General features: G+C 69.5%; 55 protein-coding genes and 6 pseudogenes (1 of these 61 running past the window's edge). 14 read left to right on the forward strand and 47 right to left on the reverse strand.

The window, feature by feature from the left end; all coding sequences use genetic code 11:
• The 8 genes and pseudogenes from ACPXCS_RS37850 to ACPXCS_RS37885 all read right to left on the reverse strand — a co-directional run.
• A pseudogene (locus ACPXCS_RS37850) lies at nt 1–269 on the reverse strand (glycoside hydrolase); the annotation flags it as partial.
• Nucleotides 270–1557: 1288 nt separating this feature from the next.
• The gene (locus ACPXCS_RS37855; RefSeq protein WP_425952075.1) at nt 1558–1950 is read right to left on the reverse strand and encodes a hypothetical protein; all 393 of its coding nucleotides are present in this window, start codon (nt 1948–1950) and stop codon (nt 1558–1560) included.
• 11 nt (nt 1951–1961) lie between these two features.
• Nucleotides 1962–2183 carry a hypothetical protein gene (locus tag ACPXCS_RS37860; RefSeq protein WP_425952074.1) on the reverse strand — a complete coding sequence of 74 codons (222 nt, stop codon included), beginning with the start codon at nt 2181–2183 and terminating at the stop codon, nt 1962–1964.
• 246 nt (nt 2184–2429) lie between these two features.
• Nucleotides 2430–3962, reverse strand: a complete 1533-nt coding sequence (locus ACPXCS_RS37865; RefSeq protein WP_425952073.1) for a SulP family inorganic anion transporter — start codon at nt 3960–3962, stop codon at nt 2430–2432.
• Nucleotides 3959–4555: a carbonic anhydrase gene (locus ACPXCS_RS37870; protein WP_425952072.1), complete on the reverse strand. Its 597-nt coding sequence runs from the start codon at nt 4553–4555 to the stop codon at nt 3959–3961. Before ACPXCS_RS37870 ends, ACPXCS_RS37865 begins: the two co-directional genes overlap by 4 nt.
• A 666-nt stretch (nt 4556–5221) precedes the next feature.
• On the reverse strand, nt 5222–5476 hold the full coding sequence (locus tag ACPXCS_RS37875) for a hypothetical protein (protein ID WP_425952071.1): 255 nt from the start codon (nt 5474–5476) through the stop codon (nt 5222–5224).
• 97 nt (nt 5477–5573) lie between these two features.
• Nucleotides 5574–6164 (reverse strand): hypothetical protein, encoded by a 591-nt coding sequence (locus tag ACPXCS_RS37880; RefSeq protein WP_425952070.1) that lies wholly within the window; start codon nt 6162–6164, stop codon nt 5574–5576.
• A 338-nt stretch (nt 6165–6502) separates the two neighbouring features.
• Nucleotides 6503–6916, reverse strand: coding sequence for a hypothetical protein (locus tag ACPXCS_RS37885; RefSeq protein ID WP_425952069.1), 414 nt, complete (start codon nt 6914–6916; stop codon nt 6503–6505).
• Nucleotides 6917–7103: 187 nt separating this feature from the next.
• On the opposite strand from ACPXCS_RS37885, the gene ACPXCS_RS37890 reads away from it, so the two are divergent.
• The 3 genes and pseudogenes from ACPXCS_RS37890 to ACPXCS_RS37900 all read left to right on the forward strand — a co-directional run bounded on the left by ACPXCS_RS37890 (nt 7104) and on the right by ACPXCS_RS37900 (nt 8144).
• Nucleotides 7104–7268 (forward strand): hypothetical protein, encoded by a 165-nt coding sequence (locus ACPXCS_RS37890; protein ID WP_425971222.1) that lies wholly within the window; start codon nt 7104–7106, stop codon nt 7266–7268.
• 3 nt (nt 7269–7271) lie between these two features.
• Nucleotides 7272–7486 (forward strand): annotated as a pseudogene (locus tag ACPXCS_RS37895) (pyridine nucleotide-disulfide oxidoreductase); the annotation flags it as partial.
• A 319-nt stretch (nt 7487–7805) separates the two neighbouring features.
• Complete coding sequence (locus ACPXCS_RS37900) at nt 7806–8144, forward strand: STAS domain-containing protein (RefSeq protein ID WP_425952067.1); 339 nt, start codon at nt 7806–7808, stop codon at nt 8142–8144.
• Between the two features lie 37 nt (nt 8145–8181).
• Here ACPXCS_RS37900 and ACPXCS_RS37905 read toward each other — a convergent pair.
• A pseudogene (locus ACPXCS_RS37905) lies at nt 8182–8274 on the reverse strand (transcriptional regulator); the annotation flags it as partial.
• 176 nt (nt 8275–8450) lie between these two features.
• On the opposite strand from ACPXCS_RS37905, the pseudogene ACPXCS_RS37910 reads away from it, so the two are divergent.
• Nucleotides 8451–8915: pseudogene (locus ACPXCS_RS37910) on the forward strand (lipid II:glycine glycyltransferase FemX); the annotation flags it as partial.
• A 258-nt stretch (nt 8916–9173) separates the two neighbouring features.
• On the opposite strand, the gene ACPXCS_RS37915 reads toward ACPXCS_RS37910, so the two are convergent.
• The 3 genes from ACPXCS_RS37915 to ACPXCS_RS37925 all read right to left on the reverse strand — a co-directional run bounded on the left by ACPXCS_RS37915 (nt 9174) and on the right by ACPXCS_RS37925 (nt 11296).
• Nucleotides 9174–9680 carry a transposase gene (locus tag ACPXCS_RS37915; protein ID WP_425952066.1) on the reverse strand — a complete coding sequence of 169 codons (507 nt, stop codon included), beginning with the start codon at nt 9678–9680 and terminating at the stop codon, nt 9174–9176.
• Nucleotides 9655–10503: an IS701 family transposase gene (locus tag ACPXCS_RS37920; protein ID WP_425952065.1), complete on the reverse strand. Its 849-nt coding sequence runs from the start codon at nt 10501–10503 to the stop codon at nt 9655–9657. The genes ACPXCS_RS37915 and ACPXCS_RS37920 overlap by 26 nt, the downstream gene beginning before the upstream one ends.
• A 142-nt stretch (nt 10504–10645) precedes the next feature.
• Complete coding sequence (locus ACPXCS_RS37925; protein WP_425952064.1) at nt 10646–11296, reverse strand: TetR/AcrR family transcriptional regulator; 651 nt, start codon at nt 11294–11296, stop codon at nt 10646–10648.
• 115 nt (nt 11297–11411) lie between these two features.
• Here ACPXCS_RS37925 and ACPXCS_RS37930 point away from each other — a divergent pair, with 115 nt between their 5' ends.
• The gene (locus ACPXCS_RS37930; protein ID WP_425952063.1) at nt 11412–11579 is read left to right on the forward strand and encodes a hypothetical protein; all 168 of its coding nucleotides are present in this window, start codon (nt 11412–11414) and stop codon (nt 11577–11579) included.
• 5 nt (nt 11580–11584) lie between these two features.
• Nucleotides 11585–12151, forward strand: coding sequence for a hypothetical protein (locus ACPXCS_RS37935; protein ID WP_425952062.1), 567 nt, complete (start codon nt 11585–11587; stop codon nt 12149–12151).
• 33 nt (nt 12152–12184) lie between these two features.
• Here the strand turns inward: ACPXCS_RS37935 and ACPXCS_RS37940 are convergent, their stop codons facing one another.
• Entirely contained in the window at nt 12185–13654 is a 1470-nt protein-coding gene (locus tag ACPXCS_RS37940; RefSeq protein ID WP_425952061.1) for an MFS transporter, read from the reverse strand.
• A 164-nt stretch (nt 13655–13818) separates the two neighbouring features.
• Here ACPXCS_RS37940 and ACPXCS_RS37945 point away from each other — a divergent pair, with 164 nt between their 5' ends.
• Nucleotides 13819–14622 carry an AraC family transcriptional regulator gene (locus ACPXCS_RS37945; RefSeq protein ID WP_425952060.1) on the forward strand — a complete coding sequence of 268 codons (804 nt, stop codon included), beginning with the start codon at nt 13819–13821 and terminating at the stop codon, nt 14620–14622.
• 36 nt (nt 14623–14658) lie between these two features.
• Here ACPXCS_RS37945 and ACPXCS_RS37950 read toward each other — a convergent pair whose 3' ends face one another.
• The 4 genes from ACPXCS_RS37950 to ACPXCS_RS37965 all read right to left on the reverse strand — a co-directional run bounded on the left by ACPXCS_RS37950 (nt 14659) and on the right by ACPXCS_RS37965 (nt 18073).
• A complete protein-coding gene (locus tag ACPXCS_RS37950) occupies nt 14659–15528 on the reverse strand; it encodes a F510_1955 family glycosylhydrolase (RefSeq protein WP_425952059.1) in 870 nt (289 codons plus the stop codon).
• Between the two features lie 22 nt (nt 15529–15550).
• Nucleotides 15551–16576, reverse strand: a complete 1026-nt coding sequence (locus ACPXCS_RS37955; protein WP_425952058.1) for an NlpC/P60 family protein — start codon at nt 16574–16576, stop codon at nt 15551–15553.
• 217 nt (nt 16577–16793) lie between these two features.
• A complete protein-coding gene (locus ACPXCS_RS37960) occupies nt 16794–17702 on the reverse strand; it encodes a M56 family metallopeptidase (RefSeq protein WP_425952057.1) in 909 nt (302 codons plus the stop codon).
• Nucleotides 17699–18073 carry a BlaI/MecI/CopY family transcriptional regulator gene (locus ACPXCS_RS37965; RefSeq protein WP_425952056.1) on the reverse strand — a complete coding sequence of 125 codons (375 nt, stop codon included), beginning with the start codon at nt 18071–18073 and terminating at the stop codon, nt 17699–17701. The genes ACPXCS_RS37960 and ACPXCS_RS37965 overlap by 4 nt, the downstream gene beginning before the upstream one ends.
• A 267-nt stretch (nt 18074–18340) precedes the next feature.
• Between ACPXCS_RS37965 and ACPXCS_RS37970 the strand changes: the two genes are divergently transcribed.
• Both ACPXCS_RS37970 and ACPXCS_RS37975 read left to right on the forward strand, forming a co-directional pair.
• Entirely contained in the window at nt 18341–18754 is a 414-nt protein-coding gene (locus ACPXCS_RS37970; protein WP_425952055.1) for a DUF6153 family protein, read from the forward strand.
• Nucleotides 18755–18843: 89 nt separating this feature from the next.
• On the forward strand, nt 18844–19488 hold the full coding sequence (locus ACPXCS_RS37975) for a DUF305 domain-containing protein (protein WP_425952054.1): 645 nt from the start codon (nt 18844–18846) through the stop codon (nt 19486–19488).
• A gap of 218 nt (nt 19489–19706) precedes the next feature.
• Here the strand turns inward: ACPXCS_RS37975 and ACPXCS_RS37980 are convergent, their stop codons facing one another.
• Together ACPXCS_RS37980 and ACPXCS_RS37985 are read right to left on the reverse strand one after the other, a co-directional pair.
• A complete protein-coding gene (locus tag ACPXCS_RS37980; protein ID WP_425952053.1) occupies nt 19707–20360 on the reverse strand; it encodes a DUF3105 domain-containing protein in 654 nt (217 codons plus the stop codon).
• Between the two features lie 578 nt (nt 20361–20938).
• Nucleotides 20939–22861, reverse strand: a complete 1923-nt coding sequence (locus ACPXCS_RS37985) for a copper resistance CopC/CopD family protein (protein WP_425952052.1) — start codon at nt 22859–22861, stop codon at nt 20939–20941.
• A 275-nt stretch (nt 22862–23136) separates the two neighbouring features.
• Here ACPXCS_RS37985 and ACPXCS_RS37990 point away from each other — a divergent pair, with 275 nt between their 5' ends.
• Nucleotides 23137–24153 carry a TerC family protein gene (locus ACPXCS_RS37990; protein WP_425952051.1) on the forward strand — a complete coding sequence of 339 codons (1017 nt, stop codon included), beginning with the start codon at nt 23137–23139 and terminating at the stop codon, nt 24151–24153.
• Between the two features lie 51 nt (nt 24154–24204).
• Here the strand turns inward: ACPXCS_RS37990 and serA are convergent, their stop codons facing one another.
• The 3 genes from serA to ACPXCS_RS38005 all read right to left on the reverse strand — a co-directional run bounded on the left by serA (nt 24205) and on the right by ACPXCS_RS38005 (nt 28444).
• A complete protein-coding gene (gene serA, locus ACPXCS_RS37995) occupies nt 24205–25794 on the reverse strand; it encodes a phosphoglycerate dehydrogenase (protein WP_425952050.1) in 1590 nt (529 codons plus the stop codon).
• 152 nt (nt 25795–25946) lie between these two features.
• Nucleotides 25947–27245, reverse strand: coding sequence for an MDR family MFS transporter (locus ACPXCS_RS38000; RefSeq protein ID WP_425952049.1), 1299 nt, complete (start codon nt 27243–27245; stop codon nt 25947–25949).
• Nucleotides 27242–28444, reverse strand: coding sequence for a PLP-dependent cysteine synthase family protein (locus ACPXCS_RS38005; RefSeq protein WP_425952048.1), 1203 nt, complete (start codon nt 28442–28444; stop codon nt 27242–27244). Before ACPXCS_RS38005 ends, ACPXCS_RS38000 begins: the two co-directional genes overlap by 4 nt.
• 347 nt (nt 28445–28791) lie before the next feature.
• On the opposite strand from ACPXCS_RS38005, the gene ACPXCS_RS38010 reads away from it, so the two are divergent.
• On the forward strand, nt 28792–28923 hold the full coding sequence (locus ACPXCS_RS38010; RefSeq protein WP_425971223.1) for a hypothetical protein: 132 nt from the start codon (nt 28792–28794) through the stop codon (nt 28921–28923).
• Between the two features lie 1187 nt (nt 28924–30110).
• Here the strand turns inward: ACPXCS_RS38010 and ACPXCS_RS38015 are convergent.
• Nucleotides 30111–30359 (reverse strand): annotated as a pseudogene (locus ACPXCS_RS38015) (lytic transglycosylase domain-containing protein); the annotation flags it as partial.
• A gap of 328 nt (nt 30360–30687) precedes the next feature.
• On the opposite strand from ACPXCS_RS38015, the gene ACPXCS_RS38020 reads away from it, so the two are divergent.
• Both ACPXCS_RS38020 and ACPXCS_RS38025 read left to right on the forward strand, forming a co-directional pair.
• Nucleotides 30688–31359, forward strand: coding sequence for a TVP38/TMEM64 family protein (locus ACPXCS_RS38020; RefSeq protein WP_425952047.1), 672 nt, complete (start codon nt 30688–30690; stop codon nt 31357–31359).
• A 574-nt stretch (nt 31360–31933) separates the two neighbouring features.
• Nucleotides 31934–32785, forward strand: coding sequence for a DUF5655 domain-containing protein (locus ACPXCS_RS38025; protein ID WP_425952046.1), 852 nt, complete (start codon nt 31934–31936; stop codon nt 32783–32785).
• A 505-nt stretch (nt 32786–33290) separates the two neighbouring features.
• Here ACPXCS_RS38025 and ACPXCS_RS38030 read toward each other — a convergent pair.
• From ACPXCS_RS38030 to ACPXCS_RS38040, 3 genes are read right to left on the reverse strand one after another with little or no spacing between them, the layout of a single operon-like run.
• Nucleotides 33291–34424 (reverse strand): DnaB-like helicase N-terminal domain-containing protein, encoded by a 1134-nt coding sequence (locus ACPXCS_RS38030; protein WP_425952045.1) that lies wholly within the window; start codon nt 34422–34424, stop codon nt 33291–33293.
• Nucleotides 34424–35698, reverse strand: a complete 1275-nt coding sequence (locus ACPXCS_RS38035; protein ID WP_425952044.1) for a DNA cytosine methyltransferase — start codon at nt 35696–35698, stop codon at nt 34424–34426. Before ACPXCS_RS38035 ends, ACPXCS_RS38030 begins: the two co-directional genes overlap by 1 nt.
• Complete coding sequence (locus ACPXCS_RS38040) at nt 35695–36357, reverse strand: hypothetical protein (protein ID WP_425952043.1); 663 nt, start codon at nt 36355–36357, stop codon at nt 35695–35697. Before ACPXCS_RS38040 ends, ACPXCS_RS38035 begins: the two co-directional genes overlap by 4 nt.
• A gap of 221 nt (nt 36358–36578) precedes the next feature.
• On the opposite strand from ACPXCS_RS38040, the gene ACPXCS_RS38045 reads away from it, so the two are divergent.
• Nucleotides 36579–37322 (forward strand): hypothetical protein, encoded by a 744-nt coding sequence (locus tag ACPXCS_RS38045; RefSeq protein WP_425952042.1) that lies wholly within the window; start codon nt 36579–36581, stop codon nt 37320–37322.
• Here ACPXCS_RS38045 and ACPXCS_RS38050 read toward each other — a convergent pair whose 3' ends face one another.
• The 21 genes and pseudogenes from ACPXCS_RS38050 to ACPXCS_RS38150 all read right to left on the reverse strand — a co-directional run.
• A complete protein-coding gene (locus ACPXCS_RS38050; RefSeq protein ID WP_425952041.1) occupies nt 37323–39815 on the reverse strand; it encodes a tyrosine-type recombinase/integrase in 2493 nt (830 codons plus the stop codon).
• A complete protein-coding gene (locus ACPXCS_RS38055; protein ID WP_425952040.1) occupies nt 39778–40974 on the reverse strand; it encodes a tyrosine-type recombinase/integrase in 1197 nt (398 codons plus the stop codon). The genes ACPXCS_RS38050 and ACPXCS_RS38055 overlap by 38 nt, the downstream gene beginning before the upstream one ends.
• A gap of 66 nt (nt 40975–41040) precedes the next feature.
• Nucleotides 41041–41303: pseudogene (locus tag ACPXCS_RS38060) on the reverse strand (hypothetical protein); the annotation flags it as partial.
• A gap of 23 nt (nt 41304–41326) precedes the next feature.
• Complete coding sequence (locus tag ACPXCS_RS38065; RefSeq protein WP_425952039.1) at nt 41327–42265, reverse strand: alpha/beta fold hydrolase; 939 nt, start codon at nt 42263–42265, stop codon at nt 41327–41329.
• Nucleotides 42266–42439: 174 nt separating this feature from the next.
• Nucleotides 42440–42916, reverse strand: a complete 477-nt coding sequence (locus ACPXCS_RS38070; protein WP_425952038.1) for a hypothetical protein — start codon at nt 42914–42916, stop codon at nt 42440–42442.
• Entirely contained in the window at nt 42913–43482 is a 570-nt protein-coding gene (locus tag ACPXCS_RS38075) for a hypothetical protein (RefSeq protein ID WP_425952037.1), read from the reverse strand. Before ACPXCS_RS38075 ends, ACPXCS_RS38070 begins: the two co-directional genes overlap by 4 nt.
• Before the next feature lie 46 nt (nt 43483–43528).
• Complete coding sequence (locus ACPXCS_RS38080) at nt 43529–44128, reverse strand: hypothetical protein (protein ID WP_425952036.1); 600 nt, start codon at nt 44126–44128, stop codon at nt 43529–43531.
• Between the two features lie 57 nt (nt 44129–44185).
• Complete coding sequence (locus tag ACPXCS_RS38085; protein WP_425952035.1) at nt 44186–45976, reverse strand: type IV secretory system conjugative DNA transfer family protein; 1791 nt, start codon at nt 45974–45976, stop codon at nt 44186–44188.
• Between the two features lie 30 nt (nt 45977–46006).
• A complete protein-coding gene (locus tag ACPXCS_RS38090) occupies nt 46007–46351 on the reverse strand; it encodes a DUF317 domain-containing protein (protein WP_425952077.1) in 345 nt (114 codons plus the stop codon).
• A gap of 417 nt (nt 46352–46768) precedes the next feature.
• The gene (locus ACPXCS_RS38095; RefSeq protein ID WP_425952034.1) at nt 46769–47281 is read right to left on the reverse strand and encodes a hypothetical protein; all 513 of its coding nucleotides are present in this window, start codon (nt 47279–47281) and stop codon (nt 46769–46771) included.
• A gap of 74 nt (nt 47282–47355) precedes the next feature.
• The gene (locus ACPXCS_RS38100; RefSeq protein ID WP_425952033.1) at nt 47356–48174 is read right to left on the reverse strand and encodes a DUF317 domain-containing protein; all 819 of its coding nucleotides are present in this window, start codon (nt 48172–48174) and stop codon (nt 47356–47358) included.
• Nucleotides 48165–48521 (reverse strand): hypothetical protein, encoded by a 357-nt coding sequence (locus tag ACPXCS_RS38105; RefSeq protein ID WP_425952032.1) that lies wholly within the window; start codon nt 48519–48521, stop codon nt 48165–48167. Before ACPXCS_RS38105 ends, ACPXCS_RS38100 begins: the two co-directional genes overlap by 10 nt.
• A 28-nt stretch (nt 48522–48549) precedes the next feature.
• The gene (locus tag ACPXCS_RS38110; protein ID WP_425952031.1) at nt 48550–49353 is read right to left on the reverse strand and encodes a DUF317 domain-containing protein; all 804 of its coding nucleotides are present in this window, start codon (nt 49351–49353) and stop codon (nt 48550–48552) included.
• On the reverse strand, nt 49350–49733 hold the full coding sequence (locus ACPXCS_RS38115; RefSeq protein WP_425952030.1) for a hypothetical protein: 384 nt from the start codon (nt 49731–49733) through the stop codon (nt 49350–49352). Before ACPXCS_RS38115 ends, ACPXCS_RS38110 begins: the two co-directional genes overlap by 4 nt.
• Nucleotides 49734–50428: 695 nt before the next feature.
• Nucleotides 50429–51079: a hypothetical protein gene (locus ACPXCS_RS38120; protein WP_425952029.1), complete on the reverse strand. Its 651-nt coding sequence runs from the start codon at nt 51077–51079 to the stop codon at nt 50429–50431.
• On the reverse strand, nt 51076–51831 hold the full coding sequence (locus ACPXCS_RS38125) for a hypothetical protein (protein WP_425952028.1): 756 nt from the start codon (nt 51829–51831) through the stop codon (nt 51076–51078). Before ACPXCS_RS38125 ends, ACPXCS_RS38120 begins: the two co-directional genes overlap by 4 nt.
• A 23-nt stretch (nt 51832–51854) precedes the next feature.
• Nucleotides 51855–52547: a hypothetical protein gene (locus tag ACPXCS_RS38130; protein WP_425952027.1), complete on the reverse strand. Its 693-nt coding sequence runs from the start codon at nt 52545–52547 to the stop codon at nt 51855–51857.
• Nucleotides 52548–52560: 13 nt separating this feature from the next.
• Nucleotides 52561–53406 (reverse strand): relaxase/mobilization nuclease, encoded by an 846-nt coding sequence (locus ACPXCS_RS38135; RefSeq protein WP_425952026.1) that lies wholly within the window; start codon nt 53404–53406, stop codon nt 52561–52563.
• The gene (locus ACPXCS_RS38140) at nt 53403–53828 is read right to left on the reverse strand and encodes a hypothetical protein (protein ID WP_425952025.1); all 426 of its coding nucleotides are present in this window, start codon (nt 53826–53828) and stop codon (nt 53403–53405) included. The genes ACPXCS_RS38135 and ACPXCS_RS38140 overlap by 4 nt, the downstream gene beginning before the upstream one ends.
• 99 nt (nt 53829–53927) lie before the next feature.
• On the reverse strand, nt 53928–54425 hold the full coding sequence (locus ACPXCS_RS38145) for a hypothetical protein (protein WP_425952024.1): 498 nt from the start codon (nt 54423–54425) through the stop codon (nt 53928–53930).
• 45 nt (nt 54426–54470) lie between these two features.
• Nucleotides 54471–55667, reverse strand: partial view of an MFS transporter gene (locus ACPXCS_RS38150; RefSeq protein WP_425952023.1) — the 3' portion only. The gene runs 72 nt beyond the window's last position; only the last 1197 of its 1269 coding nucleotides appear in the window; its start codon lies off the right edge, out of view; the stop codon is at nt 54471–54473.

Genomic DNA, 55667 nt, shown 5'->3' on the forward strand with positions numbered 1-55667 from the left:
GCGGACCGCGAGACCTGCGCGGCCAGGTCGGCCGTGAGAGTGGGCAGTTCGAGCGTCTGAGTCGCCGGCTCAGCAGCGTTCGCCGAGGCGGCAGATGCACCAGCCACCGCCAGCGCGCTGAGTACGCCACCAGCAACCCTGGCCCGCACCGCCATGTGTGACGTGTTGCGGCGGGGCTTCCGGTGGCTTGGCATGTGAGCGGTGTGGGACATGAGAACAACCGGTATCAGGGCCTCCTCCACATCTTCAAGGAGTGTGCGGTGGGCCACACTTGCTCAACCGGGGCCCGGAATTCGCCGCGGAACCCTCCTCGTTGGCGCCATAACGGTCATTCCAGGCTCCTCTTGCAAGTCTGCTACCAAGGAGCTTCGTAGATACGCCCGAATTGCCCCTCGAACTACCACTGATCGGAGTTGGTGGCCAAGCTCCGCTTCTGGGGAGGTCGGCAGGCGTGATGCAAGTCACGGAACGGTCTTCGGTGGTCCTGGCTGCTGACGGTCTCTGGGTCCCGGGCTCTTGAATGGGCGACGCCTTGCCGGGACGGTCTGCTCGCGCTGCACGACACGACTTCTTGGGTGTTGAGAGTGGGTATGCGGTAGCTTGGCCCCCAAGGCACTTAGGTGCATCGTAGAAAATTCATTGACTGTCAGGACTGACGGAAGCATGCGGAGAGCGGAGTCGCTCTTCACCTGACCGTCGGCGTCGTGACGCATCCGGACGATGCCGCCCGTCCACCCCGGCGACGGCTTCCGAGCCCAGGGCGGGCCCGCGGCACCGGACATACGAACCGGGAGAGACGCATCTGGAAGGCCACCTCGTGACGATGCCCCACGAGCTTGCGGGGAGCCTGAGCGGTCGATGGAGGTGAGGAGCTCCATGTGCCCGGACAGTAGTGCTTGCATCGGTCGCGGTGCCTGCGCTGGTGCCACTGGTCGAGCCGTGCCGGCACGTGGTGGCCATGCGGCTTGTGCGTGCTCGCCCTCTGCCCGCCGGGCAAAATGTTCATGAGGGACCGGATGAGTGGCGGCCATGGCAAGGGCCTGGCCGCCAGCTCGTGCGCCGCAGGAGACAGGCGCTACAAGACCGGTATCTCGTCCGCCGCCGAGTTGGAACCACAGATCAACGTGCTGCGGGCCCAACCGTGCGCGCCGAAGGCCGCCCAGGTCCGGCAGCAGAACGTCACCGCTGCCGAGGCCCCGGTCGCCAAGGGCCGCGCTGGCCCCGGCACCGCACCTGACCGCGCCCCGAAGCGCCGGACGCGACACGAGAGGGCGATGGCGCATGCCGAATCCCGCAGCAGGATGCGACGAGATCCGCGAATGGCTGGGGGTGTATGCGATCGGGGCGCCGAGCCGGGGGAGGACGTGCCGATCCGGGCCGACCTCGACCACTGCCCCGCGTGCCGGTCCGAGTGCGACGACTTCGTCGGCGTTGTCCAAGTGCTCCGCCGTGCTCTTCCGCGGCCGACCGCGGCACACGGTGCGCGACCGCCACACCCTCCGTGGGGAGACTGAAAGGTTTCGCGGAAGCGGTGGCACGGTGGTCGCCGACGCCGTCTCAGTCACGTGGACCACCCGTACGGGAGCGAGCGCCCGCGCGGAAAGGTGTGGTCGGAGGATGAGGCCGGCGACCGGCCCGTCGGATCAGCAGCAGTGTCAGGAGCACCACGGCCGCGGCCAGCGGCAATGTGATGGACAGCAGCAGCCAGGCGGACGGTGCGGTGCCCGGGCCGGTGCGCAGCAGATCGGCGTGCGCCTGCTGGTTGGCCTCCAGCGCGGCGAGGAGGGCGACGCCGGCCGCGACCGCGGTCCGGCGGTGCGTGACCCGGAGGTTCGGCCACCGCCCGCGCAGTCGGCCGATCGCCTCACGCAGCAGCGCTCCGGCGGCTCCCAGGACGAGGACGAGGCTGAGCGGGGTGTAGCGCCACGCGTCGCCGATGTCTCCGAGCATCGCCGCTGCACTCAGCGGGTGGCGCCGCACAGCGGATCCATTACGCCCGCGTAGTGCAGCGGGCCGTGCAGATCCACCGGAGGCAGCCCAACAACGGCCAGCAGCCCTCCCGACACGAGGCCGACGGCCGCCAGCGGCCCCGCCCACCGATGCCGGTCACGCTCCTCCCAGATCATCCGGAAGGGCAGCCGTCGCCGTCCACGTACTCTCGCCGTCTCCACGAGGTCGCCCATCCCGCCGTCCCATTGCCGAGGGCCGCTGTCACCATGCGTCCACGAGCTCATTGTGGCCGCCCACCGGACCGGGACGCATTCCATCCGGTGCCGTCACCACGTCACGGCACGAGGGACGCTTTCCGGGCCCGGACCGAGGCGAAACAAGGACCTGCGAAGTCACAGTTTTCCGCAGGGTCCACCGAGGCGAGTCCGAACCGCGCCGCGGTACCCGCATCCGCCCGGCACCGCGGCCTAGTCGGTCTGTCAGACGGCCGATGTGACCTTGACGGGCTCCGTGCCCTCCGAGCTGTGCCGCGCCGCCCAGTTCTCCAGAGCGGTGCGGCAGGCGTGGTCGAGGTGGTGCACTCCCGACAGGTTGACCTCGACGGGGCGGTTCTGGGGCAGCGCCTCCAGACTGTCGAGGATCTTCGGCAGCCGCAGGAAGGTGGCGTTGCCCTTCAGGTGCGCCTGGATGGGTCCGGCACCCTTGTCGATGATCTCCAGCCGGACGTGCGAGGCATCCCACGCAGTCTTGACCACGGCGAGGGCCAGGCCGATGAGCACGCCCTCGAACATGCTGACCGCGACGATCGACGCCGCCGTGACGACAAGGATCACTGCCTCACCGCGGTGATCCCGCCACAGCGCCTTCACCTCCTTGGCCGGGATCAGCTTGAAACCCGAGTAGACGAGGATGCCGGCGAGCGCCGGAATCGGAATGACTCCGAGCGCGGCCAGAAGGAGCGCCGCGAACAGCAGCAGCCACACGCCGTGCAGGACCCGGGATGCTTTGGTGCGGGCGCCCGCCTGGACGTTCGCCGCACTGCGCACGATGACCGCGGTCATCGGCAGCGCGCCGAGCAGCCCGCAGACGGTGTTACCCGCACCTTGCGCCATCAGTTCCTTGTCGTGCTGAGTGCGTGGCCCCTCGTGAAGCCGGTCCACCGCGGCCGCGCTGAACAGGCTCTCCGCCGACGCGATCAGCGTGAAGGCGAGAACGGTGCTGAGCAACCCGACGTCCACCAGGTCCCCGAAGGAACCGGGCGTCGGCGGCTGTATCGCGCCGAGCAGTCCCTGCACCTCCACCTTGGCCACCGGCAGGCCGAGGAACACCGAAGCGGCCGTGGCGAGTCCCACGGCGGCGAGCGGCGCCGGCACCACCTGGATCGCCTTCGGCAGCTTCTTCCACAGCACGAGTACGGCGATCGTGCCCGCACCGAGGCCGAGCGCGGCCCGCGCACCGGGCGACCCCACCGCGTCGGTGAACATCCCCGGCAGCCCGGCGAGCTTGGCCAGGCCCTCGGCCGGAGCCTTGACCCCCGACATGGAGTACAGCTGGCCCGCGATCAGCACCAACCCGATCCCGGCCAGCATGCCCTCGACCACGGCGACCGAGATGGCCCGGAAGTAGCGCCCGAACTTCAGGCCGCCCATGAGGAGTTGGAGTACCCCGGTGGCCAGCACGATGACGCCGAGTCCGGGCAGCCCGTACTCGCGTACGGCTTCGAAGACCAGCACGGTCAGACCGGCGGCCGGGCCCGACACCTGCAGACTGCTGCCGGGCAGCAGCCCGGTGACAATGCCGCCCACGATGCCGGTGACGAGGCCGAGTTCGGCCGGGACGCCGGAGGCGACGGCGACGCCCACGCACAGCGGCAGGGCGACGAGGAAGACGACGAGCGAGGCGGCGAAGTCCTGCCGGAGAGTCGCTGCCGAAGATCCCGCGTTACTGTGGCGGCGGCCGTGCCCCCGGCTGCCCGTGGGCGTCGTACGGGCGCCCTTCCGGTGGGCGCTCACAGCGCGACGAAGGTGTCGGTGCGCGGCTGGTGGGCCAGCACGGTGCCGGTGTGGATCTCGTAGAACCAAGCGTGCAGGCGTAGTTCGCCCGCCTCCAGCCGCGGCCCGATGCACGGGTATGAGCGCAGCCTCAGAATCTGCGCCAGTACGTGGGACTGCACCGCGTCCGCGACGGTGGGGTCGTCCGGTGCTGTCGTGTCTCCCGGCCGCGGTGCGGTATGGGCGAGCCAGTCGCGCACGGCGGGTACGGCGGTCAGGTCGTCGCCGCGTACGAGCGCGCCGACCGCGCCGCAGTGGGAGTGGCCACAGACAACCACGTCGTTGACGCCGAGTACCTCCACCGCGTACTCGATGGTGGCGGCCTCACTGGTCGGCCGAGCGAGGGTGTACGGGGGCACGATGTTGCCCGCGGTGCGGAGTTCGAAGAGCTCGCCCGGGCGGGCACCGGTGATCAGGGACGGTATGACCCGCGAGTCGGAGCAGGTGATGAACAGGGCCTGTGGGGCTTGGCCTTCGGCGAGTCGGGCGAACTCTTCGGGCCGTGCAGCGGTCTGTTGCCGGAATGAGCGGGCGTTGTCGATGAAGGGCTGCATGTGAGATGCCTCCTGGGCGCGCCGCGAGGGCGCGTCGATTCGTCAGGTGCGGTATGTCACTGCGGCGGGCAAGCGGAACTGCCTCGGAACGCCTTCGAGCGTGCGAGGGTGCGAGGCGGCTGGGAGCATGGCTTCAGCCGTCCGGTATGGCACTTGCCCGTGGGCTGGATCAGCAGCGGAAGACCTGAATCGCCGCCGGTGAGAGGTCTGAGGCCGGTGGTCCCTGCCGGCTGTGCGCGTTTCTGTTCGGTGACGAGGCCGACGGCGCTGCGACCGCGTTGGTGTCCGTGGTCTGGGTGCTGCGGGAAGGGCCGTCAGAGCTGTGCTCGCCGGCTCGCTGGCGATCGCGGGTCAGGGAGTGCTCGGACATCTCCTCAGGTGAGGAGTGCGTGGCATCACAGACCTCATAGTCCGCTGCCTCGCCTTGGGACGTCGTCGTCCCCGACTCGTGGACGGCCGCGATGGGAGCCGTGTGCGTGAAGAGCTGAAGTGCCAGCAACGCGGCGCCGAGGGCGGCGAAAAAGGCCCGTGCCGACTTGCCTTGTGACACTTGCGTTCAGCTCCTCGTCGTACGTCTGTGCGTGCAGCATGGAGCTGCGCAACGGAGACCTGCACCGCACTCCGCTAAGTTCATTAGTACATTAACCGTAGTCGCCGTTGGATTGGTTACGGCGAGATGTCACCCCCATGGGGATCGGTTTCCGGGGCAGACCTCACCCGCTTTTCCCGCCTGCGCTGCCGCCGCTCCCTCCATATCAGCTCTGCTACAAGGATCACCGCAAGGGCCGCGGCCAGCGCCATCGCGAGTGTGCTGATGGTGGAGATCCCCGACAGGAACCCGTCTTCCTCCTTGACGTCCGAAGCGACGTGAAGGGTGCTGGTGGTGCCCCTCGGGATGTAGGCGTTGCTGTGTCCGGTCATGTCCCCCTCCGGGCCCCCGCTGTTGGGGGTGTGCGACGCCCAGGTTACCCGAGCGGCTCTAAGGTTCTTAGTAGGTGCCGCTGCCCGGCCCCGCGTTTCAGTGGCTGTGTCCGTCTTCCGTGTGACCGGCCTCGGCGTCGGTTGACGCGCTCGTCTCTGGTGCCGCGGATTCGGTGTCGGAAGCGGGGGGCTCCTCCGTGGTGGCGTGCTCGTCGGACGTCTCCGTGCCCTCCCCGTGGCTGTGCCCACTCTCTCCGGAGGACTCGCCCAGACCGTCCGCCACTGCCCGCAGCCCGAAGAAGCTGACGGCCGCGGTGAGGAGGACGGCCAGCCCCATGGGGCCGAAGATGCGGCGCCAGGAGGAGTGGGCGTCCTTGAGTACGAAGGCGATGAAGGAGACCGTTATCCCCAGGGGGACGAGCACGGCCCCGCGGTCCGGGAAGTCCTCGAAGTGCTGCAGGCCGCCACTGAGCATGCCGATGCCGAACGAGAGCAGCAGTGAAGCCCCGATGACGAGGATCGCGCGCCGCAGCGCGGGCCGGTCGGTGGCGAGAAGAAACTCGTTGACCACTGTCGCGGCCAGGAACACCAGGACGCCGATGACGGCGATTTTCGTGTAGCGGGCCGGATCCAGAGGATGGTGGACCACGGCGCCGCTGATGAGGCCCGCACCGACGAAGTACAGCACGTATCCGATGTAACGGCCCGCGAGCGGTGCGGGCTTGCGGGCGCGCCGTCGTCCGCGAGCGCGGCGAGCGGCCGCTCGGCCGCCTGACGGGGGCGGCTGAGGTGCGGGGTGTGCGGGGCGATCGGTGACAAGGGACAAGGCAGGGCCTTTCGGCGAGTCGTAGTACACGAAGTTCGGGAAGGAGGTGATCGCAGGCAGCAGCGCCACGGCAGCGCTCAGCCGTGGTCGAAGGGGCGCGGGTGCGTCGCTGCCTGGCTGGGTCAGGACGTGCGAAGCCCTTCACGGAGCCGGAACGTGCGCTCGTGAACAGCGGTCAGGGTGGGGCGCACCCCATCTGTCTAAATGCGCAATACGGACGTTGCGGTCACGAAATCGGTGACCAGGTCCGCGACGCCGGTCCTCATGCCGGAGTGCGGCAACAGGCGGCAGAGTGCGGTCACTTCGAGTGGCGAGTTGCCGGGCGGAGGCACATCGAGGGCCTCGTTCGGCTGGCTCGGGGCGCAGTTGTCCGCGGATTCCGCGAACTCGCCGTCCCCGTGCTGACGGTCCTCGTCGCCGGCCGGAGGCTCCGTTTCATTCACGGGAAGTGACGCGGTGACGCCCGCAGCGAGGTGCCCGGCAGCACTCTCTCCATGTAGTCCATGGGTGAACAGCAGGCTGAACAGCAACAACGCGAGCCACAGCAGACGGGAGGGCTGCGGAGCCCGCGCACGGGCTCGCGGCGGGGCTGTGGCCGTCCGTTCCGTGAGCACGGCGTGATCATAGCGAGTCCGGACGACGCCGCGTCGTCGACTTCGAGGTTGCCCGCTCGATGTGGCGGCGCCTCCCCGTGCCCGGCTTCGGCGCTCTGGGAGTCATATGCCGCTCCGCCAATGGAGACGCTCTGGTCATGCAAGCGGCACGACCCGCCGATGGACCGTCCGGGCAGTCATCGGAGCCGTGGCGCTGCTGGCCGTCGTGCATCTTGTGCTGGGCGACTCCTTGCTGGCGGCTTCGCAGTGGCTGGGCTGGGGCGCCGGGGCCGTCGTCGTGGCGGTCGTCCTCGTGCAGGTCATCGGGACGGGCGGTTTTGTCCCCCACCACCGCCGCAGGCGCACCCGGTGACGCGGACGGCAGATCGCAGCCGACCTGGCCCTCGGCGGCGTTGAGGTGACGTGGGCGACGCATCGCCCGTCGCGGCTTCTGGCCAACGACGTCCCCGGCCGCGTCCTGCCCGGCGTCGCCACCGCCCGCCGCCGCGCGCTCGATGAGGGCCGCACCGACGCCGGTGGCGTCGCCTCGCTCGCGACATCGTGGCCGTCCCGCCGGTGCGCGCCGCCCGCGCGGATTTCCTGGCACTGCGCCAGGCACTGGTGGAGACCTGCCGGACCGCCGACGACCGGCCGTGCGGAGAGCCGGCCACGGTCTGCTCGATCATCTAGGACACCTGAGGCGACGCGCCCGGACTGGCCGCAGGCCGACGTCGCTCCGCCAGTTCCACGCTGCGCCACCGGCCGACGCTCCCGGGTGCCGACGCGGAAAGAGCACGCCGCCCGGACGCTCGCTCTCACGGTTGTCGCGCCGGCCGTCCGGGCACCGGCGCGCAGACGTGGTCGTTGAGAGAATGGGATGCACACCCTGCTCGCTACTGAGGAGGTCGCCGTGGCAGACGAACGCCCCGCGCGGCCGCAGCCCGGGACGGTGAGGATCGCCGAGGCTGACGGGCAGCGCGCCGTCCTGGCCTTCTCGGGTGTCGTGGACGCACACGTGCTACGCGAGCTGGAGGAACGACTCCTCGACCAGCGCCTGAGGCAGGCAGGCGCCTGGGTGCTGGAGATGAGCGACCTTGAACGGCTTGACCTCGCGTGCGCCTACGCCTTGTTCCGCGCGATGACGAGTGCGCCGGCGCCGGCCGACCTCATCGTCCGCGGCGCCCGCCGCAACGTGCAGCGGACCCTGCGGCATGCCGGCGTCGATGTGGTAGCGACGATCGAGGAGTAAGCCGACGACCACCCGGGGTTGGGGGGCAAGCTGTTGGGGCGGCCGTGGTCAGCAGCTTGCCCCTCGCGGCGAGCACCGACGGCTCGACGCGGTGGTACGCCCAGGTGCCGCGCTGCTCGGAGGTGAGCAGCCGGCCACCGGCCCCTCGATATGGGCCACTGGTCTATACCTCAGCTGGGTGTCGCGGAGCGAGAATGGAATCGAGACAGGCATGGCCCGGGCGCCCTCATCGACCCGTCGGAGCAGGCCGGGCACGCCTGGGCCGAGGGCGCGGTCCATGTCACCGGGCCAGAGCCTTGAAGATGTCAGCAGATGTGGCATGGCCTGGCTGATCCTCACCCCGTCGAGAGGAGACGGGCCGATATGAACGTAAAGAAGGCGTTGAAGTCCGACGTCAGGCCCTGCGTCGGTACGGCCGACCATCTGCCGGAGTTCTGCCGGCTGCTGCAGCTCACCGAGCAGCGCGACGGCTTCCGGCTCGGACGCTCGCTGGAGTATTTCCAGCGCCAGTACGATCAGCTCAACGCGGAAGAGCCCGGCCGCATGCGGTTGTACCTGGCCTGGCACGACGGGGAGGTGCTCGCCGCGCACACGATGATCGTGACGGGGCGCCGGGCCTGGTACCAGACCGGGGCGTCCGCGGACCACCGCCGCGAGGTGCGGCCGAGCAACGCCCTGCAGTGGCGGATGCTCAAGGACGCGCACGCGCTGGGTGCCGAGGTGTACGACATGCGGGGTGTGCCCGACGTACCGGATCCGCAGGAGCGGTCGTTAGACCCTGCACCGTGCCATGCAGAGGTATCTGGCACGGCGCTGAGGGCAGCCCCGGGGCGTGCGGATCGGTCATGGGGCAACAGTAGCCGCGAAGTTCTAAGCAATTTAGTACTTGATTTCGCTCTGCTGAGTCAGCGGAAGCCCGGGGGTGCGGGAGGCGCGCGCCTCCAGATCGGGCGCACGTCCGACACGGCTGCACGCCGCCGTGGGCCGAAGCCGGACGGGAAGCGTAACCGTGCCGCCGGAGTCCGCATCCTAGTAGTGCTTCGTTAGGTTCTGGTTCTTCTGGTCGGCAGGGGTCGGCCGCAGGTGGTGTAGATGCCGGTCCAGCACCTCAACAGGTCCTGAAGAACGTCGAGGACCTGGTAGAGGGCCAGGCTGGCGTCTGGGCTTTTGGGCGAGCCGCCTAAGGGTGAGGAAGGCCTGGGCGGCGGTGACGAGGGTGACGTGGTGGTGCCAGCCGCGCCAGGTGCGGCCTTCGAAGTGGTCCAGGCCCAGGCCGTGCTTGAGTTCGCGGTAGTCGTGCTCGATCCGCCAGCGCATCTTCGCCCACCGCACCAGGTCGGCGACCGGGGTGGTGACTGGCAGGTTGGTCATCCAGTAGCCCGTCGGTTCGACAGCGTCTTCGGGCTGCTCGACGAGCAGGGTCCGCAGGGGCAGCACACTGTTCCAGCAGCTGCGCCCTCCGGCCTTCTCCTGCGCGCTGCGAGTGGCCTCCTTGCCCGACGGCCGGACCTCAAGCACCGCAAAACGCGAGGTCATCCTTCCTTTGCTGCCCTGCCTCCACGCGACCGGCTGGAACGCTGTGGTGTCGTTGACGAGGTCGGGCGGGGGCCGGCCGGTGTCGCGATAGCGGGGCAGTGTGGGTGGTCCCAGGCCGCCGTAGTCGGGCTGATACGGCTCGGCGGTGGCCGGCCGGGCGCTCCTGGGGGTCGACGGCCAGGACGTAGGACCAGCCACGTTCCTCCAGCGCGAGCCGGAAAGAGACGCTGCGGCCATAGCCGGCATCTGCCACGATCACCGGACCGCCAGCCCCTGTCCGGCCAGCCGGTCTAGCAGGCCCAGAGCGAGGTGGGGCTTTGGACGCATGCCCGACCTCCTCGGGAATGGCGGCTCGCTGTCGCCGCCTGTCGTCTTGCACCCATTCCTGGGGCAGGAACAACTCCCACTCCAGCGGGCAGGAGGCGGCGTCGGTGGCGGCGTGCACGCTGACCGCGACCTGGCAGTTCGCCCGCTTGCCCAAGGCCCCGCAGTACTGGCGGGCCACCCCGGCCGAGGCGGTGCCGCACTTGGGAAACGACACATCGTCGACCACCCACACCTGCGGTGCGATCGCCTCGCACAGCCTTTGGGCGATCCGCCGCCGCACCGGCGTCCACTCCCACGGTGATTGGTTCACGAACTGCTGCAGGGCCTGCATGTTGCCGTCCGGCAGCCGCTCGGCCATCGGCTGGATCGACTTGCGTCGGCCGTCCAGCATCAGACCCCGCAGATAACACTCGCCCCACCGCCGCTGATCCCGCCGCGGCAACGAGGCGAACACATCCGCAACGAACTCCGATAATTCACCCCGGAGCCGCTCCACCTCCCCAACCTCATACCAGGAAGGTGCCCAACACCAGGCGAGATCACCCGACGTAACGAAGCGCTACTAGGTCCGGTCACCGAACAGCGCGACGGCCGCCGCATCGTCTACTGCCTGTACGTCGACCAGGCATGGGGCGAGCTCAGCGATCTGAGTGCCCCCTGTGTCGAATGTGGTGCTCGCGTCGGCTCGTCGGTCGACGGTCGTCCGGCACAGCGTGGCCGTCCTGCAGCCCGGAAAGGGTCACTGTGACGAGCCGGTCAGCCGCCGCTTCGGAGGGCAGGGCGGCAGCTGCCGTCAGTGCGTGGAGGCAATATGTCGCCAGCTCGTCCGGCGTGACATCGTCGCGGAAGATACCGGTCTGCGCACCCTCGGTCAGCAGGTCCCGAATCATGCCGTGGAGCTGCTGCTGTGCTTGGATGACGCGCTCGTCCCGGTGAAGGAACACCCCGAGTTCGGTGCCGTGGTGCCCGCCGGACTGGCGTGAGATGTGAGCGAACGCCCTCAGGACCGCCTCGAGCTGATTGCCGGGGCCATCGGCCTGGTCCCGGACCTCCGTCAGCTGACCCAGGTGTTCGGTGATCTGGCGATCGTGCCAGGCGAGCAGTATCGCCTCGACGTCGGAGAAGTACTTGTACAGCGTGGCCCGGCCGATGCCGGCCTTCTCGGCGATCTGCGACATCGTCACTGACCGCACTCCGTGCTCGGCGGCCAGCTCCGCCGTGGTGTTCAGAATCGCGTCGCGCACCGCGCGGCGGTGTGCATCGATCGTCTCGTTCCACAGCTTGGGCACCGCATCAGTGTACGGGGTGGCGCTGTCGATACACAGTGATTGACACCGTAGACAGAGTGTCTCGTAAAGTGTGAGTACGGAACCGCACGACATCCACTCAGTGAGGGACACGCCCATGGCCGAGCCACCTTCTCGCCCCGATGCCACCGGTCACGGGCCCGATCCCACGGCACACCCCGGCATGCCGCGCTGGGCGAAGGCGTTCGCCATCGCCGTCGGTGTCGCTCTGCTCGTGGCGGTTGTACTCATGCACACGCTCGGCGGCAACATGGGCAACCACTGATCGCGATGACCATGAACCCTCGCCTCCGCAAGTTCGCGCTGACCATGCACGTCACTTCATCGGTCGGCTGGCTCGGCGCCGTCGTCGTCTTCCTCGCCCTCGCGATTGCGGGTCTGACCAGTCAGAACGCCCAGACGGTGCGCGGCGCCTATCTCGCTATGGAACTGACCGGCTGGCTTGTCCTGGTCCCGTTGAGCCTCGCCTCGCTGCTCACCGGGCTCATCCAGGCGCTGGGTACGGCGTGGGGCCTGTTCCGTCATTACTGGGTGCTGTTCAAGCTGGCGATCACTGTCGTCGCGACCGTTCTTCTATTGGTGCACATGCAGGTGGCCGGTCACGTTGCCGATGCCGCAGCCACGACGAACCTGTCCGGCGGCGACCTCAACGGGATGAGGATCCAGTTGATGGCCGACGCCGCCGCTGCCCTCCTGGTACTGCTCGTGGCGGTCACGCTGTCGGTGTACAAGCCGAGAGGCCTGACCCGTTACGGATGGCGCAAACAACATGAGCTCCGCGCCCAGCAGCAGCCCGCGGCCCGAGGTGACCAAGCAGCAGGTCTGACGGCCTCCTGATACGGGCAGGCGAAACGCCCCTGGCACGACCCGCTACCCGTGGTCTGCCGGAGCTTCGCGGGCGTCGACCGCGTGCCCCGTGTGCTGTTTCTTTTGCTGTTTCTTCCCGAGCAAAGCGGCGATGAGGCCGGCGCCCAGCACCAGGAGGACGGCTGCGATGGTGAGTGCGAACGAGAAGCCTTCCGTCGCGGCCCGCTCCGGGGTGACCGAGTCGGCCAAGTGGTCGCTGCGGCGTGCCGCCAGGGTAACCAACGCCGCCAACCCCACCGCGCCGCCGACTTGTTGAACGGAGCTCAGGACCGCCGAGCCGAGGCCGGCGTTCTCCCCGGTGGTGCCCGTGAGCGCGGCCACCGCGAGGGCGGGCAGACTCAGTCCGCAGCCAAGACTCGTCACGAGCATGCCGGGCAGCACTCCGGACGCGTAGCCGTCGCCGGCCGCCACACCGGACAGCAGGAGTAGTCCGGCTGCGCTGATCAGAAACCCTGTGACGAGGGTCGTGCGTACCCCGAGCCTGAGCACCGCGCGGGAGGAGAGCCACATGCCGGCGAGGATGCCGCCCCCGTAAGGAAGGTATGCGACGCCGGCCGTCAGCGGACCGTAGTCCAGAACGGTCTGCAGATGCAGCATCAGTAGGAAGGCCATCGCATAGAAGGCGGCTGAGAACAGCAAGGTCGTACCGTTGGCGACGGCGCGGATCCGTGCGGACAGGAACGCCAACGGCACGAGGGGCTCGGCGGTACGTGTCTCGACCGCGAGGAACGAGATCGCCAGGACGACGGCGAGGACCAGCGGCACGACGGAGGCCGCATGACCCCAGCCCGACTCCCCGGTATGCAGCAGGCCGTAGACCAGGGACACGAGCGCGCCGGTGCCCAGTACTGCACCAGGCACGTCCATACGTGCCTGATGCAGTGCCCTGCTCTCGGAGACCAGGCGCGGGAGCAGTACGAGGGCCACGACGGCCACCGGCAGGTTGATGAGGAAGATCCAGCGCCAGGAAGCGAGGCCGGTCAGCGCACCGGAGATCACCAGGCCCAGCGTGCCGCCCAGACCCGCGATGCCGCCCCAGATGCCGAGTGCCTTGGCGCGCTCCTCGGGGCCAGGGAACACGAGTGTGATCAGTGCCAGCGCGGCAGGACTGGCCATGGCCGCGCCCGCACCCTGGACGAACCGTCCGGCAACGAGCTGCCAGGGTTCCTGGGCGAGACCGCAGACCAGGCTCGCCGCACCGAACAGCGCGACACCGGCCAGGAAGACCCTTCGGTGGCCCAGCAGATCAGCCGCGCGACCGAAGAGCAGCAGTAGTCCGCCGAAGGCGAGGAAGTAGGCGTTGACGACCCAGGCAAGGCCCGCGGTGCTGAAGCCGAGATCGCCCTGCATGCTGGGGAGCGCGACGCTCACGACTGTGTCGTCCAGGACGAGCATGAACTGCACGAAGCACAGCACGATCAGCGCGGGGAGACGGCGGTTGGTGCCCGAGGCCTGGGCCGATGCGGCGGTCATGCCGGGCACCTCGTGGAGGGCCTGCCCGGCACGCTGATACGGCGATGGCCGCGCCCCTGGCGCGGATGAGTGATCGGCATGAGGCGAGGCTATGCACCGGGCATGTTGGCCGCGATGCGCTACGAGGCCATGCTGTATCGCATTGAGGACATACGCTGGGACGCATGGATGAAGCCGTCGCGTGTGCTGCCCCAACCGGGATAGGCGCAATCGTCGTTGGCAGCTTCCCGCTGTCGTCGGGGCAGTGGTTCGAGCCGCACAGCCATCCGCAGCACCAGTTGGCCTGGACTCGACGTGGTGTGCTGGGTGTCGCCGTCGACGACACGTACTGGGTTCTGCCGCCCACACGGGCGCTGTGGTTGCCCGCAGGGGTCGTCCACCGGACCGGTGCGACCCGCGACGCGGTGATGTGCAGTCTCTATCTCGAACCGGACCGCTGTGGCCTGGACTGGGTCGAGCCCACGCCGGTCGGCGTCGACGGACTGCTGGCCCACCTGATCGCCTACCTTGCCCGTAGCGACCTTGCCGATGACGCGCGTCTGCGGGCCGAGGCGGTCGTGCTGGACCTGCTGCGCCCGCTGCCCGCCATGCCCATCGACGTGCCGTATCCCGTCGACGAGCGCCTGCGTACCGTGGCCGACACACTCCTCGCCGATCCCTCGGACCCGCGCGGCCTCGATGCGCACGCACGGGCCGTCGGAGTGAGCCGACGCACCATGACACGGCTGTTCGTCCACGACACCGGCATGAACTTCGATCGCTGGCGCACGCATGTGCGGCTGCGGGCAGCCTTGTCTCTCCTCGCCGAGGGGCAGCCCGTATCCCGCGTCGCACACGCGGTGGGGTACGCGACAGCGAGCGCCTTCCTGGCCGCGTTCCGGCGAACCGTCGGCACTTCCCCGAGGCGCTACCTCAACGGCGATGCCATGTTCGGGGCATCCGAGCAGAGCCCCGACTCCGGTGAATGACCGGCCACACGGTGATCAGCGACCTGCTGCTTACGGTCAGGAAGCAAGGGGTGCCAGCTCGGAGAAGGTCTTGCCACCGTCGCGCGACTCGTACACACCTGTCATCGTCGCCGCGAGGACGCGGTCGGCGTTGACTGCGGTCAGCGCCTGCGGCTGTCCGCCTGGCACGGTCGTGAGGTCTTTCCACGTCTTGCCGCCGTCTGCGCTACTGCTCAGCTTCCCGGACGTGTCGATGCCGAACAGGGACTTCTCCGCGGGCCAGGACACAAACGCCTGGACGTTCTCGGTGCCCTTGCGGAAGGTACGGCCCCCGTCGGTACTGGTGACGACGCCCTCTGCCGTAGTGGCCAGCAGCTTGTCGCCGGTCGGGCTCACCGCGAGGTCAAGGGCCTCCAGTGTCGCTCGGTCGTCCCAGTTCTTCAGGTCGCTGCTGACCCGGACGCGGCCGCCCTCGTATCCGTAGACGGTGCCCTTGGCCGAGTCCAGGGAGTGGAAGTCGGCCTTCCCGGACAGCGACCGGGTGGACCAGGTGCGACCGGCATCCTTGGTCTCGATCAGTCCGACGTTGGCCGGACGGTCGCTGCCCGGGGCGCCGTGTCCGCTGGCGATGAAGGTGTTCTCGCCGGTCACGGTGAAGCCCATGAAGTCGTCCTTGCGGTCGCCGACGAGCTTCGGCTTCTGTCCCTTGGCGACCGTGTACAGGCCGTTGTGGGTGGCGACATACACGCGTCCGTCGGCCGGGTCGACGCCCAGCCCGTGCACGTGGGAGAGCGTCTCCGACGATGTCGACGCGGCGGACGACTCATCCGTGTCCGACGACCCGCCCCCGCAGGCGACGAGGATCGGAAGGGCGATCGAGGCGCCCGCGATGGCGAGCAGGGAGCGGACGGCTGGGCGTGTGTTCACGATACTTCCGAGGTGGTGGCGCTCAGGGCCTGCTGGCGGCGAAGTACGGCATGGAGTCCAAGGGGACGATCTCCACGTTCTTGCCTGTTCGCGGCGCGTGGATAGCCTTGCCGTTGCCGACGTACATGCCGTTGTGCTGGTTGTCGTTGTACCAGTAGATGATGTCACCGGGCTGCAGATCTGCCCTGGCCACCTTGCGGCCGGCGTCGTACTGCTGCTTGACGGTGCGAGGCAGCGAGACGCCCGCGGCGCGCCAGGCGGAGCCGGTCAGGCCCGAGCAGTCGAAGGAGTTGGGCCCGGTGGAACCCCACTCGTAGGGCTTGCCGAGCTGCGCGTAGGCGAAGTCGATCGCGGCCTTGGCGCGGCCGCTCGCCGGGCCGTTGTAGGTGGCCGGTGCGTCGCTGGCGCCCACTGCGGCGTCCTCGCGCTTCTGATCGGCTTCCATCTTGGCGCGCTGGGCGGCGGTCAGGCTGTTGAGGAGCTTGCGGGCCTTGGCGAGCTTGCCCTGGACCTCGTCCTTCTTCTCCTTGGCCTTCGCGCGCGTCTCGGCCAGGGACTCCAGCTGCTTCGCGGCGGCCTGTCGTTCCTGTGTGAGTTCCCGTTGCTTGTTCTGCAACGCGCGCAGGGCGGCGGCCTGCCGCTCGCTGGTACGGCCGAGCGCTTCGGCCTTGTCGAGATAGTCCTCCGGGTCGCTGGAGAGGAAGAGCTGCACGCTCGGGTCGATACCGCCGCTGCGATACTGCTCCGCCGCCAACGGTCCGATGCGTTCCCGCAGTTCGTTGATCTCCTGCTGCTTGCGGGCCAGGCGGTCCCGGGCACTGTCGACCTCGCGCTGGAGCTTCTTGTGCTTCTCCCGGACGCCGTTGTACTCCTCGGTGGGCCCCTCGGCCTCCTCGTACAGGAGCTCCACCTGCTTGCGCACCTCGTCCACCGTGGGCTTGGGCGCTGCCTGGCTCTGCGTCGGCAGGAGGCTGACCGCGCCGGCCGCCATGCCGAGGGTGGCTATTCGGGCTCGGCTGGGCGGTTTCGGCCGACGGTGCGTTCCCATCGTGGGCTGACTCCTCTGCACGTCTGTGGACCGAGCGGCGGGTTCTGGCCGTCCGGCCGACAACAGTCAGCTTCGGCACTCTCCCGTGGATCCGACGACACTGGGCGCGAGCCGTGGCCCGCGCCCAGCGCCGCATTCATCGAGCAGGTGAGAACTTAGTAGCTTCGTAGTACGTATCGCAAGTGAGGTCCGGTCACACCGGTCTCACCAGCAGCAGTCAGAGCCCTGGCGGGCAGGCGACCAGCAGCGGCAGGAGCGGCACTGTCGCGGCCGCGGCGGCCACGGAGCCCCACAGGGCGGGATGCGCGGTCCTGCGCGGGCCGAGGACACGCTTCAGGCGGATCAGGGTGGTCTGGCCGCCCGCCGCCAGGGCGCCCTTCGGAGTGCGGGCCGTGGCCATCTCGTACATCGCGGTGGCCAGCACCTCGTGGGAGTGGCAGCGCAGGGCGCGGTCGTCAGCGATCATCTCCAGGAGCAGCGCCGTCTGCTCCCGGGCGTGGCGGGCCAGCGGCAACCACCGGAAGATCGAGTGGAATGCCTCGACGGCGGCCAGGACCAGGTGGTGGCGGCCCGCGATGTGGGCCTGCTCGTGCTCCAGCACGGCGCCGAGCTGGTCGGGTGTCAGCCGGCGTACGGCCGCGTCGCTGATCACGATCCGGGGGTCACGGCCCGGCAGGCAGTAGGCGGCGGGGACGTCGTAGGGCAGGACGGTGGCGCACAGACGAGCCGAGTGGCGGCCCACCAGGTCGACGGCTTCCCGGTGCTCGCTCCGCGCCCGACGGGCCCGCACGACGTGGAAGGCGAAGCTCGCCACGAGGGCGATCCCGATGGCGGCCGGCACGCCGACCGCCAGCCGACCTGCGGTTTCCGCGTCCGGCTGTCCCGCGCCCACGTTCAGCCCGCAGGCGTGCAGCAGGCCCACCAGGCCCGCGTGCAGGTGCTCGGCCGGCATGGCCAGACTTGCCGCGGAGAGCGCGGCCCCGAACGAGAACGACACTGCCAATGCGTGCCACACCGCTGCCGCCAGGGCCGGGGCCCGGTGCGGCCAGGCGGCGCGCAGGAGCAGGTGCGGGGCGGCGAAGCCCACCGCTGCCGTGTAGCCGACCAGGGCGGGCGCCGCGTTCAAGAGTCCGCCTTCGCCTGGCGTCCCGCGTTCCGCAGGGCCTTGCGCAGAGCTGCCTGCTCCTCCTCGGACATGTTCTCCACGAAGTGGACCAGCGCGGCCGGGCGGTCCTTGCTTTCCCCCAGACCGTCCTCCATGAGCGCGGCGGCGTATGCCTCACGGCTGCGGACCGGCGAGTACATCCACGCTCGGCCCTGCTTGCCCCGCAGTAGCCAGCCCTTGGTGTACAGGATGTTGGTGACGGTCATCACCGTGGTGTACGCGATCGGGCGGGTCTTGTTGATGTCATCGACGATCTCGCGCACCGTCGCGGGACGCTTCCACGTCCACAGACGATCCATGATCTCCGCTTCGAGATCTCCCAGCCGCCGCATGGCCTGACTTCCCTTCGCCACCGAATACGCAATGCCATAGTAGACGTGCTGTTCGGTCAGGACTTCGGCGCGAAGGCGGGCATCACGCTCGCCTGGTGAGTTTGTAGCCGGCCTCGTCATCGCCTCACGGTCACACGGCCGCTAGGGACGTCGGCGACGGCTTTCTCCCTTCGGCGTCGTCATACCCTGGGCGGGTATCGTGTTCCGTGTTACTCCGGTGGTAGCCGAGGATGCAAGCCGTTCATGATCCATGCATAGGATGAGGCCGTGACACGCTTCGGACAGCTCACGCGACCGCACTCGATGGTGCGGTCCTTCGGGCTGCTCGTGTGCGGTCTGTTGCTGGGCCTGCTCGGCATGCACGGTCTCGGGCCGGTACCCAACATCGCTGCCTCGTCCGGACACGAGCGGATGGCGGTGGTCGCGCACGCGGATGTCATGGCGTCGGTGCCTGGCGGATGCGATCACGGCGAAGGCGGCTGTACGGGCCACACGGATCATGCCGACCCGACCTGCGCCTCGGCATCCATTGCCGGGACTCCTGCTGTGGCGCCGGTACTACTGCCTGATGTGGTGACCTGCGTCGAGTCGGTGCATGCGCGTACGTCTCCGGCCGGCAGCGGTCCCGATGGCGGTCGCGCCCCGCCCTCACTCTCCGAACTCCAGCTCCTTCGGATATAGAGCGGCCCGCGCGTCGCCGCGTGCCCTTGTGGATGCGGCGAGGTGCTGTGGCACGCCCTTCACCAGACCTGAAAACCAGGAGCTCAAGCATGACTGCACACCGCAAGCTCATCCGTCGTACCGCACTCGCCGTCACCGCCGGTGTGGCCGCGCTCGTCTTGGCCGCCTGCGGCGGCAACGGCGGTGGTCACGACATGGGGTCGATGAACTCCGACTCCAGCCCCTCCGCGACCGCCTCCGCCAAGGCCGGCGACCACAACGAGCAGGACGTCTCCTTCGCCAAGGAGATGATCCAGCACCACCGTCAGGCCGTCCAGATGGCCGACCTGGCCGCCGACCGGGCCTCGTCGCAGGAGGTCAAGGACCTCGCCACGAAGATCAAGGGGGCGCAGGACCCGGAGATCAAGACGATGTCCGGCTGGCTCACCTCGTGGGGCGAGGAGGTCCCCGCGGACATGTCCGGCATGGAGGGCCACGACATGGGCGACATGTCGTCCGACATGCCCGGCATGATGAGCAGCGAGGACATGGACAAGCTGAAGAAGGCCTCCGGCGCCGAGTTCGACAAGATGTTCCTCGAGATGATGGTCAAGCACCACGAGGGCGCCGTCGAGATGGCCGAGACGCAGAAGGCCAAGGGCAAGTACGGTCCCGCCACGAAGCTCGCTGACGACGTGATCAAGGCTCAGACCGCCGAGATCGAGGAGATGAACAAGATCCTCGGCAAGAGCTGACACGTCGACAGAACGATGTGGCCGACGGTGCGCCCGCGCCCGTCGGCCACACCGTTTGCGGCTGCGGCCGCCGCGCCTTCGTGCGTACCGCGGCAGCGGTGGGCGCGGCGGGGTCCGTTGATCAGGATTACAAGTCCTCTGTTCATGGACTTGGGGTTGTGTTCAGGAACAGTCGTCGGTCCGGTTACGTCGTGATGTCTGGTGCCGTCACGGCTTCATCAGGCGGTCAGCCCGCCTGTGCAGGCGGCACCCGGCTCGGGGGTCTGCGCGCCCTGGACGTACTTGGTGAAGAACTGCTGGACCCTGGGGTCGGACGCCTTCTCCACGGTGAGCTGGGTGCCCCAGGCCGACAGCATGATCGTTCCGGACCTGTCGTTGACCGGGCTCATCAGGGCGTACGGCGTCTTGGAGACCTTGTCGCTCAGCGTCTTGATGTCGGCCTCGGTGGCCTTGTCGTTGTACGTGACCCAGACCGCGCCGTGCTCCAGTGAGTGGACGGCGTTCTCCTTGGCTATGGGCTTGGTGTACACGGTGCGGTCGCAGGTCATCCAGGCCTGGTTGTGATCGCCGCCCACCGGAGGGTTCATCGGGTAGTCGACGGTGCCCTGGACGTGGTTACGGCCGAGCTTCTTCGCGTCCCAGGTCTTCTCACCGCGTACAGGCTTCTTGGCTGCGGCGGACTGCTGCTCCTCCTTCTCGTTGGCGCTGTTGAGGGCGTACCCGCCCCAGCCGATCAGTCCGCCGACGATGATCGCGCTGAGGGCGATGGTGATGATCCGGTTGCGGCGGTCGCGGGCTCGCTCGGCCCGGCGCGCCTCCTCTATCTTGGCCCTTCGCGCGGCGGCGGCCGTCTTCTTGCTGGAGTTGCTCATGACGGTGTGTTCCTCGTCCCCGCCGTATGGCGGTCGGTGCAGGGTGGCTGGGCGGACGTGACCGGCCGTGCGCGAGAGCGCACGGCACCGACGTCCGTCTAGGTCCGTTGCACCTGGAAGACGTGGAGATCGGGTGCGCGTGCGGTCGGCGCGCGTGGGACGGAGCCCGGAGCTGTGTCCGGATGCCGGGGGAGATGCGGCATGCGCGGCAGAACCGCCGGCCAGGCCTGGGTCGGCGTAGTGAGTACGGCTCGTACGCCGTCGGCGGCTGCGTCGCAGCACTCGTCATCGGAAGGACAGTCGGCCGGGTGGGCGACTTCCGGGCCATGGTGAGCTGTGCTGTCCGCAAGCATCGTTGTGGCGGACACAGTCGTCATGGAAGCGGCGCCCGAGGCGCCGCTGTTGCCGGTCACGCACGCCAGGCACACCACCAGCGCGGCGAGCAGCGTCGCCAGGGCAGAGCAGAGACCCGCGGCCCGCGTGGTCTGCCACGCTGCGCGGGTCGTGTGCTGTCTCCGGCTCTCCATCACTGGCGATATTAGGCGGTCGTCACCGGGTAGCCGGCTTCACCTGGACGATCAGTGGTCATGACCGTCCTCGTCCGCCTCGGCGTAGACGAAGGTGCGGGTGACGAGGTGGTTGGGGGCGCTCAGGGTCTCGTGGAGGATCCGGCCGTCCTTGTCGAGGGTGAGGTCGAGCTGGGTGTGCTCGGCTGGGTAGGCCAGTGCCAGGCGACGGTGACCGTTCTCGTCGGGGAGTCCGGTGATCACGGGGGCGGTGCCGCTGCCGTACGGTTCCGAGGCCAGGAACTCCTTCCCCGTGATGGGAAGCTTCCTGAGGTCGCCGAGGCCGCGAGCGGTGTTGCTGGTGACCAGCTCGTGCAGGGTGAGGCTGGGGACTTTCTCCATGGCGGCGACCGTCTCGCGCAGGAGGCCTGTTTCCGGGCGGGGCGGCCAGGTGACGGACAGCCCCGCGCGGCCGCCGGCCCATTCGTCCCCGGCGGAGGCGGTGAGCGTGAGGCGGCTGGTGCCCTTCTGCCACGTCATCGGGGTGTAGAAGCAGCCGGTGCCACAGCCCCGGAGCTTCAGTGCCCGCCGGGTGCCGCGCGGGTCGGCGAGCGTGGCCTTGAGGCCGTACGCCTGCTTCTCGCCGCCGCTGATCTGTGGTGCGGTGAGGTCGATGACGAGCCGGCCGGCCGCGGCCCGGGCGCTGATGCCGATCTCCCCTGCGCGGGTGCCCGCGGGTACGACCGGGCCGTCGAGCGGAGGTGCGAAGGGAAGGGACCGGTTGGCGTCGGCGGGGACGGACAGCACGGTGAGCGTGGCGGACAACGCCAGCACGACAGCGAGCAGGCCGGTCTCGGCGCGAGCCGGGCGCTGCGGTGAGCCCGTCCCGGTGCGGCGCAGGCGACGGCGGGCGGTGAGCGCGACGCCTGCGACAACGGCGACCAGGGCGATCTTGGCCAGCAGGACCCGCCCGTACGTGGTGGCTGCCAGCTCGTCGAGCGGGACGAGGAGCAGCGCGGAGGGCAGGCCCGTGACGACAACGGCAGCGAACAGCCAGGCGGCGAGGCGGGCGTAGGAAAGCAGCAAGGGGCGTCCGGGGGCGCGCTCGCCGCGCCACGCGACCAGGGCGCGCAGGACATACAGCAGAGTTCCGGCCCACAGGGCGGCCGCTGCGAGGTGGACGAAGATCAGCAGCGGGCCTCCGGCGGACTGCTCGGCCTGCGGGTGGGCGCGCAGCGCCTCGGCGACCAGGACTGCGGTGAGCGGGAGGACCGCCCAGGCCCGACGGCGGACCAGCCCCGCCACCGCAGCGAGGCCGAAGCCTGCCACTCCGACCAGGGACAGGACGCCGGGCCGTGCGCTGGTGAGGGAGGAGAGGGAGCCGTCCCCGAGTTGCAGGGCGGACAGGCCGAGCGCGGCAGCGGTGCCGAGGAGGGCGGCGGGCAGGGCCCAGGAGCGTGGGCGCCGGGCAGGCGGGTCGGTGAGGCGACGGCCCGCCGCCTCACCGAGCGCAACCGCGAGGGCTGCGAAGAGCAGCCAGCGCAGGATCGTGGTGGGCGCGGCGTCCTTGGCGGCCGTCGTCTGGCCGGAGCCGAGGGCGATCGTGCGGGGGCCCACGGCGAAGCGGTAGCTGCCGGTCATGACATCGCCGTCCCGCGCGGTGACCTGCCAGTCGATGGTGTGCACGCCCTCGGCCAGCGCGGTACGGACCGGGACGGTGATCTCTTGGCTGCCACTGCTGAGCGTGGGGGTGCCCAGGCGGGCCGCGGGTTCGACGCGGACGGAGGTGCCGCTCACGCTCACCGGCTGGTCGAAGACCAGGACCAGCGACCCCGGCGAGTCGGCCACCGTCGCGTCCGCAGCTGGGCTGGTGAACAGCAGGGTCGCGTGTGCGGATGCGGGAGTGGCGGTGCCCAGCAGCAGGGCCAGGACGAGGGAGACGAGCGAGCCGATCGCGACGGCGGTGTGCCGGACCGTTGGTGCTGAGGGGGTCACCTGTCGAGGATCCCCGATCCCTTGGCGGGTGTGGCAGGCGGGGTGGCCTGCGCGCAGCCGCCGGGCTTTCTCGCAGGCTGAGGTTTGGTCGGCGCAGAGCCTGTGCAACCGGGCCGGTCGGGCCGTTTCCTGACTGCGGTCAGGGCCGTACCGGACATTCCCGCGATTCTGTGGGAATTCGGTTCCAGCTGGGGCATGATCGGAGGTCGAGCGCGGCCCTGGTGCGCCGCAGCGGACGTCTGACCGGCGGCGAGCGGTGCGATGTGGAGGTTCGGGTGGAGGTCACGGCGGTCGGGTGGGTGCTGACGATCGGTGTGATCGTGGCGCTGCTGGCCCTGGACCTGGTGCTGGGTACGGTGCGTCCGCACGCGGTTGGGTTCAAGGAAGCGACCGCCTGGTCGGTGTTCTACATCGCGGTGGCTGTGCTCTTCGGTCTGGTTTTCGCAGCCCAGATGGGCTGGGAATACGGCGCTGAATACTTCGCCGGCTATGTCGTGGAGAAGAGTTTGTCGGTCGACAACCTCTTCGTCTTCGTGATCATCATGTCGGCGTTTTCGGTGCCTCGGGAGCACCAGCAGCGAGTGCTCACCTTCGGCATCGTCGCCGCTCTGGTGTTGCGAGCGGCCTTCATCGCCCTGGGCGCCGCGTTGCTGTCTCTGTTCTCCTTCATGTTCCTGATCTTCGGTTTGCTGCTGCTGTGGACGGCGGTGCAGCTCTACCGTCACCGCGACGAGGACCCTGACGTGGAGAACAACGCGCTGGTGCGCACCTGCCGTCGAGTGCTGCCGGTCACCGACACCTACATCGAGGGCCGCCTGATCGCCCGCGTCGAGGGCCGGCGGGTGGTCACGCCGCTGTTCGTGGTGTTGATCGCCATCGGGGGCACGGACATCCTGTTTGCCCTGGACTCGATTCCTGCCGTGTTCGGCGTGACGGAGGAGCCTTACATCGTCTTCGTGGCGAACGCCTTCGCCCTGCTGGGCCTGCGCGCGTTGTTCTTCCTGGTGACCGGTCTGCTCGATCGACTGGTGTACTTGTCGAGTGGGCTGGCCCTGATCCTGGCGTTCATCGGTGTGAAGCTGGTGCTTGCCTGGGGACACGGTCTTGATGATCGGATGCCCGAGATCCCTACACCCCTGTCGCTGGCGGTCATCGGCGGGGTGCTGGCCGTCACCACGGTGGCCAGCCTGGTCAAGGCCCGGCGTGATCCGGCGGCCCGGGCACACGCCGGAGCCGTTATCGGTGCCCCACATCGTGCCGCCGGCGATGAACACCGCGCTTCGGGAGGCTGACGCCCAGCGCCCGCTGAACGGCACTGTGGCTCGCTCAGCGGGCGCTGTGGTTCAGCCGAGGTTGACCGCTCGGGCGGCGGTGGCGCCGATCTCCTGGGCGATTTCGCTGAGGACATCCGAAGGAACGGTGCTGTCGACGCTCAGGACGATGAGCGCCTCACCGCCCGGTACGGAACGCGACACCTGCATGCCGGCGATGTTGATGCCGGCTTGACCCAGGATGCCTCCGACGGTGCCGATGACGCCGGGGCGGTCCGTGTACCGCAGGAAGATCAGGTGGTCGGCAACCGGGAGGTCGATGCCGTGCTTGCCCACGGACACGATTTTCTGGATGTGCCTCATGCCCGCCAGGGTGCCGGAGACCGCGATCTCCTCGCCGTCAGTGAGCGTGCCGCGGACGGTCACCATGGTGCGGTGGTCAGGGGAGGCCGAGTTGGTGGTCAGCCGGACCTCGACGCCGCGCTGCTGCGCGAACAGCGGGGCGTTGACGTAGGAGACGGTCTCTTCGACCACATCCTCAAAGACGCCCTTTAGGGCGGACAGCTCCAGCACCTTCACGTCGTGCTGGGTGATCTCGCCGTACACCTCCACGTCGAGGCGGACCGCGACCTCACCGGCGAGCGCGGTAAAGATGCGGCCGAGGTTCTCGGCGAGCGGCAGGACGGGGCGGACGTCCTCGACGATGGCGCCGCTCTGAACGTTGACCGCGTCCGGCACCAGCTCACCGGCAAGCGCGAGGCGGACGGACTTGGCGACGGCGACGCCCGCCTTCTCCTGGGCCTCGTCGGTGGAGGCGCCGAGGTGCGGGGTGCACACGACCTGGTCGAACTGGAACAGGGGGGAGTCGGTGCAGGGTTCCGTCGCGTACACGTCGAGGCCGGCGCCGGCGACCCGGCCCTCCTTCACCGCGGAGAACAGCGCGTCCTCGTCGACGATCCCGCCGCGCGCGGCGTTGATGATGCGGACGGTCGGCTTGACCTTGTGCAGTTCCTCGTCGCCGATGAGGCCGAGTGTCTCAGGGGTTTTGGGCAGGTGCACGGTGATGAAGTCCGAGACCTCCAGTAGCTCGTCGAGGGAGAGCAGCTTCGCGCCCATCTGCGCGGCGCGCGCGGGCTGGACGTAGGGGTCGTAGGCGACGATCTTCATGCCGAAGGCCGACATGCGCTGGGCGACCAGGACACCGATGCGGCCGAGGCCGACGACGCCGAGAGTCTTCTCGCCCAGCTCCACGCCCGTGTACTTGCTGCGCTTCCACTCGCCGTTCTTCAGTGCGGCGTCGGCCTGCGGGATGTTGCGGGCGGTGGCGATGATCAGGCCGCAGGCGAGCTCGGCGGCCGTGACGATGTTCGAGGTGGGCGCGTTCACCACCATCACGCCGGCCTGGGTGGCTGCGGTGACATCGACATTGTCGAGACCGACGCCGGCACGGGCGACGACCTTCAGGCGCTTCGCGGCGGCGATCGCTTCGACGTCGACCTTGGTGGCCGAGCGGATCAGGATCGCGTCGACGTCGGCGATGGCGGGCAGAAGTTCGGAGCGGTCGGGGCCGTTGCAATGGCGGATCTCGAAGTCGGGGCCCAGGGCTTCGACGGTGGCGGGTGACAGCTGTTCGGCGATGAGTACGACGGGCTTCGGGCTCACAGGAGTTTTCAATCCTTCATGTCTTCTGGAGGACGCCGGGCCGGAGGCGAAGGGGTCTTGCGCGGACCGACGGATATACGTGCAGGCAGGAGTGGCCGGCCGGAGGGGGAGGAAGGAGAATCCTTCCTCCCCCTCCGGCACAGGAGGTCGTGTTATGCGTTCGCGGGCTCTGGCTGCGCCTCGCTCACTGGTTGTGCCAGGCGGCCCGTGCGGTGCAGCCCGTAGAGGGCGGCGGCGCAGGCGAGGCCGAGTGCGACCAGTGCCAGCCACGGCAGCGCGGACATTCCGGCGGCCCGTGCGGCGTCGAGCGCGGCACCCGTCAGCAGGTTGCCGAGGGTGATGCCGATGCCGCAGATGGTGTTGTACAGGCCGTAGTGGGTGGCGACGAGGCGGTTGCCGGAGAGGCGGACGATGGTGTCCATCTCGAAGGGGTAGGCGATCATCGTGCCGATCGCGAGGAGCAGCGCGGACAGGGACGGAGGCACCGCGGCGAGCAGCCACAGCCCCACGCCGCCGTCTGGTACCGGGATGGCCGTGGCCACCAGCAGCGGAACAAAGCCCAGCCCCATGGTCAGTAGCCCCCAGGTCAGTGCGCGGCCCGGTTCCATGCGGGCCTTGCACCAGGCGGTCACCTTGGTCTGGAAGAGGATGGTGCTCAGGCCCGACACGGCGAACAGCACCGCCACCGCCGCCGTGCCGAAAGTCCCCTCGCCACCCAGGCGGCGCACCTCCAGCGGCAGGGCCAGATAGACCTGGAACTGCATGACGTAGAAGCCGATCATGGCAACCGAGAACAGCAGGAACGGCCGGTTGGCCACGATGCCCCGCCACTGGGACAGCACGCTTTCCTTTTCCTGTCCGCGCCCCGCGTCATCGCCCCGGCGAGCGGGCAGAGCCCGGATCTGGACGATGCTCAGCAGAGCGAAGATCCCGGCCGCGGTAAGGCACGTGACGCGGAAGCTCACGCCGGTCAGCAGCATGCCCACCAGCGGACCGAGCAGGATCCCGGCCTGGTAGAAGACGTTGAACAGCGCGAACGCCTCAACCCGGCGTTCACCTGCGTCCGCTGCGACGTAGGCTCGTACGGCCGGGTTGAACAGGGCCCCGGCGAGGCCCGTCGCCGCCGAAGCGGCCAGCAGGGCGGGTACGGACTCCACGAGTCCGAGAGTGGCGAAGCCGACGATGCGCAGCACCAGCCCGGCGATGATCATGGGCTTGTAGCCGAGCCGGTCGGCCAGCGTGCCGCCGAGCAGGAACATGCCCTGCTGGCTGAAGTTGCGTACGCCGAGGATCAGCCCGACCAGCCAGCCCGCCAGCCCCACGGGACCTGCCAGATACGCGGCCAGGTACGGCATCAGCATGTAGAAGCCGAGGTTGATGGTGAACTGGTTCACCATCAACAGCTGGACGCTGCGTTCGTAGGAACGGACCTGCGCGAGAGTGCTCCTCACCGGTTGCCCTCCTCAGCCCCGTCGACGTCGTCACGCCTCTCGGGGGTACCGCTGTTGTCGGACAACTCAGCTTCCGTGTCGGACGCCTCAAGTGGACCGCCCACGTTGCAGTGCGGCTCGGAGTCGGTCAGCGTCAGCGGGTCCACGACGTTCTCACACCGTGTCCAGCGGGTGACCTCCTTCTCGTCCAGGCGGCCGATCACCTCCGGCTCTGGAGCAGGCGGGGAGTCGAGCAAGCCGTGGGCGGCGCAGTAGTCGTCGTCGTAGACGGTGCCGAGATAGCGCTGCGGACCGTCAGGGAAGATCGCCGCGATCCGGGCGTCCGCAGGCAGGGTCCGGGCCAGCCAGCCCGCGACCAGCGCCACAGCCCCGACGCTCCAGCCGCCGGTGGCGTAGTGCGATGCGGCGAGCTGGCGGCAGGTCCACACCGACTCGGCCGGGGAGACCCAGTGCACCTCGCTGAAGTTGTCGTAGGCCACATTTCGCGGGTAGATGCTGGAGCCCAGGCCCCGCATCAGCCGGGGCCGGGCGGGCTGGCCGAAGATCGTCGACCCGATGGTGTCCACCCCGACCAGCTTCAGGCCCGGGTAGAGCTGCTGGAGCACCCGGGAGACTCCGGCGGAGTGCCCGCCGGTGCCCACACTGCACACCAGTACGTCGATGTGGCCGAGCTCCGTGGCCAGTTCGAGGGCGAGCGGGGTGTAGGCGGTGGTGTTGTCCGGGTTGTTGTACTGGTCCGGGCACCAGGAACCGGGGTACTGCTCCATCAGCTTGGCCACACGGTCCCGGCGCGCCTGCTGCCAGCCCCCGGTGGGATGCGGCTCGGAGACGACGTTGACCTGGGCCCCGTACGCCGTCAGCAGCTTGGACATGGACATTTCCAGGCCCGGATCGGTCACCAGAGTGACGGGGTGGCCGTAGACCATGCCGGCCAGGGCTAGCCCCAGGCCGAGCGTGCCGCTGGTCGACTCGATGATGCGGGCGCCCGGCCGGAGGTCACCGCGGGAACGAGCCCGCTCGACCATGTGCAGGCCCGGACGGTCCTTGATACCGCCGGGGTTGAAGCCCTCCAGCTTCGCCCAGAAACCTCGCCCCGCCGGGGCGAGGGGCTCCGATACCCGCAACAGCGGGGTGTTGCCGACCAGCCCGGACAGGGCAGAGCGGGTGGGGGGTGTCATGTCAGTGGTCGGAGAATGCATTGTCCGCTCTCGTTCGATGAGGTGCGTCGGATGTTCGCTCATCTCGCATGCGGCCCTTCGGGGCAGGGAACAGTCCCCGCCTCCGCGGGCGGCACGCGGCAGCCGTTGACTACGGCTGCGACCGAGAGGGTCTAGATGCGCCACCGACAGACGATCGTGAGCGTCGAGCGGCCCGGGGTGGCTATCCGGTGTCCGCGAGGTCGGGACCTGAGCGCGAACAGCCCCGCGGCCACAACCGCCGAGACACCGGTGAGAGGAAGCAGCGCTCCGGCGCGGGTCGGTGAATCCGACCCGCCGTGAATCTGGGGGATCAGGCCGGGGGAGGTGCAGGCGGCAGCGCCATGCGAATGCCCGGACTCATTCTGAAGTGCAGATTCGGCGTCCGGCGCTACGCCACCGGGCAGCACCAGCGACGGCTGGTGACCGTGGTCGCCGTCATGTGGAAGGGCGGGACAGTGAAAGAGCCCTGCCAGCAGTAGGGCGCCCAGCACCCAGGCCAGCAACCGGCGCGGCGATGGCGGGGCAGGCTGGTCCAGACGTGCGGGGGACTGGTAGTTCGGCACAGGTCCTCCGTGCGGCAGCCGTCTCCCCCGGCATCATGGGCAAGGGAGAACAGCAACAGGTCGGCGAGCAGTGGGCGAGCGCCGTCGTCCGGACCGTTCAGCCTGCAAGCGGCCGTTCGGGAAGTCGGGCGCCACAATCCGGCCAAAGTTGCGCACAACGGACATTAGCGGCCCGTTCGTTTCGCTGCGCGGTATTGGCCAGTCGGAGGCGTGCCGAATCTAGACCTGTAGCACGGTTGATGCTCTGGACTCCAAGGGTGACGAGACAGTCACCCCGGCTCTTCCTGGGGCAGCTCGTCGGACGTCCGCCTTGGGGTGCAGCAGTTCCGCACTCAACGGAGAGGGGCAGGGGGCACCGAAGGTCACTCCCTGCTGTGGCTGCCCCGGCGTGCATTCCTGTGCGGGGTGAGAGGGAGCATGGTCGTCGGGGTGCGAATCGAACGGTTCGATTTCGAGCGCCTGCTCGGCGTCAAAGGTCGAGGCTGTGGCCTGACCGCCAGCGACGCCCTGCGAGGTGGTTGTTGCGGTGGCGTTGATGTGGCCCGCGATGCCCTCGGTGCTCACGCCGTGGGCGTATACAAGGCCGAACAGCAGTGTGGCCAGCCCGAAGAGGTGCAGCAGGGCAGCCCATGGGCGTGTCCGCTGCACTCCGGGGGGAGACCAGTTCGTAACCACGCCGTGATCCTAACGCCCCGTGAGGCACAGGACCGACATCTTCCTGGGCCAAGCGCGTTAACAAGCCATGTACGGATTGCGGCAATCGCACATCATGGGCGAAACGGAAGCAGCACTCCGCAAATGGTTACGCGACGGGCGTTGCTCCGGGGCAACAGACGCCAAGCGGGGGGCAGGCCCTGGTTGGCACGTCTCACGTCTGGTGTCTCTCTCGGCTTCGCATGAGCCGTACGGATTGCCCTATCGGGATACTGTCCGACGGGCGGACGCTACTTCTGGAGGCGAACTCCGGGGGCAGCCGCATGCTGAGCTGAGCGAGGCGGCGGGGGTACCCAAACGGTCAGGGACGGGGGTCTTGCGGGACGCGTACGCCGCCCCCGGGCCCCGGGTGCCGGCCACGCGCCATCGGATGGGTCTGTGGGCTCTTTCTCTGTGGCATCCTTCTTGGCCGCCGCGTCCCTGGCTGCCTGCTTGCGCGCCGCTGTGGTCTTCTTCGTCGCGGCGTCCGCCGCGACGGCTTGGGCGTCGGCCTGCTGAGCCAAGGAGCTGACCTGTATCTGCGCCTGCTGGCCCGCGGGTACGTCTGCGAGGAGGGTCGTGTCGGCCGCCGTCGCATTGAAGTCGTTCGATGTGTTGGAGCGGACTCGTCCTCGTGCGGCCGTCCGCTGCCTGGGCATCTACCGGCTGTCAGTCGGACGGGGGCCAGGACGGGCAGACGCCACGACTCGCATGTGGTGCGTCGGCCAGCGGCGCGGGCCGGCCTTGACCGCCAAGGCGCGACTGTCGGCCGGGCGCACCATCGCGTATTGACTCAGGTTCGAGATGATGACCGACAGGGGCGAAGGTCGAGCGAACGGTGGCCGTAACCTTGTTTCCAAGAAGCTCGCCAGGTGGGGTGAAGGACCAGTCCGCCGAAGTCAGGAGATCGTGTCGAGGCCGGAACGGTCGGCCGCCTCCATCACCATGTGCCGTGCCGACCAGCATCGGACAAGGAAGCTGAAGAAGATGCCGAAACTGCAGCCTCGAGCCCGACTCGCGCTGCTCGTTGTGCTGCTCGTGGCTGCTGCCTGTTCCCTGTTGGTGTGGAGCCCGGATCGAGTGCTCTCCCAAGGCTTCACAGCCGTGGTGCCCGGTATCTGGGCAGGGCCGGCCTTCGCCGTGGTTTTCGCGTTGAGCACCCTCGCCTTCTTCCCGAAGCCTGTGCTCAACGTCGCCGCCGGGGCCATTTTCGGTATCCCCGAGGGGCTTACGCTGGCTGTGATCGGAACCACCCTCGGCGCCGTGCTGGCCTTCGTGCTCGGCCGCAGCCTCGGGCGGGAAGCGCTCCAGCCGCTCCTGAAGGGGAAGATCCTCGCCGCCATCGATCGCCGCCTCACCGATCAAGGCTTCGTCAGTGTGCTGTTGCTCCGCATCGTGCCCGGCGTCCCGTTCCAGGGGGTCAACTTCGCCGCTGCCTTCTCCGGAATGCGTCCATGGTCCTTCACGGCCGCGACTGCGCTCGGCGTGCTGCCCGGCACCGCCGCGTATGTGGTCGCCGGAGCCACGGCTTCATCCCCCACCTCGCCGGCCTTTCTTCTTTCGGTGGCTGCCATCGTCACCATGATGGTGCTTACCTTCGCCATCGTCCGGCGGGCACGGCACAAGGCCACTCGTCCGAACGCCGTCGAGCCGGTTTAACCACGGGTGGGACGAGCCGATAGTCCCGTTCCCCGAGACCGAGCTCGGCATGACGGTGGCAGACCCGGGCGCTCCGTGACTGCCCCGCCTCGGCCGCCGCGAGCACATGAGCGACATCGTCCGAGCCGTCGCCGGACTGCTTTCACACCAGCAGACCGCTACTCTCCACTGCGGCCTTCGAGCGTGAAGACCGTCAGCACTGCAGACCCCGACGTGCCAGTGCCAACCGTGCACGAGGTTGTCAGCGGCAGCCCGACGAAGTGCTGTTGCGCACACTGCCGCGCAGACCCGGGGCTGGAGATACCTCTGACCGGTTAGGCAGCCTGCCTGCCTCGTAGCGCTGCGAGGAAGGCGCCACGGGTTAACAGCGGGGTGGCAGCACATTGGGTGAACTTCCCTGCGATCCGTAGGGTGCGCCGGTGCGCCCCGGACCCCATATGCAACCTCTCACACGATCTTCACTCGCGCGAAGCCCTGGCGGAAACAATCGTGCCTCGTTCTGACGTTATCGATCTTCGAGCCAAGTAGAGGGAAGGAGTCGGGGCTGAAGCTGTTCCACACGACGACAAACGGCGTGATCGAGGTCGCGCCACGTCTTGCTGAAGCCGAGGCGGATGTGCAGGGCCTCGTCGAGGCGCACATGCAGACGATGCTAGGGGCGCGGTTCCTGGCGAGCGAGTACGCCATCGACTGCGTCGACGGCGGACGGATCGACTCACTGGGGCTCGACGAGAACGGAGCGCCGGTGATCGTGGAGTACAAGCGCGGCACCCATGCCGGGGTGATCAGCCAGGGCCTCTACTACATGTCGCGGCTGATGGCTCACAAGGATGCTTTCCGGAACCTGGTCCGTGACCGGCTCGGGGCCTCGGCCACATCCCACGTGTCGTGGAGCGCACCCCGGCTGATCTGCGTCGCCGGCGACTTCACTCGCTACGACGTCCACGCGGTACGCGAACACCGGCGCAGCATCGACCTGGTTCGCTACCGGTTCTTCGGCAGGGAACTCCTTGGACTTGAGACCGTGGCTTCAGGCACCGGGCGGAGGCTGACCGAGAAGCGGGTTCGCCGCGCCGCGGCCGGGCTGCCGCCAGTCCGCGGTCAGGGATGGGAGCTGGCGGAGTTGGCGGACGCGGTCGACGAGGTTCTGCTCGGCCTCGGGGACGGCGTCAGGCGGGTGCAGCGCAAGCAGTACCGGGCGTATCAGCGCCCACGGAACTTCGCCTGCGTCTGTCCGCCACAGAAGACCAAGCTCCTTGTCTACCTCAAGGCCGACCCGAAGGAGGTCGACCTCGTGCCCGGCTTCACCCGGGATGTGACGGGACTGGGCCACCACGGCACGGGTGACCTTGAGGTGCAATTGCGGTCCATGCGGGACGTGGAGCGAGCTGTGGATCTCCTCCGTGCCAGCTACGCAGCGGCGTAACCGTCCGGTGCGTCCGTGACACGAGCGGGTGCGGGACCGACCGCTGTGGATGTTGTGGAAGTCGTGTCTCTCGCCGTACGGGCAGGTAGTGGCGGCGGTTCATCAATGATGCGCGGGATCGCCGGTTTGGCTAACCGGCGATCCCGCGCTATGAAGCTCCGCTTCTTGGCGGGCTGCCCCCTTGTGTTGAGCCATCACCGGAATTCCATATGGGGCAGCGGTGCTTCCGGGGCGGGGCGGCCTGAAGCGCGTCTGCGACTCCCCTGGGCTGTTGCGGGCTGGCCTGCCAGACCCTGCGGGTGAGCGGGCAGTTACGGGTCCGTCAAGTGCCATTAGGAGGATGCCGTGACGGTCCAGGTGGGGTGGTCGATGGTGGGACCGGCCCAGATGCTCCAGGTGACGAGAAGGCTGTTCGGCTTTTGGGCGGCGAAGGCGTCGAGACGAAGGGGTGCTCGCTCTTGCCGGTGGCCCGGACCTTTCGGGCCGGGCCACCGGCGGGTTCAGGTCAGCGGGAGATACGCGCGGCGGGTGGAGCCGTGGTCAGCGGCGGGCCGGCTCGGGGCGGTGCCGTGGCCTTGGTGTGCGAGGTCTTGGCCCTCGGTACTGGTGATGTGGCGTGGTGCCAGCGGGTGCGCACGGCGGCCAGGTCGGCGAGCGCGCGGCGGCTGCCGACGACGAGCTGATGCGGGGTGGTCGCCGGATCGTCGGTGAACGCCTCGATGCGGCGGCCCACGTCGTGCGCGGTCGCGAGGACGGAGCGTTGGAGGATCAGCTCGCCCCAGTACTGCGGGGAACCGACCGGTGTTCCGAGGAGGTCGAGCAGCTCGGTCGGTCGGACCCCGGATGTGAGGAGGCCGCGCTGCTGGGCCTCCCACAGGACCGTGACCGGGTCGACGGGGGCCCTGCGCCGGATCAGAGCATTCAGGCACTGCCACAGCCCCGCTGGCAGGGGGTGGGTGAAATCGGCGGCGGTCAGCCACCGCATCTGCTCGACGTCAGCAGGGTGCGCCGTCGCGGTCGCGAGCAGCAGCCACTCCTCGTCGACCGCCTCGTCGACGGCGCAGAGGGCCGCGGTCGGCGCGGGTACGGGGATACGTTGTGTCGGACCGGAGTGCGGGGGGAGCCGCGCGGCGACGTCGTTCACGACGCCAGTGAGGGCGTCGGCTTCGGCGAGGGTGGTGGGAACCGGGTGCGGGAGCGAGATGTCCGTCGCGGTCTGCGCAAGGCGCTCGGCGTGGGCGCGCAGGGTGCGTCGGGCGTGATCCGTCTCGATCATCCGCGCGTACGCCGATGCGTGTCTGGGCCAGGGGCAGACCTGGATCAGGGTGTGCAGGTAGGAGGCGTTCAGTGCGCGGGCGCGCTCGCGTGCGGCGGCGAGCACCGCGTTCAGCCAGATGGTGTCCTGCGCGTGCTGGACCGGGTCGGGAGCCGGGAGGGCGCGGATTGCGGCGAACAGGGCGCCGTGCGCGTGGTTGGAGAACGAGTCGGGCTGGATCCCGGCGATGTCGGTGAGGCGGTGGGGTTCGAGGAGGAGCGCGCCGAGGAGGGCCTGCTCGGCGTAGTACACGGGCTGCGGCGGATGCGTGTCGGGCAGGTCGTCGAGGCCGTCGTCCTCGTTCGGTGCGTGGGTGCGGGGCATTAGGCGGCCAGGGTGAAGTCGTCGGGGTTGAGGGGCACACGCAGGTGCGGGGCGAGGAGGTGGCCGGCGAGGAGCGGGGGCACGGCGTTGCCGATCTGGGAGAACTGCTGGCCTTTGTTGCCCTGCCAGGGGTAGTCGGCGGGGAAGGTCTGGAGGATGCCGGCCTCGCGTGCGGTGATCCGGATCGGCTTCGGCGCGGGCTCGGTTTCGGTCTCCGGTGCGGTGCCGACGGGTTCGGCGATCCAGGTGCATTCGTTGGCGCGGTGCCCGAAGAAGAGCGTGCCTGCGGGCTCGTCCGCGCGGCGGACCGTGGCGTTGGCCTGGTTGTTGCTGCGCAGTGACCACTTACAGTGCGTGGCCTTACTGGTGAAGGTGGGGGCCGGGGCATCTGCGGGTGTGGCGGCGCGGGGGCCGTGCCTGGATGTCCAACCTGCTCCACGAGTCTGCGGTTCGAGTGTCACGGCTGCGGCGGGCCCTGGCGGGCGCCAGAGGCCGCGCTCCCGGGCGTTGGCGAGTGTCTGGCGGGAGCCGGAGGGGAATGGCTCGGGGCCGCCTCCTGGTCCGCCGCCGGCGCACACGGTGGGCACGGGCCGGTCGGTGGCGCCCCAGCCGAGGGCCTCGGCCATGGACACCCACCGGGCGCGGCCGGGCCCGAACAGCGACTCGGGTTCGGCGACTTGAGCGTGGGTGGGAGCGGGCGGTTCGGCTGTACGGACTCGGGAGGCGATCAGGATCGCGCGCCTTCTCGTCTGCGGTACGCCGTAGTCGGCGGCGTTGAGGATGCCGGTCCATACGGAGAATCCCCAACAGCGGAGGACGGCCGCGTACTGCCGCCACAGCGGCAGAACGTCGGGGACCTCCTCCATGGCGACCCACTCCGGTTCGCCCACTGTGTTCAGGGCGTGCAGGTAGCGCATGGGCTCGGCGGCCAGAAGGCTGCGCTCGTCCCGGCAGGCGGCGAGCAGCTTGGCGCGGGTGTCGCGCCCGGCCGCGAGGTCCGCGACCGCCTGGTGCACCAGCGGCTGGTCCACCAGGCCAAGGCGCTTGCCGGCCATCGACCACGCCTGGCAGGGCGGGCTCGCGATCAGCCCTACTGTCCGTCCGAGGAATGGCCGGACGGGATACAGGGCCACGTCCGTGCGAAGGGTCAACTGCCCTGCTGCCGCACGGGTCTTGCAGGCCCATTCGTCCCATTCCAGCCCGATATCCCGTACGCCGAGGACGTGAAGTGCGTGGCTCCATCCACCCGGTCCCGCAAACAAATCCAGGATCAAGAAGCCAGTCCGAAGTCGTCCTGTACGGGTGCGGCTTCCCCGCGGCAGGCCCACGGGGAGCAGCCGTCGATGACGCCCTGCTCCAGCTCCTGAAGGTCCGGTTCGGTGTCGGTGAGTTCCTGCTGCATCGCTGCCCATTCAGCGGCGGTGACGTGATCGATCGGGGCTTCGCTGAGCGGGACGCGGGAGCGGTGGAGAAACGCCTCGCCCAGCAGCCTGTTGCCGGTGGCGTTGGCGCGGGCATTTCCCCTGCGGATGGCCGCGTCGAACTCCACCACGTCCTCCCACTCCTCGGGGGAGGTGTCACGGATATGGCGCCACTGGGCGTTGCCGTGGAATGGGCATCCGAGGCAGCTCGATTTCGGGGTGTCGGCCAGGCCGAGTGAGGTCAGGTAGCGGACGCAGTCGGATCGTGACCAGCCCATGTCGATGAGCGGGTGCCGGTTGCGCATGTACTGCACGTCGGCGTCCTTGGCCCGATGGAATTCATCGGTGGAAATGCCGACCCAATGCTCGACGAAGACGTCCTTAGGGACGCGTGCCGGATAGGGGTAGCCGAGGAGTTCCCGGACTTTCTTCTTGATCGGTTTTATTTTGTATTCCCCGGTGCTTCTCTGCACTTCACTCGTTCGTGTTATGCCTCGCAGGTAGTTCGTCAATGAGTCTCCTGATTCGGTTTCAACGGCTCAGGCCGGTGGCCGCAGCCGGGATTGGAAAGGGGCTGCGGCCGTAGGCCGGAGCCGGTAACGTTATGAACGTGCGTTGATCTTCAGGGCGGCGGCATTGCGGCCGTCGCAGACGGAGTGACCGCTCTCCCGTCGGTGTGGCGGCGAGGGCTGGTCGGCCTGTGCAGTCCGTCCAACTCACTGGAGATCACGGCATGATTCCCAAGCTGACCTATGAGGCGTTGCTCGCCCGCGCAGCAACCGACCCCGCAGTCGTCGGACTCGTCCTCAAGGGCTCTCACGCTCACGACGGCATGGCCACCGAGCATTCCGACCGCGATGTGTACGTCATCGTGGCAGAGGGGCTGGATACCGGCCTTTTGGATCTCGACGGTCACCGTTCCGCTGAGGTCGATGTCGTCGTCACCACGGTCGACGATTTCCGTCGGCTCGGCGGCTATGAGCGTTATGCCCTCAGCCGCGCCCGCATTGTGATCGACCGGCTCGACGGCGAGATCGCCAAGCTCGTCGCTGCCAAGGGGCAGCTTGACAGCGACGAGGCGTTTCAGGCGGCGGCTGGTTGGCTTGATGCCTATGCCAACTCTCTGTATCGATCAGTCAAGAACGCCCGAGACGGCTACCTGCTGGCCGCCCGTCTCGACGCAGCCGACAGCGTGGGCTTCCTCCTGGAGCTGTTGTTCACGCTGGATCGTCGCCCGCGTCCCTATAACAAGTACCTGGAGTGGGAGCTGGAGAGATTCCCCCTGCCGGGATGGGAAACAGGCATGCTGCTGGACGCGATCGGACGGATCTCAGGGACTGGTGACCTGGACTTCCAGCGGCAGCTCTTCGGACGGGTCGAGGCCGTGACACGAAAAGCCGGCCTCGGGCCCACGCTGGATGCCTGGGGCGAGGATCTGCTGTTGATGCGTCCGGGGCCGGACCACCGGCCGAAGTGATCATTCTTTGCTCCCCGTCGCGCGGGGCCGAGGCTGCGGGATGCCCAGATCGACGGCGGGACGTCGTGTCCGGCGTTGGGTTTCGTCGCGCTTGGCGCGGAGGAAGGTGAGTGTGAGGTTGATGCCCTCGACCTCACCAAGCCAGTTCTCTTCCTCGGCCCGCCGTAGGCGGGCGAGGAGGTCGGCTTCGAGTTCTTCGAGGCGGCCGAGCATCTTCGGGCTGATGTGGAGCACCGGGCAGCGGATGCATGCGTGTTCGTGTTGGCAGGGGGTGCCGTAGGGACGTCCGCAGGAGCCGAGTTCGACCTTGCGCCGGTCGAAGTGTTCCTCGAATTCGGACCACTCCTCGTTGGTCGCGTCGCGGTACTCGCCTTGGGGACGGATATGGCGTCGGTGCTGGAGGTGCTCCTGGTAGTGGCGGACGACGTCCTCGTCGAAGACCGCGACGTATCCACGAGTGGTTTGGATGTTGAGGTGGCCCAGCAGGGCGGCGCCGATGTGGATTGGCAGTCCGCTGTTGACGAGTTCCGTCGCGAAGATCCTTCGGAAGTCGTGCGGGGTGAACTTCAGCCCTCGGAATTCGTGGTGCGTCTCGGCAAGCTGTTCGCAGAGCCTGGCGAGCATGACCTGGAAGGTCGCGCTGCTGAAGACCATCGGGGTCGTGCCGTTCTGCCGCTGGAAGAGGAACGGCATCGGTGCGCTCCACACCTTGTCGTGGTAGTCGAACCGGCTGACCAGGGGGATCGGCCGGCCGGTGCGGGTGTGGCGGCGGATGACCGAGGCGACGACGTGGAAGAGCTCGGCGGACATCGGGATGACGCGCTCGCGGTCGGTCTTCGAGGGCGCGATGACCAGGAGCGCGATGACCTCGCCGTCTGCCCGCTGATATTGGCGGATGCTCAGGTGGGTCAGTTCGCAGAGCTCTTCGATGCGCACGCCTGAGTGCCGCAGGGTCTCGACCGTGGCCCATTCCCAGAAGGCGGCCTCCTCATCGGTGCCGATGTGGATGATCCGGCCGCTGTCGACCTCCCGGACGCGGGTGGGGACCGCGTCGCCGTGACGCAGGAACTTACGGTCAGATTCGCTAATGACGCGCCGGTACTCGGTGCCCTCATGGGTAAACACCTCGTCCTCGGCGGCCTTGTCGGCCCGTTCCAGCAGCAGGCGGGCCCGGTCGTAGCGGGTCTCGACGTGGTTGACCAGCAGCGGAAGCAGCGGCTGGCGCTGGCGGGTGCGGTCGGCGGAGCGTTCGTTGACGCGCCGGCGCCGGGCGCCGAGGCCGCGCAGTTCAGCGGGAGGAACCGGGCAGGGGGCGACCCAGACCGCCCAGCGTTCGGGTTCTTCGGCGGCCCAGGTGTGCAGGTCGTAGTAGAAGCTGCGCAGTGCGATGACGATGCTGTCCTGGCCGACGCGGGGCTTGCCGTCGTCCTTGACGGTGATCATCTGGCGCCAGGTCGTGTAGTCCTCCGGCGAGATCCGCAAGTCTTTCTGGTCCGGGTTGATCGTTTCGATGTTCTTCCAGAAATGGCGGGTGAGCTTGCAGATGAGGTCCTTGAGGGTGGCGTAGTCGGTGTCGGCCTTGCGGCGGGCGAAGTAGTCGATGAGCAGGCCGCGCACGGCCTGGTTGGAGATCTCGTACTGATCGACGAGTTCCTCGATGCTGCGCTGTCCGCGCAGCAGGGCAGCCCGCATCGACTCGGGCGTCGACGGCGGGAAGTGCCCCATCGCATGCAGGACGTTCCAGACGCCCCGGCCGATCAGGCGGTTGGACACCGGACTGCCCGGATTCAGGCTGGAACGTGCCTTCCGGTTCTCATGGGTGAAGTGCAGCAACGCGGCCGGGGTGACATCGCTGAGGGCGACGCCCTGGATGGTCAGCAGCATGCACAGCTCGTTGATCGCGTCGCGGCGGTGCACCTGGCGGAACTGGTGGGCGCGCACCTGCTCGGCGTATTCGTGCAGGAGCGGATCCTCCTGGGCGGCGATGAACATCGCCCCGTAGTTCGGCAGAGGATTGCGCCGGAAGGCGAGCGGTGTCGGCTGGATGACTCGCAGGCAGTACAGAGCCCGGATTCCAGCGACGACGCCGTTGCCCGTAGTCCGGCGCGATCCCACCTCTTCCGCAGCGATCTGCCCCTGCCCCAGCGGGCTGGCGTCCCATCGCTCCTGCCACCTCTTCCCGGGGAAGGTGAGGAGGTACTCCAGCAGCACGCGCGTGGAGTCTTTCCAGTTCAGGCGGGTGGCGCGGGGCCTGTCGGGCCAGATCGAGGAGGAGCCGGCCACCTGCGACAGGGCTGAGACGGAGGCGGTTGCAAACTCTCCATGCGGCCGCGGAGGCGTAGCCGCGACGGCGGGCTCCGGTGTGATTGGGCCGCCGACGAAGCGGCTGGGGAACTGGAGGCCCTCGGCGACCGGGCCGTGGCGGCGGCTGAGGCCGGTGGTACGGAGCTGCGTCTCAGGCACCGAACACCGCCGCGATGTCGTCGGCGGCATAGCCGGTGGGGTAGCTCCGCTCAATGCGCGGGGCGTTGTAGTGCTCGGTGAGCTTGTCGAAGATCTCCTCGACGCGGACCGCCAGGTAGCGGCTGGTGGTCTGGATGTTGGCGTGGCGCAGGACGGCCTGGACCTCGGGCAGGGTGAGCTTGCCGCCGTTGGCCATCCGGTTGGCGGCGGTGTGCCGCAGGTCGTGCAGGGTCCAGTTGGTGCCCAGTGCCTCGTTGGCGCGCTGGAGGACGCGGCGCATCGCCCAGTAGGACATCGGCCGGTCCGCCCCGCGACGGGTCCGCCACAACGGCTCGTCCGTCGGCGGGGTGCCGATCTCATCGAGGTAGCGGGCCATGCGCACGAACGCCTGCGGCGAGGCCGGAACCGCCTGGCGTTCCCGCGTGCCCTTGGAGATCACGTAGATCTTCTGGCCCGCCCAGTCGAGATCGCCGATGCCGACGCCGAGCAGTTCCTCGGCGCGGGCGCCGCTGGAGACGTAGAACTCCAGCAGAGCGCGGTCGCGCTCGCAGCCCATGCGCTCGAACAGCTCGTCCCACAGCTGGTCGGGGATCGACCGGGGCGGTCGGTCGGCGACCTTCTGCCGCAGCCGGGCCCGGCCGAGCACCGGCTTGGGCTCCAGCGGGCTGCGGTGGGCCAGCGCCCGGCGACGCTGCGGCGAGACGGGGACCGGGTTGGTGACCGGACCGTTGCCCTGGTGGGCGTGGAACTCGTAGAACCCGCTGACCACCGACAAGGCGTGGTTGATCGTCCGCGGTGCGTACCCGGCCCGCAGCACCGGCTTCCCGGTCCGCAGATTCACCGAGCCCGGGGCCGGTCCGTCCGCCGATTTCCGTCGGCGCTGCGGGTTCACCGCCGAGCGCAGCCAGCCGGTCAGAGCAGCCGTCTCGGCCTCGGTCGCCTTCTCCCAGGTCACACCGAGCAGCCACAGCAGCCGGAACCAGCGCAGCAGCCCGTACCCGTAGCTGCGGACCGTCAGCGGACTGCTGTCGTTGAGGGCCAGGTCCCGCAGGTACGCGGTGACCGGCTTGATCTCGTCGTCGTACCCGTTGACGACGATGTACGGCGGATGGACGCCTCGCGCCGGGAGCACAGCCCCGACGCGGGGAATATCCGCCCGTCCCTCCATGAGTTCGTGTCGCAGGTCCACTTCCACTCTCCTCGTTGATCTCGGGGACCGTCACCGCGATCAACGAGAAGAGATGGTGCAGATAACGGTGCACTGGCGCCGGGTCATCCGGGTCTGCCATCCTTGTTGAGGATGTAGAGGGGCATGGAGGCGAAGCGGTGTTCCGGGTTCAGGGCGTCCTTGCGGAGGTTCCCTGAGGAGACGCGGAGGATGGGTATGCCTGCGGGTTCGGCTATTTCGCGTTCTAGGCGGTCCAGGTGGGCATATACAGCTCGGGGTTCCCAGCCTGTGTCGGCGAAAATGGCGAAGTCGGCCTTCGGGAGGATGCCTTCCGCTGACAGGGCGAGCATGGCGCTGGATTGAATGCCGGCACCTAGTGAAATGGCTCGGAAAGCGGGGAGTTCGGAAATGACAGGTCCTTGACGAGGCGGGGGCGGGGGTGTGGCCCGGCGGCGAGGTGGGCGATGCGGGCGCTGATGAGTGTGGGGTGGCGGATGGGCAGGGCGTGCGTGGCGCGGGGGACGATCTCCAGGCGGGCGGCGGGCAGGTGCTCGGCCAGATGTGTGGTGAGGGCGGCGGGGATGTGTCGGTCGTCCGCGCCGGCCATCAGCAGCAGCCGTCCGCCGAGGTGCTCCAGCGCGGGCAAGTGCCGTGCCCGGTAGCGGCGCAGGGACTGCCAGAGCGCGGCGAGATCCGCGGTGGGGGTGTGGCGTACGCCGTGGCGGCACGGCGGCGGCCCCTCGGCCGGTTCGGCTCTCGGGTGAGGGGCGAGGGTGTAGCGGTGGGCGTCGGGCAGCAGGCGTCGTACCCGGTCCACGGCCCGGGGCGCGTGGGTGCAGACCAGGGCGAACAGGCCGCGTCCGGCGGCCAGAAGCAGGGCACGCGGGCTGCGGCCGGGCAGAACGCTCGTTCCGTGGGCGGTGGCCGACAGCAGCACCATGCCCCGGATCCGGGGCAGGAGCTGGGGGTACAGGGCGGCGAGTTCCTGCAGGACGAGGGCGCCCAGGGAATGACCGGCGAGCACCAGCGGCCCGGTGGGGGCGAGGGCGCGCAGGATTTTATGCAGGTCCTCGGCGAGCTGCTCGATGGTCAGCGGTGCATCGCCGCGCGGGCTGCGGCCGTGCGCGCGCTGGTCGTAGCGCACGACGCTGAAGCCGAGGCCAGTCAGGTGCCGGGCGTGGACGCGCCATAGGTCCGCGGTGACCGACGCGCCGTGCACCAGCACGATCGTCGCGCCGTCGGACCGCAGGTGGGTGGGGATGTCGCGGTAGACGGATAGGGGAGTGCCGTCGGCGGCGGAGACCGACAACACCTCCGTGGCAGGAGGCGGATTGAGCACAGAGGGACTCCGGAAGGGGGGGATCAGCAGGGGGCAGCCGTGTGCCGCCCCACGTCGCGCTGGCGACGCCGGCGGTTCGGCCCGCCTGTGGCTGGGCATGGGACGGGGCGGGCGGATGCCGAGCATGGGCTTGAGGTGCGCGGGCCGTCAGCGGCGACGGGCACGGGGTGCGCGGGCGTTTGGGGCGCTGGGGCGTGCGGTGAGATGCAGCGGCGGCGCGGCTGGCCAGAGTTGGGTCGCCGAGGAGGGGTATGTGGCGCGGGAGAGGTGGTTGAGGACAGCCAGTCCCTTGTGGGTCAGTGCCACGCGTTGACTGATGACATACGCGGGGTCGGCGGTGCGGTCGCGGTAGGCCAGGCCCTTGCGTTCCAGGGCGTTCCACGTGGTGATCGCGATGTGCGACGAGGTCTGGGTGTCCCCAAAGTGCGAACCGTTGCTCCGTTGCCGGACACGGCTGGGCATCCGGGCGAGAACCCGCAGGGCAGCGCGCTGCTGCCAGGTCAGGCGCCGGGCGATGGCCGACAGCTCAGGTATGGAGAACGGCGGTTCGACAGGACCGGAGGGAGGAGTATCCCAGTGCCGCGTGGAATGAGCCGGCGAGCCCGGTGGGGTGGTACCGGTCATCGCCTGCGTCCCGTGGCCTGCTTCGCCGCAGGCAGGACGGCGTATTGGCTGTCCGTGATCTTCGGAGCCGCCGTAGCCTGATTCTGTTCGGCGTGCTGCTTCAGGTCGCGGGTGATACCGCTGGCGAGGTAATCGCAGCCGGTGTGGGCCAGGTCGAGCTGGTGGGCGGCCTCCGCGAGGTGCTCTGCCATGGCGGGGATGGCCTGAGCGTGCCGTGCCTTGCGCACGGCTGCTTCATCGGCCGGCGGACCGGGGAACGGGGCACCTTCCAGCGGGTTTTCGAGGAGCGCGGCGGCCAGGTCGGAGGAGGCGACGGTGGCGGAGTAGACGACGGAGGCGAGTGCCTCCAGAGCCGGGCGGCTGCCGGGTACAGCGGTGTACTGGCTGCCGTCGAGGGCGGCGAGGCACTCCATGGCACGGTGGGCCAGCTCGTTCGTGGCCGTGATCTTCGATGTGAGCTGCTGGCGGGCGTCGGTGCCGGGTGGCAGGGCGAGCGAGCGGACCTCGCTGTGCAAGTCGTGGAAGTGGCTGCCGAGTTGGCGTAGGCGGTTGATCTCTGCATGCAAGTCGATCGTGCGAATGGTGCAGCTCCGAGTGTGGAGAGAACGATCGTCAGCGGCTACGCCGCTGGGCCTGTGTGGTGGACGGCGGTGCAGGAGGGGCGCCTTGCCGGGAAGGCGCCGGGGGGATGTCGTGCAAGGTGGCGATGCCGAGGGCAACGCGCACGCTGATGCCGTGGACGTGGAGGTGGGCCTCGGCGCCGATAACGGCGCTGAGTGCGTCGGATTCACCGAGTTGAGGCGGCAGCGTGTACTGCCGCTTCCCTCCCGCGGACGTGAAGCCGTGCTGGGCGAGGATGGCGGCGGCCTGTTCCGTGGCCGCGGTCGCGGTGACCACGCGGTCGGTGAAGCGGATGGTCACGTCGGGCTGGGCGGTGGGGCTCGTACTCTGCTGGCGCGTCGTCCAGGCCAGGTCGACGAGGTCGTGGGTGTGGGCCAGGAGCCCGTAGGCGGCGACACCGGCGCGCTCGTGCGCGTCCTCGGCAGTCTCGGGCGGCAGCAGGTAGAGGGTGCGGCCCTGGTGCTCGCGGGAGGTGAATCCCGCCCCGGTCAGGATGCGGGTGGCGTTGCGGATTGGGCGGTTGAGGACGACGAAGGTCCATCCGTCGTCGGTCGAGCCGATGAAGACGTCGGCATGGTCGATGAGAGCCATGGTGCTCCGGATGATCAGAGGGTAGTGAGCGCGATCGAGGGCTGTGGGGCAGTGCGGTTAGGCGGCTGTGCCGTACTCGCCTTGCTGGGGCACGTGCTTCGCGACGGCGCGGGCGGTGATGGCCTTCGACGCGCGAGCGGAGGCTGCGGACAACTCGCCTGCGCCGGGCTCCAGGTACCAGGGGCGCAGGTCGAGCATGGCGGCGCGCATGCCGGTGGCGAAGCAGAGGGCGGTGCCCTTGGGCAGGGCGCGGATCGCGTCGGCGGGCAGGATCCGCTCCTGCCGCATCGACACCGACGTGCTCTTTCCGGACTCTGAGTGCGAGGTGGACGTGGTCTCCACGTCGTGGTCACCGATCAAGCGGCTGAGCTTGTCCGCGAAGTCCGGGTCGTCAATACCGCTGCCGATCACCTTGACCGTCGAGGCGGACCACATGGCGTCCATGCCCGCGTCTCCCCAGACCTTCTGGCCCTGGCGGTAGGACTGCAGGATCGTGATCGGGATGATCCCGCGGCTGCCGAGGTGGGAGTACAGGTCCGGCAAGTCGCTGATCTTGCACACGTTGGCGGCCTCGTCGAGGATCGCCAGCATGGGCGGGTCCAGGCGCCCGCCGGCACGTTCGGCCTGCGCGGTCGCGGCCCGCATCACCGAGTCCGCGCACGCGGCGATCAGCGCCGAGGCTCCGCCGCCGCCGTCCTTGCTGAGCAGGAACAGCGTGTCGGTGGACGTGACGAACTGCTCCGGCCGGAATTCTGGGACGTCCTTCTGCGGGGTCACCCACGCGGCGATTTCCGCGTTCAGGAGTGCGGAGGCGTACTGCCGGGCGGTCTCGTAGATGCCGTCCCTCGTTTCCGGGGGGCCTTCGACGGTGCCCTTGAGCTGAGCGGCGACGGCGGCGAAGTCGTGGTCGCGCAGGATGTCCAGCGGAGTGCGGTCGGCGGGGAAGGCGAGCCACTGCATGATGTCGGTGATGGGCCGCTCGTCGAGCGCTGCGGCCAGGAGCAGCTGGGACAAGATGTTGCTGCCGGCCTTCGACCAGAAGTCGCCCTGCTGGGAGGCGTCCACCGAGGCTGCAAGGAAGTGTCCGGCGAGCCGGTTCGCCCCGTCCAGGGTTTTCGCGCTGGCGAGGGGGTTCCACCACATCTCGCGGGCGGCATGCGCGATCTGTTGTGGGTCCATGGTCCACACCGTCCCCGCCCGGGCCCTTGCCTCGTAGGTGGTGGTGAAGGCGTCGCCGGCGGCCTTGTTCGACGTCAGCAGGACCGGGCCGGGTGCGTCGAGCATGGAGGGGATGGCGAGCGAGGTGGTCTTGCCGGATCGGGGCGCCATGATCGCGACGGCGACGTCCTCGAACCCCATCCGTACCTCGTGGCGGCTGCCCTGCAGGTTGCCGAGAAGGATGCCGGTGTCCTTCGCGTCGATGTGCTTGTTGTCCTTCAGGCTGGGGCGCAGGGAGCGGGCCTTGTCGGTGATCGCCTTGGCCATCAGCGGCTCGATGTCCCGGGCCTTGGCCATGTCGTTGATCTTCTTCCGGCCGCCGCTTCGGTTCTTGTGCCGGGCCCACAGGACGCCAGCCCCCGCCCCGAGAGCGAGGAGCAGGAGGACAGGGACGATGCGGGCACCGATCAGCAGGGACGTCTCTCCTGCGTCGGGCCAGACCTGCTCGGGGTGGAGCAGGGCGTTGGTCGGCTGATAGGGGGCCCAGCTGGTGCCGGTGAGGTAGGCGGTGATGTTGCCGGACAGCCAGGCCAGGTGGGACAGGGGGACGACGACGGCGAGTACGCCGAGGAGGAGGCGCAGGACGAGGTCGTATCCGTCGGTGCTGCTGCTGGAGGAAGAAGGGGGCAAGGGCTATGTGCTTCCGGGCGGGGAGGGAGGTTAGCGGCTGCGGCCGTGCCTGGGCGGCGCTGGCCGTGAGGGGATCGAGGCTGTCGGCGTGGTGCTGTGCCGGGCAGCGAGGGAGTGAGCGCGGTCTTCCAGCGCGCCGGCGACGTACACGGCGAGCACGTCGGTCGTCCGGCGGATGACGACGTTCGGGTCGAGGGTCGGCAGACTGCGCCCTCTGTCGGTGCGGTGCACGGGCGTCGGATCGCCGAGCGCGGCGGTGAACGCGGCGACAAGGTGTGGCGGAGTGTGCGCAAGGAAGCGGGCCTGCCACACCTTCTGGTGCATGCCGAGGGTGACCGTGGCGAACCAGGCTTCCGGATCAGCCGGTGTTCCCAGCGGCTCGACGTACGCCGTCTTGTCAGGGGGAGCGAGGCCGGCTGGTCACCGTACAGTGACCAGCCGGCCTGCCGGAGTGCTCCGTACGGGTCGCACAGCGCGTCAGCGGCTGGGGCCGGGTCGGTGAAGGCGGCGATCAGCTCGATGGGCGTGCGGGCGCCGAAGCTGGGGTACCAGGCGGCCGGTTCGGCTCGGCGACGTGGTGCAGGGTCTCCACTGGTCGTCGGGGTCGGGCTCCAGGCGCAGGAGGGCCTTCTGGTCGGGGCGGGAGGCAGGACGCGTGGCATCAGGGGGTCGTTGCCGTGGCTCCATCCGCAGGCACGAGGGAAAGGGTGATCCAGGGGAGGTCACCGCCGCCGGCGAGGTGGGGCGGGGTGATGAAGTCAACCTCGACGGTCTCGGGAGTCGGGGCCCTAGTCACTTCCGTGCCGCGGTTTGTCGCAGGGGTGCGAGGGCAGGAGCGGGAACCAGGGATGAAGGGGCCTTGCGGGCTGCGGTGTTGATCTCCCGGAGCGCTTTGCCGTGGGTGGCCCAGTCGTCGAGGTAACTCCAGGATTCGGCGTGATGTTCGGCGAGGGCATCGTCGAATTCGGCGGTGCCGGGCTTGGCGGTGGCGGGCAGGGCGTCGCGGGTGAGCAGCCATTGCTCGTGCAGTTCTTCGAGACGGTCGAGGGCCGTGCGCAGGACGCCCAGCTGGTAGACCCAGCGGCTCTGCACCGTGCTCTCCGGCAGCTGTGCCAGCTGTGTCTCAGCCGTTGCCAGCAGGTGCCGGGCGCCGTAGCGGAGCGGCTCGAACGCCTCGGCGGTGTCGGCATCGCGCTGGCTCTTGCGCATGCCGTAGGCGTGGTCGTCGTAGGGCCAGCCGTCGAGGCCGGTGTGCTCGTCGGAGTAGGCGTCCCAGGCGTCGAGGATCTTCTGACTGTCCCGCACGTAGTGGTCGAGGTGGCGCAGGAAGTCGCGGTGTGCGTGGTGGTCTCGGGAGATGGGGAGGGGCCCCCTTCAGGTCAGCGGCGAGCGGCCGGCTGCGCGGTACTGGCGTGCGCCGGGATCGTCGCGGGTTTCGTCTGCTGGCGGCGGGCTGAGCGTGCCTGGGCGCGCAGATGCTTGATGCGCGTGGCGTGGGCGTCGACCACCTGCTGCGGGCGCAGCGGGCTGGGCTCCTGTACGGCGCTGTAATGGCCGGTGCGTTCGAACATGCCGCGCTGGAGCGGGCTGCGGTCGGTCAGCGCGGTGAGGAACGCGCTGACCAGGTGAGCGGGGGTGTGCTCGTCGAGGTAGGCATGCCAGATGCGCGGGCCGGAAAACTCCCCGTGGCCGGGCTCGCGGGTCTCGATGTGCCAGGACGACCGGTCGTGGAATTCGCTCAACGGCCGCAGTTCGATGTGGCACATGGAGTCCGGCGAGCGCGCGCCCTCTGGCTCGTGGTGCCATCCTGCCGAGGTCACCTGCTGCCACGGGTCCGGCCGCTGTGGCGGCGGGGCGGTGAGGGCGTCGGTGAAGGCGGCGAGGACCTCGGCGGGCACGAGTTCGCCGAACTCGGCGTACCAGCCCGGCTCGGTGCCGACAGGCTCCGCCCGTAGCCGCCACCACGCCGAGGTGCGGGACTGCGGGTCGAACTGGAGCCGGTGGCGAAGGTCAGGGCTTGCCAGGATGATCTCGGCGCTCAGGGGGTCGGAGACGGCGTTCCATCCGGCGGCGGCCAGGCCGTGGGTGACGTGGCGGGCGTCTCCGGGGCCGGCGAGGTGGCGGGGGCTGGTGTCGTACGGGATCTGCACGGCGTGCTTGTCGGCGAAGGCGGCGAGCTGCCGTTCGCTCAGCGGCACCAGCAGCACCCCTGCTCGCTCGTCGGCGAACTGCCGTACAGGTCACGGATATCGTCCAGCACGTAGTGGAGGGTGTGCTGGTCGGCCAGTTCCCACGCGGCCGTGCGCAGCTCGGTGATCAGAAGGTCGCCCTGCGCCGTGCGCGGCGCGTCAGGGCTCTCCTGAACGGCGCGGGCGAGGGCGCGCAGCGTGTCGGCGAACTGGACGGGCAGGCCCGTGTACTCGTCGAGGAGGGGCTCGACGAGGGCGAGGGCTTCTGCGGGGTCGGGGTTCTCGCGCAAGTAGTCGGTGAGGTCCGCGAGCGTTTCGGTCAGGGTGCGGATGGTGTCCGGGGTGAGTGCGGGCATCGGGCTCCTCGGGGCGGGGCTATTGCGGTCAGCGGCGGGTGTGTGCGCCGCCGGCCGGGGTGTAGGGACGGGCGCTGGTGCGCGGCCTGGTGCTACGGGCGCTGTTGCGGGCCCAGGTGGCGGCGCGGGCGGCCGTGATGCGGGCCTGCTGCCACGCGCGGAGCTGGGAGGGCTTCACGGACACCGACCAGGTACGGATCTGCGCGCTGTGCGGCACGCGTCCACGCGGGCGCATCACGGGGTCCGGGCTGGCGAGTTCGGTGGAGAAGGCTTGCACCAGGTGCATCGGGGTGTTCGGCGTGAAGTTGGCCGTCCAGCCGTTGCCCTGCTTGTCCTGCGCTCCGGTCCACCACATCGCCGCCCCGTCGGGGCTTTGCCGGTACTGCATCCACGCGGTGCCGTCGGGGCTCGTCGCCATGTAGTCCTGGCCCTCGAAGCGCGTGTGCCAGTTCTGCTCCTGCAGGGGGGCCCAGACGTTGGGGGCGTGGGCGGAGCGGGGGCGGGTGAGGGCGTCGGTCAGGCCGGCGACGATCTCCGCCGGCGTTTGCCGGCCCAGGTGGGCGGACCACTCGCCGTTCGCTCCGTCTGCGTGGCCGTGGATGGTCCATCCGCCGGGGAGGACGTAGGGGTCGTAGGCGATGCGGACGGTGCGGTCCGGGCTTTCCATGCGCAGGGGGCCGCCCGTCTTGGACTTGTCCCTCCAGCCGGAGGCGCGCAGGAACTCCGAGACGTGCCGGACGTCGCCGCCGCCGGCCAGGGCGCGGGGCTGGACGAGGTAGTGCTGCTCGGCCTGCTCGTCGGGTCCCCAGCCCTGCCACTGCTTCTTCTTCACCGGCGGCGCCGGACGACGAGCGGTGCGGGTGCCGGGGGCTTCGCCGCCGTAGTGGCGGGCTGGGCGCCGACGCGCTGGAGGGTGTCTCTGTGATCGTCCAGGTCGAGGGTGATGTCGCCGAGTTCGTTCGAGGCACGGCCCAGGGCGAGCCACACCTCCGCGGGGAGCGCGCCTCGTTCGGCCTGGTCCTTGGCGAACACGCTGCCGGTGGCGACGAGGTGGGTGACGCTGCCGAGGACTCCGGTGTCCGGGTCGAGCACGCGGGCGATGACCTGAGCGGCCTGTGGGGTGGGGAGCTGAGAGAGGTGGTCGGCGAGCTGGCCGAGCTGGCGGGTGATCTCGTCGGCCAGTCTCACCGGGTAGGGGGTGGAGTGGGACATGCTCCTCCGGGGCGGTGGACGGTCAGTGGTGGTGGCGGTGCCCGACGCGCTGCGTCTCGGCGAGGGCGGCCTCCGGGCGGGCGCCGGCCAGCGGGGAGGTGTGGTCGGGGCCGGTCGTAATAGAGGCGCGCAGATAGCGGCGGAAGAGGGCCGTGGCGAGTCGGGGCTTGAGCCGGTTGCTGATCGGTGGGGGTGTGCGGATTGCTACGGGTATCTCCGGGTCTCGAGTGGTGAGGCGGGCGGTCCCGGCGCGGTGCCGGGACCGCAGGCGCCTTACGGGGTGCGGCGGGCCGGAGCTGCAGGCGAGGGGGAGCCGATCGGTGCCTGTTGCCGCACGGCAGGGCGGCCCGCTCGGGTGCGCAGGTCCTGCACGGCCTGCCGGTAGGCGGATTCGTCGAAGACTTCAGGCGTGCAGTTGACCTCGTACCCGGCCAGGAGCAGGACGGGGATGGCGCGGTTGCCAGCCGCTTCTGCTCGCCGGCGTCGAGGTGTTCGGGCACGGTGTGCCAGGTGTAGATGGGCGTGTCGGCGGGGTACTCGTGGCGTTCCAGGCCGAGGTGTTCCAGCAAGTCGTGGAGCTGGGCGGGGGCGCCCGTTGGGGTGTCGGCGTGGATGGTGGTCGTCAGGGCCTTGATGTAGATCTCGACGTCCGTGCCGTATTCGTCGGCCAGGTTGGCCATGTGGTTCTCTCCGGGTCAGCGGCGGCGGGATTTCGCGGGCTGAGCGTGGCCCGGCGGTGGTGAGGTAGTGGCCGGCCGCTGCGCAGGGTGTGCGACGTGGTTGCGGGCGTGGAGGATGGCGCGCGCGGCCTCACTCATGGAGGTGGCGGTGCTTCCGAGCCGTGCGACGGGATCGGGTTCCCCGGCGGGCGCGGCCCCTTGGAAGTCGCTGGCGGCGATCCAGGCGCGGACGACGACCTCTCTGGCGAGGGGCAGCAGCCCGTGGACGGGGGCAGCGACCTCGGTCAGGACCTCGGCCACCTCGCTGCTGGTTGTGGCGGCTGCGGCTCGCTCAGCGAGCCCCGCCAGGTAGCGCAGGGCGGCCCCACGTTCACCGTCCGGTGCGACCAGCATGTTCAGCGTGGGGTCGAGGTGGACGCTGTGCCCGGCGGCGAGCAGGGCGTGCGAGGCTGCGGTCGCCTTACGGCGCTGCTGCTCGACGGGCAGGCCGTGTGGAAGCCGGTGATAGTCCCCGCGCGGTCCGGGAGCGGAGAGGAAGCCGCCGGTTCGCTGGAGGATGCCCGCCGCCTTGTCGGTGCCGCCGATGGCCACGACCAGGTCGGTGCGGAGGTCCTTGGTGATGGTGACGTACTCCAGCACCCAGAAGTCGGGCTCCGCCTGCTTCACCGAGACCGGGTGGTTGGCGTACGGGGACCGGCCGGGACGGGCGGCACGGAAGCGGCGGTGGTGGGCGCGGTCCGGCCTGCGGGATGCTGCAGAGCGGTGCCGATGCCGAGCGCGTCGAGGCGCGGGCCGATCTCGCACAGGGCGCGTGCCTGGGCCTGGGTGTCGGCACCACCCAGGCGGTAGATGCCACTCTGCGGGTCCTGGACGAAGCCGTGGGCCATGAGGACCGCGCTGGCGCGGTCGTCGGCGGGGGCGGTGGCGATGCTGCCGTCCGGCTGCCAGGTCAGGACGACCCGGTCCGGTTGGGAGGGCTGGATGCCGCCCAGGGCGTTGTGGCGGACCTGGGCGAGGGCGGCGTCGTAGCGGGCGAGCAGGTCGCCGGTGACCTGCTCGGCGCTCAGGAACGGGTCATCGGCCAGGGCGATGCCGTTGGGCTCGGGAACGCCGCGGAACGCCTCGTCGGGCAGGGCGTGCGGGGCGACGGCGGCGATGAGGAAGCCGTCGCGCTCGTCGTTCCGGTCCAGAAGGACGAGCTGCGCACCGTCCTGTCGGCTCAGGATGGCGGCCTGCTGCAGGGGGTGCTCGGCGAGAGAGGCGGCGACCAGGTCCAGGTCCCAGATGCGGTCGGCGAGTTCGGCGAGGTCGTCCTTGGCGTCGGCTGGCAGGTGGGAGCTGGTCCAACTGTCGGGGAGTTCGCCGGCGAGAACGTCGGCGTACGAGGCGAGGCGCTCGGAGGTGTGGTGGTCGTGCATGGTGTCCTTGGGCGAGGTGGGAGTCAGCGGCGCAGTCCGGCGGCCATCGGGGGCGGCGGGGCCGGTAGGGTGCGCGGTGGCGGGCAGGCGCACACGGCAGAGCGCTCTTGCTCGGTTGACGGGCCTTCCCCGGTGCAGGTGCTGCGGCCGGGGTGCGGGGCATGCCGGTCGGCGAGCTGGTGGCGGGTCTCGGAGAGGTCGGTACGGATGACGCGAAGGTGCTCGTCGGCGAGGTAGCGAAGCCGCCGCGCGATGTAGGGGTCGGCCGCCTGGCCGAGCCCGTCGTGGAAGTCGGCGGTGGCGGTGAGGACTTCCTCCAGCGCGGCGAGGACGCCGTCGTGGGCGGCGGTCAGCTCAGTCAGCGCATCGGCCGCCTCGCCCGTAGTGGCGGCCTCGCGAAGGCGCTCGGCGACGTGGGCAATGGAGGACCCCAGCGGCAGGTAGCTGGCCGGACGCGAGTCGGTGTCGAAGTCCGCGTCGCAGTCGACGTGGTAGCCGGCCGCCCGCAGGCGGGCCACGGCGTCGGTGGCGAGACGGGACTCGTCGTCCTCCGCTAGGCCGCTCGGGGCGCGGTGGTACGTCTCATGGACGCGGACGACGGCGACGAAGCCCGCGCGCTGGAGGATGCTGTGTGCCTCGGAGTCGCCGCCACGGGCAAGGAGTTCGTCGGAGTGGGGGTCGCGGCGGATGTCCAGGAAGCGGTCGGTGCGGGGCAAGGAGACGTTTCTCCTACGGCGATCGGTGGGCGTTGTGCCGGACGGCGTCCGGGGCCGGGACGGCGCGGGGATGGACCAGGCGGTCTGCGGTGGTGTCCAGGTCCTGCTGGATGGCGTAGAGGCGGCGGGCGATCAGCTCCAGGCGGTGTGCCGTATCGGTGCTGGCTGCTCCCGGCTGGCGGGCGATCCGGTGCGAGGTGTGCTCGACGAGTCCGCGTACCGCGGCCAGAGGGCCGGCCTGTTCGTCGGCGAGCTGCGTGAGGATGGTCGCGAGCTGGGCCGACGCCGTGAGCGCCGCGCGGATAGCAGGCCGCGAAGGGGGGTCGGATCGGGCAGGGACCAGGTGGAGGTCCTGTTCGATGCGACGCGTCTCCTGTGCCAGGCGCCGCAGTTTGTCCGCGGGAGGAGCGTGCCACGCGCCGTCGAGGTGGATTAGGTTGGCGATCAGGTCGAGGCGGCCGGGCTGGGCCTGGACGGCGATCCATCGGCAGCCGTGTTCCTTGCCGGGGATCTCGATGCCGGCGGCTCGTGCGAGCCGTTGAGCGACCTCGGCCCACTCCGGTCCGGTCAGTTCCCGGTCGTCCGGGTGAAGGCGGATGTCGAGGTGGAGGATCGCCCGCCGGTCGTCGTCGGGGCTGGCGGCGAACGGATGTTCCAGGTAGGGGTCTTCGAGGTGCTCGGCCCACTGGACGGACGTCCAGATCCTCTGCTCGTCGTCCAGGGTGAAGCAATCCAGGCCGGGCCAGTGGGCGACGATCGTGTGCTCCGTCAGGCCCTCGTTCGGTGAGACCGGCCGCCCCAGCGCCTCTTCGAGCGGGTCGTGGGGCCGGTGGGTCCGCTCGTGCAGGCGGGGGATCACCGGCCGCTCCGGATGTCGGCGATGTGCACGAGTTGGCCCAGGGCGGTGGTGGTGTACCAGCCGCAGTCGATCAGTTCGTCGCGGCCGGCGAACCGTGCGAGGAGGGTGTCCTCCATGGCCCGTAGATAGATCAGGCAGTCAGGGCAGCGGCGTGAGAGGTGCACGAGGTAGCGGGGGTGGGCGGTGACGTAGGACTGGACGCCGCCTGTCGCATCACGCAGCCGCCACCCGTCCTCGTCGGTCGGGGTGTGCCAGGAAGGGGCCACGACGCGCATCGCGTCGCCCCACAGTTCTCCGCCGGCCACCCCCTTCAGGACGACGATGGTGTCACCGGCCTGGAAGTGGGCGTGGGTGATGTCCCGGTCGGGGGTGAGCGGGTCGGTCGTCGGTGCGAACGCCGAGGTGGGAGGGGGCTGGGACATGAGTTCCTTCCACGCGATTGCTGGCGGGGTGGGAGCATCAATAGTCCGGAGGAACGCCGGTTTGGCTAACCGGCGTTTCCCGGCTATGTTGCCCCGCCGTCAGCGGAACGGGTTCTCCGTCCCGCGGTCCGCCTCGCTGGCCGCGTCGAGGAGTTCGAGCAGGTCAGTGCCTTCGGCGTCGCGCTGGTCGATCCACCATCCGGCACGGGTGATGGAGCGGGCCTTCTCCTCCAGCTCAGCCCAGTCCGCCTCGTCCCAAGTGCCCTCGCCGACGAGCGCGGTGTGCGCGGCCGTCATCAGCTGGTGGCGGGAGCGCTCGCCCCAGCCCAGGGCCTTCTCCGGGCCCTCCAACTGCGGCATGTCGAACTGCTTCGCCCACACGACGGCTGCCTCCTGCTCCTCGGCCCGCTTGGTCGCGAGCCACTCCTCCTTGGACTCGGAGTCGGCGTCGCGCGCCGCCTTCCAGCAGTCGGTGCAGTCCTTCGACGCGAGCCAACGGGCAAAGCCCGCCCGCTTGTCGGCAGGACGATTGGACAGGTCATGATCCACGCTGTGGGAGCAGGCGTGCTCCACGGTCCAGTGCGTACGCACGGCCATAATTCGATCTCCTCAAAGGGGTTGGAAGGTGGGGGCGTGCCCTGATCAGGACGTCTTGTGCCGGCCTCGGAGTGGGCGGCGGTGTCGGCCGGGCGGCCGGTGCCCGGCGGGGCGGAGCTGTCGGCGCGCGGCGAGAAGGACGGCGAGGGCGAAGGCCGCGCCGACGGCGGGGAGCGCCGCGCTGGCCAGCGTCTGCTCGGCGAGGCGTCCGGCCAGGGCGGTACCGGCGGACTGCCCGACGCCGATCGAGAGGATCAGCCACGCATACGCCTCGCTGGTCCGGCCCGCGGGGGCGAGGGCATCGGTGGTCACGTAGGCGCAGGCGACCACGATGGTCAGGAACGCACCAGGCACGGCGACCGCGGCGGTGGCCGCGAAGGGCGCAGGCAGGGCCGCGAGAGGGAGCCATCCGGCGAGGAACGCGGTGCTGGCGATGATCAGCCGGTCGGCGGTGGTCCGACTCCAGGTGCGGCGCCCGTAGGCGAGGCCGCCCAGGAAGCTGCCGGTGGAGAACGCGGCGGGGATGATGCCCGAGAGCATGTCCTGTTCGTGGTGCTCGGCCATGGCGATCGACCACACGTTCATGGCCCCGATCGCGAACCCGATGCCGGTGAGCGAGACGAGCAGGAGCAGCAGGCCGGGGCTGTTCAGCCGTCCAACGGGACCGTGCCGGGTGTCGACTGACGGCGTCGATCGCCAGCGCCGCGATGGCGGAGCGAGGACGACCACGGTGGTGCCGACCAGGCCAAGGACGGCGGTGACGGTGAGCGCGACGCTTGGGTTGTACGCGGAGGCAAGGGCGGCGACGAGCAGGGGGCCGACGATGTACAGGAGGCCCTGCGTACCGGTGTCGAGGGCGAGCGCGGCGTGTCGAAGGCGGGCGTCGGGCAGCACGCTGGTCCACAGGGCCCGCAGCCCGGCCTCCAGGGACGGGGTGGTCAGGCCGGCGGCGACGACGAGGGCCGTGGCGAGGCCCGGTCCGCCGTACGGTCCCGTCAGCGGAAGGGTCACCAGGAGAGCCGAGTTGAGCACGGCGGCCGGAAGATGCACCGCCATCTGGCCGTGGCGGTCCATGAGGCGTCCCTTGACGGGCTGCACCACCGAGGAGGACAGCCCGTACAGGGCGCTGAGCAGTCCGCCGAAGGCGATGCTGCTGCCGCTCGTGGTGGCCCACAGGAGGATGGCGACGGGCGCCATGCCGTTGGGGAGTCGGCCGGTGAGGGTGCCGCCGAGGAGGCGGGC

The organism is Streptomyces sp. DT190, from assembly GCF_049846985.1.
GTDB lineage: Bacteria > Actinomycetota > Actinomycetes > Streptomycetales > Streptomycetaceae > Streptomyces.

What these genes read in the sequence shown, in the direction of transcription:
- ACPXCS_RS37855 (WP_425952075.1), bottom strand. Translation starts at nt 1,950, where the DNA reads ATGCTCGGAGACATCGGCGACGCGTGGCGCTACACCCCGCTCAGCCTC.
- ACPXCS_RS37860 (WP_425952074.1), bottom strand. Translation starts at nt 2,183, where the DNA reads ATGGGCGACCTCGTGGAGACGGCGAGAGTACGTGGACGGCGACGGCTG.
- ACPXCS_RS37870 (WP_425952072.1), bottom strand. Translation starts at nt 4,555, where the DNA reads ATGCAGCCCTTCATCGACAACGCCCGCTCATTCCGGCAACAGACCGCT.
- ACPXCS_RS37875 (WP_425952071.1), bottom strand. Translation starts at nt 5,476, where the DNA reads ATGACCGGACACAGCAACGCCTACATCCCGAGGGGCACCACCAGCACC.
- ACPXCS_RS37915 (WP_425952066.1), bottom strand. Translation starts at nt 9,680, where the DNA reads ATGACCTCGCGTTTTGCGGTGCTTGAGGTCCGGCCGTCGGGCAAGGAG.
- ACPXCS_RS37930 (WP_425952063.1), top strand. Translation starts at nt 11,412, where the DNA reads ATGGCCGAGCCACCTTCTCGCCCCGATGCCACCGGTCACGGGCCCGAT.
- ACPXCS_RS37935 (WP_425952062.1), top strand. Translation starts at nt 11,585, where the DNA reads ATGACCATGAACCCTCGCCTCCGCAAGTTCGCGCTGACCATGCACGTC.
- ACPXCS_RS37940 (WP_425952061.1), bottom strand. Translation starts at nt 13,654, where the DNA reads ATGACCGCCGCATCGGCCCAGGCCTCGGGCACCAACCGCCGTCTCCCC.
- ACPXCS_RS37945 (WP_425952060.1), top strand. Translation starts at nt 13,819, where the DNA reads ATGGATGAAGCCGTCGCGTGTGCTGCCCCAACCGGGATAGGCGCAATC.
- ACPXCS_RS37955 (WP_425952058.1), bottom strand. Translation starts at nt 16,576, where the DNA reads ATGGGAACGCACCGTCGGCCGAAACCGCCCAGCCGAGCCCGAATAGCC.
- ACPXCS_RS37965 (WP_425952056.1), bottom strand. Translation starts at nt 18,073, where the DNA reads ATGCGGCGGCTGGGAGATCTCGAAGCGGAGATCATGGATCGTCTGTGG.
- ACPXCS_RS37975 (WP_425952054.1), top strand. Translation starts at nt 18,844, where the DNA reads ATGACTGCACACCGCAAGCTCATCCGTCGTACCGCACTCGCCGTCACC.
- ACPXCS_RS37980 (WP_425952053.1), bottom strand. Translation starts at nt 20,360, where the DNA reads ATGAGCAACTCCAGCAAGAAGACGGCCGCCGCCGCGCGAAGGGCCAAG.
- ACPXCS_RS38005 (WP_425952048.1), bottom strand. Translation starts at nt 28,444, where the DNA reads ATGCATTCTCCGACCACTGACATGACACCCCCCACCCGCTCTGCCCTG.
- ACPXCS_RS38010 (WP_425971223.1), top strand. Translation starts at nt 28,792, where the DNA reads ATGCCCGGACTCATTCTGAAGTGCAGATTCGGCGTCCGGCGCTACGCC.
- ACPXCS_RS38020 (WP_425952047.1), top strand. Translation starts at nt 30,688, where the DNA reads ATGCCGAAACTGCAGCCTCGAGCCCGACTCGCGCTGCTCGTTGTGCTG.
- ACPXCS_RS38030 (WP_425952045.1), bottom strand. Translation starts at nt 34,424, where the DNA reads ATGCCCCGCACCCACGCACCGAACGAGGACGACGGCCTCGACGACCTG.
- ACPXCS_RS38045 (WP_425952042.1), top strand. Translation starts at nt 36,579, where the DNA reads ATGATTCCCAAGCTGACCTATGAGGCGTTGCTCGCCCGCGCAGCAACC.
- ACPXCS_RS38050 (WP_425952041.1), bottom strand. Translation starts at nt 39,815, where the DNA reads ATGCCGCCGACGACATCGCGGCGGTGTTCGGTGCCTGAGACGCAGCTC.
- ACPXCS_RS38070 (WP_425952038.1), bottom strand. Translation starts at nt 42,916, where the DNA reads ATGACCGGTACCACCCCACCGGGCTCGCCGGCTCATTCCACGCGGCAC.
- ACPXCS_RS38080 (WP_425952036.1), bottom strand. Translation starts at nt 44,128, where the DNA reads ATGGCTCTCATCGACCATGCCGACGTCTTCATCGGCTCGACCGACGAC.
- ACPXCS_RS38105 (WP_425952032.1), bottom strand. Translation starts at nt 48,521, where the DNA reads ATGCCCGCACTCACCCCGGACACCATCCGCACCCTGACCGAAACGCTC.
- ACPXCS_RS38115 (WP_425952030.1), bottom strand. Translation starts at nt 49,733, where the DNA reads ATGTCCCACTCCACCCCCTACCCGGTGAGACTGGCCGACGAGATCACC.
- ACPXCS_RS38125 (WP_425952028.1), bottom strand. Translation starts at nt 51,831, where the DNA reads ATGCACGACCACCACACCTCCGAGCGCCTCGCCTCGTACGCCGACGTT.
- ACPXCS_RS38140 (WP_425952025.1), bottom strand. Translation starts at nt 53,828, where the DNA reads ATGTCCCAGCCCCCTCCCACCTCGGCGTTCGCACCGACGACCGACCCG.
- ACPXCS_RS38145 (WP_425952024.1), bottom strand. Translation starts at nt 54,425, where the DNA reads ATGGCCGTGCGTACGCACTGGACCGTGGAGCACGCCTGCTCCCACAGC.